Source organism: Ruegeria sp. ABM4_193 (assembly GCF_056158705.1).
Genome location: NZ_JBSWTT010000002.1, coordinates 56,282 through 107,401, shown reverse-complemented (window position 1 = coordinate 107,401; position 51,120 = coordinate 56,282). Strand labels below are relative to the sequence as shown.

The 51,120-nt window shown below is 56.4% G+C and carries 58 protein-coding genes and 1 riboswitch (1 of these 59 running past the window's edge); of the genes, 22 read left to right on the top strand and 36 right to left on the bottom strand.

Going from position 1 to position 51,120, the window contains the following annotated elements:
* Positions 1-131 precede the first annotated feature (131 nt).
* From ACXADZ_RS18405 to ACXADZ_RS18370, 8 genes are read right to left on the bottom strand one after another with little or no spacing between them, the layout of a single operon-like run.
* Positions 132-878, bottom strand: coding sequence for a type IV secretion system protein (locus ACXADZ_RS18405; RefSeq protein ID WP_475190774.1), 747 nt, complete (start codon positions 876-878; stop codon positions 132-134).
* Positions 878-1,015 carry a hypothetical protein gene (locus tag ACXADZ_RS18400; RefSeq protein WP_170417970.1) on the bottom strand — a complete coding sequence of 46 codons (138 nt, stop codon included), beginning with the start codon at positions 1,013-1,015 and terminating at the stop codon, positions 878-880. Before ACXADZ_RS18400 ends, ACXADZ_RS18405 begins: the two co-directional genes overlap by 1 nt.
* The gene (locus ACXADZ_RS18395; protein ID WP_475190770.1) at positions 1,012-3,378 is read right to left on the bottom strand and encodes a VirB4 family type IV secretion/conjugal transfer ATPase; all 2,367 of its coding nucleotides are present in this window, start codon (positions 3,376-3,378) and stop codon (positions 1,012-1,014) included. Before ACXADZ_RS18395 ends, ACXADZ_RS18400 begins: the two co-directional genes overlap by 4 nt.
* Positions 3,371-3,649 (bottom strand): VirB3 family type IV secretion system protein, encoded by a 279-nt coding sequence (locus tag ACXADZ_RS18390; protein WP_170624894.1) that lies wholly within the window; start codon positions 3,647-3,649, stop codon positions 3,371-3,373. Before ACXADZ_RS18390 ends, ACXADZ_RS18395 begins: the two co-directional genes overlap by 8 nt.
* A 3-nt stretch (positions 3,650-3,652) precedes the next feature.
* A complete protein-coding gene (locus ACXADZ_RS18385; protein WP_170574749.1) occupies positions 3,653-3,934 on the bottom strand; it encodes an HAD family hydrolase in 282 nt (93 codons plus the stop codon).
* Positions 3,931-4,575 carry a lytic transglycosylase domain-containing protein gene (locus tag ACXADZ_RS18380; RefSeq protein WP_247748075.1) on the bottom strand — a complete coding sequence of 215 codons (645 nt, stop codon included), beginning with the start codon at positions 4,573-4,575 and terminating at the stop codon, positions 3,931-3,933. Before ACXADZ_RS18380 ends, ACXADZ_RS18385 begins: the two co-directional genes overlap by 4 nt.
* Positions 4,572-4,997: a TSCPD domain-containing protein gene (locus tag ACXADZ_RS18375; protein WP_152460687.1), complete on the bottom strand. Its 426-nt coding sequence runs from the start codon at positions 4,995-4,997 to the stop codon at positions 4,572-4,574. Before ACXADZ_RS18375 ends, ACXADZ_RS18380 begins: the two co-directional genes overlap by 4 nt.
* Complete coding sequence (locus tag ACXADZ_RS18370) at positions 4,994-5,626, bottom strand: hypothetical protein (protein WP_475198690.1); 633 nt, start codon at positions 5,624-5,626, stop codon at positions 4,994-4,996. Before ACXADZ_RS18370 ends, ACXADZ_RS18375 begins: the two co-directional genes overlap by 4 nt.
* Positions 5,627-5,716: 90 nt before the next feature.
* Between ACXADZ_RS18370 and ACXADZ_RS18365 the strand changes: the two genes are divergently transcribed.
* Complete coding sequence (locus tag ACXADZ_RS18365) at positions 5,717-5,917, top strand: hypothetical protein (RefSeq protein WP_209251507.1); 201 nt, start codon at positions 5,717-5,719, stop codon at positions 5,915-5,917.
* Positions 5,918-6,094: 177 nt separating this feature from the next.
* On the opposite strand, the gene ACXADZ_RS18360 is transcribed toward ACXADZ_RS18365, so the two are convergent.
* Positions 6,095-6,508: a thermonuclease family protein gene (locus tag ACXADZ_RS18360; RefSeq protein ID WP_170634636.1), complete on the bottom strand. Its 414-nt coding sequence runs from the start codon at positions 6,506-6,508 to the stop codon at positions 6,095-6,097.
* 48 nt (positions 6,509-6,556) lie between these two features.
* Positions 6,557-6,913, bottom strand: coding sequence for a hypothetical protein (locus ACXADZ_RS18355; protein ID WP_142638830.1), 357 nt, complete (start codon positions 6,911-6,913; stop codon positions 6,557-6,559).
* Positions 6,914-7,296: 383 nt separating this feature from the next.
* On the opposite strand from ACXADZ_RS18355, the gene ACXADZ_RS18350 reads away from it, so the two are divergent.
* The 3 genes from ACXADZ_RS18350 (at position 7,297) to ACXADZ_RS18340 (ending at position 10,589) form a co-directional block, all read left to right on the top strand.
* A complete protein-coding gene (locus ACXADZ_RS18350) occupies positions 7,297-7,791 on the top strand; it encodes a hypothetical protein (protein WP_209251506.1) in 495 nt (164 codons plus the stop codon).
* Between the two features lie 368 nt (positions 7,792-8,159).
* Positions 8,160-9,437 carry a helix-turn-helix domain-containing protein gene (locus ACXADZ_RS18345; protein WP_170634640.1) on the top strand — a complete coding sequence of 426 codons (1,278 nt, stop codon included), beginning with the start codon at positions 8,160-8,162 and terminating at the stop codon, positions 9,435-9,437.
* Between the two features lie 198 nt (positions 9,438-9,635).
* Positions 9,636-10,589 carry a helix-turn-helix transcriptional regulator gene (locus ACXADZ_RS18340; protein ID WP_170634642.1) on the top strand — a complete coding sequence of 318 codons (954 nt, stop codon included), beginning with the start codon at positions 9,636-9,638 and terminating at the stop codon, positions 10,587-10,589.
* Positions 10,590-11,005: 416 nt separating this feature from the next.
* Here ACXADZ_RS18340 and ACXADZ_RS18335 read toward each other — a convergent pair whose 3' ends face one another.
* Complete coding sequence (locus ACXADZ_RS18335) at positions 11,006-11,503, bottom strand: L,D-transpeptidase family protein (protein ID WP_170634645.1); 498 nt, start codon at positions 11,501-11,503, stop codon at positions 11,006-11,008.
* Between the two features lie 470 nt (positions 11,504-11,973).
* On the bottom strand, positions 11,974-12,426 hold the full coding sequence (mntR, locus tag ACXADZ_RS18330; protein WP_170634647.1) for a manganese-binding transcriptional regulator MntR: 453 nt from the start codon (positions 12,424-12,426) through the stop codon (positions 11,974-11,976).
* A gap of 116 nt (positions 12,427-12,542) precedes the next feature.
* On the opposite strand from mntR, the gene ACXADZ_RS18325 reads away from it, so the two are divergent.
* Genes ACXADZ_RS18325 through phnE form a run of 4 tightly spaced genes read left to right on the top strand, consistent with a single transcriptional unit; the run spans position 12,543 to position 16,766 of the window.
* Entirely contained in the window at positions 12,543-14,396 is a 1,854-nt protein-coding gene (locus tag ACXADZ_RS18325) for a cytochrome c peroxidase (protein ID WP_170634649.1), read from the top strand.
* Positions 14,396-15,256, top strand: coding sequence for a phosphate/phosphite/phosphonate ABC transporter substrate-binding protein (locus ACXADZ_RS18320; protein ID WP_170634651.1), 861 nt, complete (start codon positions 14,396-14,398; stop codon positions 15,254-15,256). Before ACXADZ_RS18325 ends, ACXADZ_RS18320 begins: the two co-directional genes overlap by 1 nt.
* Positions 15,253-16,023: a phosphonate ABC transporter ATP-binding protein gene (locus ACXADZ_RS18315; protein ID WP_209251504.1), complete on the top strand. Its 771-nt coding sequence runs from the start codon at positions 15,253-15,255 to the stop codon at positions 16,021-16,023. The genes ACXADZ_RS18320 and ACXADZ_RS18315 overlap by 4 nt, the downstream gene beginning before the upstream one ends.
* Positions 16,023-16,766: a phosphonate ABC transporter, permease protein PhnE gene (gene phnE / locus ACXADZ_RS18310; RefSeq protein WP_209251502.1), complete on the top strand. Its 744-nt coding sequence runs from the start codon at positions 16,023-16,025 to the stop codon at positions 16,764-16,766. Before ACXADZ_RS18315 ends, phnE begins: the two co-directional genes overlap by 1 nt.
* Before the next feature lie 197 nt (positions 16,767-16,963).
* Here phnE and ACXADZ_RS18305 read toward each other — a convergent pair whose 3' ends face one another.
* Positions 16,964-17,725, bottom strand: coding sequence for a transglutaminase-like domain-containing protein (locus ACXADZ_RS18305; protein WP_170634657.1), 762 nt, complete (start codon positions 17,723-17,725; stop codon positions 16,964-16,966).
* 97 nt (positions 17,726-17,822) lie between these two features.
* Positions 17,823-18,251, bottom strand: a complete 429-nt coding sequence (locus tag ACXADZ_RS18300) for a MerR family transcriptional regulator (protein WP_170634659.1) — start codon at positions 18,249-18,251, stop codon at positions 17,823-17,825.
* A gap of 213 nt (positions 18,252-18,464) precedes the next feature.
* Between ACXADZ_RS18300 and ACXADZ_RS18295 the strand changes: the two genes are divergently transcribed.
* The 7 genes from ACXADZ_RS18295 to ACXADZ_RS18265 all read left to right on the top strand — a co-directional run bounded on the left by ACXADZ_RS18295 (position 18,465) and on the right by ACXADZ_RS18265 (position 22,864).
* Complete coding sequence (locus ACXADZ_RS18295) at positions 18,465-19,028, top strand: SCO family protein (protein WP_209251500.1); 564 nt, start codon at positions 18,465-18,467, stop codon at positions 19,026-19,028.
* 5 nt (positions 19,029-19,033) lie between these two features.
* Positions 19,034-19,456, top strand: a complete 423-nt coding sequence (locus ACXADZ_RS18290; protein ID WP_209251498.1) for a disulfide bond formation protein B — start codon at positions 19,034-19,036, stop codon at positions 19,454-19,456.
* Positions 19,453-20,112: a DsbA family protein gene (locus ACXADZ_RS18285; RefSeq protein ID WP_209251496.1), complete on the top strand. Its 660-nt coding sequence runs from the start codon at positions 19,453-19,455 to the stop codon at positions 20,110-20,112. Before ACXADZ_RS18290 ends, ACXADZ_RS18285 begins: the two co-directional genes overlap by 4 nt.
* 18 nt (positions 20,113-20,130) lie before the next feature.
* Positions 20,131-20,610, top strand: a complete 480-nt coding sequence (locus ACXADZ_RS18280; protein WP_209251495.1) for a copper chaperone PCu(A)C — start codon at positions 20,131-20,133, stop codon at positions 20,608-20,610.
* Positions 20,610-21,236, top strand: a complete 627-nt coding sequence (locus ACXADZ_RS18275) for an SCO family protein (protein WP_209251494.1) — start codon at positions 20,610-20,612, stop codon at positions 21,234-21,236. Before ACXADZ_RS18280 ends, ACXADZ_RS18275 begins: the two co-directional genes overlap by 1 nt.
* A complete protein-coding gene (locus ACXADZ_RS18270) occupies positions 21,233-22,600 on the top strand; it encodes a M23 family metallopeptidase (protein ID WP_209251493.1) in 1,368 nt (455 codons plus the stop codon). Before ACXADZ_RS18275 ends, ACXADZ_RS18270 begins: the two co-directional genes overlap by 4 nt.
* Before the next feature lie 99 nt (positions 22,601-22,699).
* Positions 22,700-22,864, top strand: a complete 165-nt coding sequence (locus ACXADZ_RS18265; RefSeq protein WP_170481525.1) for a hypothetical protein — start codon at positions 22,700-22,702, stop codon at positions 22,862-22,864.
* Positions 22,865-22,916: 52 nt separating this feature from the next.
* On the opposite strand, the gene ACXADZ_RS18260 is transcribed toward ACXADZ_RS18265, so the two are convergent.
* Positions 22,917-25,250 (bottom strand): heavy metal translocating P-type ATPase, encoded by a 2,334-nt coding sequence (locus ACXADZ_RS18260; RefSeq protein WP_475198686.1) that lies wholly within the window; start codon positions 25,248-25,250, stop codon positions 22,917-22,919.
* A 189-nt stretch (positions 25,251-25,439) separates the two neighbouring features.
* On the opposite strand from ACXADZ_RS18260, the gene ACXADZ_RS18255 reads away from it, so the two are divergent.
* The gene (locus ACXADZ_RS18255; RefSeq protein WP_209251491.1) at positions 25,440-25,712 is read left to right on the top strand and encodes a hypothetical protein; all 273 of its coding nucleotides are present in this window, start codon (positions 25,440-25,442) and stop codon (positions 25,710-25,712) included.
* A 41-nt stretch (positions 25,713-25,753) separates the two neighbouring features.
* On the opposite strand, the gene ACXADZ_RS18250 is transcribed toward ACXADZ_RS18255, so the two are convergent.
* The 7 genes from ACXADZ_RS18250 to ACXADZ_RS18220 all read right to left on the bottom strand — a co-directional run bounded on the left by ACXADZ_RS18250 (position 25,754) and on the right by ACXADZ_RS18220 (position 31,556).
* Positions 25,754-26,416, bottom strand: coding sequence for a L,D-transpeptidase (locus ACXADZ_RS18250; RefSeq protein WP_170634676.1), 663 nt, complete (start codon positions 26,414-26,416; stop codon positions 25,754-25,756).
* A gap of 397 nt (positions 26,417-26,813) precedes the next feature.
* Complete coding sequence (locus ACXADZ_RS18245; protein ID WP_170634678.1) at positions 26,814-27,317, bottom strand: hypothetical protein; 504 nt, start codon at positions 27,315-27,317, stop codon at positions 26,814-26,816.
* 64 nt (positions 27,318-27,381) lie between these two features.
* Positions 27,382-28,080: a CbtA family protein gene (locus ACXADZ_RS18240; protein ID WP_170634742.1), complete on the bottom strand. Its 699-nt coding sequence runs from the start codon at positions 28,078-28,080 to the stop codon at positions 27,382-27,384.
* Positions 28,081-28,084: 4 nt separating this feature from the next.
* Positions 28,085-28,255, bottom strand: coding sequence for a CbtB domain-containing protein (locus ACXADZ_RS18235; RefSeq protein WP_170481539.1), 171 nt, complete (start codon positions 28,253-28,255; stop codon positions 28,085-28,087).
* Positions 28,256-28,289: 34 nt separating this feature from the next.
* A riboswitch (cobalamin riboswitch) is annotated at positions 28,290-28,505 on the bottom strand.
* A gap of 181 nt (positions 28,506-28,686) precedes the next feature.
* A complete protein-coding gene (locus ACXADZ_RS18230; RefSeq protein ID WP_170634680.1) occupies positions 28,687-29,022 on the bottom strand; it encodes a DUF1636 family protein in 336 nt (111 codons plus the stop codon).
* Between the two features lie 1,145 nt (positions 29,023-30,167).
* Entirely contained in the window at positions 30,168-30,791 is a 624-nt protein-coding gene (locus tag ACXADZ_RS18225; protein WP_247748073.1) for a transglutaminase-like cysteine peptidase, read from the bottom strand.
* A 348-nt stretch (positions 30,792-31,139) separates the two neighbouring features.
* The gene (locus ACXADZ_RS18220; protein ID WP_170634682.1) at positions 31,140-31,556 is read right to left on the bottom strand and encodes a MerR family transcriptional regulator; all 417 of its coding nucleotides are present in this window, start codon (positions 31,554-31,556) and stop codon (positions 31,140-31,142) included.
* Between the two features lie 145 nt (positions 31,557-31,701).
* Between ACXADZ_RS18220 and ACXADZ_RS18215 the strand changes: the two genes are divergently transcribed.
* Both ACXADZ_RS18215 and ACXADZ_RS18210 read left to right on the top strand, forming a co-directional pair.
* The gene (locus ACXADZ_RS18215) at positions 31,702-32,025 is read left to right on the top strand and encodes a hypothetical protein (RefSeq protein WP_170634684.1); all 324 of its coding nucleotides are present in this window, start codon (positions 31,702-31,704) and stop codon (positions 32,023-32,025) included.
* A gap of 4 nt (positions 32,026-32,029) precedes the next feature.
* On the top strand, positions 32,030-32,248 hold the full coding sequence (locus tag ACXADZ_RS18210) for a GDCCVxC domain-containing (seleno)protein (protein WP_247748072.1): 219 nt from the start codon (positions 32,030-32,032) through the stop codon (positions 32,246-32,248).
* A gap of 211 nt (positions 32,249-32,459) precedes the next feature.
* Here ACXADZ_RS18210 and ACXADZ_RS18205 read toward each other — a convergent pair whose 3' ends face one another.
* Positions 32,460-32,936 carry a DUF411 domain-containing protein gene (locus tag ACXADZ_RS18205; protein ID WP_170634686.1) on the bottom strand — a complete coding sequence of 159 codons (477 nt, stop codon included), beginning with the start codon at positions 32,934-32,936 and terminating at the stop codon, positions 32,460-32,462.
* A gap of 284 nt (positions 32,937-33,220) precedes the next feature.
* Positions 33,221-33,634, bottom strand: a complete 414-nt coding sequence (locus ACXADZ_RS18200; protein WP_170634687.1) for a heavy metal-responsive transcriptional regulator — start codon at positions 33,632-33,634, stop codon at positions 33,221-33,223.
* Between the two features lie 89 nt (positions 33,635-33,723).
* On the opposite strand from ACXADZ_RS18200, the gene ACXADZ_RS18195 reads away from it, so the two are divergent.
* Positions 33,724-34,752, top strand: coding sequence for a lysylphosphatidylglycerol synthase domain-containing protein (locus tag ACXADZ_RS18195; RefSeq protein WP_170634689.1), 1,029 nt, complete (start codon positions 33,724-33,726; stop codon positions 34,750-34,752).
* A complete protein-coding gene (locus ACXADZ_RS18190) occupies positions 34,739-35,989 on the top strand; it encodes an MFS transporter (RefSeq protein WP_475198684.1) in 1,251 nt (416 codons plus the stop codon). Before ACXADZ_RS18195 ends, ACXADZ_RS18190 begins: the two co-directional genes overlap by 14 nt.
* A 291-nt stretch (positions 35,990-36,280) precedes the next feature.
* Here the strand turns inward: ACXADZ_RS18190 and petA are convergent, their stop codons facing one another.
* The 9 genes from petA to ACXADZ_RS18145 form a co-directional block, all read right to left on the bottom strand.
* A complete protein-coding gene (petA, locus tag ACXADZ_RS18185; protein ID WP_170634693.1) occupies positions 36,281-36,829 on the bottom strand; it encodes a ubiquinol-cytochrome c reductase iron-sulfur subunit in 549 nt (182 codons plus the stop codon).
* 325 nt (positions 36,830-37,154) lie between these two features.
* A complete protein-coding gene (locus tag ACXADZ_RS18180; protein ID WP_170634695.1) occupies positions 37,155-37,433 on the bottom strand; it encodes a DUF2933 domain-containing protein in 279 nt (92 codons plus the stop codon).
* Positions 37,430-38,764, bottom strand: coding sequence for an APC family permease (locus ACXADZ_RS18175; RefSeq protein WP_475198682.1), 1,335 nt, complete (start codon positions 38,762-38,764; stop codon positions 37,430-37,432). Before ACXADZ_RS18175 ends, ACXADZ_RS18180 begins: the two co-directional genes overlap by 4 nt.
* Positions 38,761-41,046, bottom strand: a complete 2,286-nt coding sequence (locus ACXADZ_RS18170) for a copper-transporting P-type ATPase (protein WP_170634748.1) — start codon at positions 41,044-41,046, stop codon at positions 38,761-38,763. The genes ACXADZ_RS18175 and ACXADZ_RS18170 overlap by 4 nt, the downstream gene beginning before the upstream one ends.
* A 132-nt stretch (positions 41,047-41,178) precedes the next feature.
* The gene (locus tag ACXADZ_RS18165) at positions 41,179-42,228 is read right to left on the bottom strand and encodes a YncE family protein (RefSeq protein WP_170634697.1); all 1,050 of its coding nucleotides are present in this window, start codon (positions 42,226-42,228) and stop codon (positions 41,179-41,181) included.
* A gap of 132 nt (positions 42,229-42,360) precedes the next feature.
* Complete coding sequence (locus ACXADZ_RS18160) at positions 42,361-42,720, bottom strand: hypothetical protein (protein ID WP_170634699.1); 360 nt, start codon at positions 42,718-42,720, stop codon at positions 42,361-42,363.
* 84 nt (positions 42,721-42,804) lie between these two features.
* On the bottom strand, positions 42,805-43,173 hold the full coding sequence (locus tag ACXADZ_RS18155; protein WP_267362940.1) for a hypothetical protein: 369 nt from the start codon (positions 43,171-43,173) through the stop codon (positions 42,805-42,807).
* A complete protein-coding gene (locus ACXADZ_RS18150; RefSeq protein WP_371811950.1) occupies positions 43,170-43,892 on the bottom strand; it encodes a TVP38/TMEM64 family protein in 723 nt (240 codons plus the stop codon). Before ACXADZ_RS18150 ends, ACXADZ_RS18155 begins: the two co-directional genes overlap by 4 nt.
* 252 nt (positions 43,893-44,144) lie before the next feature.
* Complete coding sequence (locus ACXADZ_RS18145; RefSeq protein ID WP_247748071.1) at positions 44,145-44,702, bottom strand: EF-hand domain-containing protein; 558 nt, start codon at positions 44,700-44,702, stop codon at positions 44,145-44,147.
* 172 nt (positions 44,703-44,874) lie between these two features.
* On the opposite strand from ACXADZ_RS18145, the gene ACXADZ_RS18140 reads away from it, so the two are divergent.
* Complete coding sequence (locus ACXADZ_RS18140) at positions 44,875-45,600, top strand: response regulator (protein WP_170634701.1); 726 nt, start codon at positions 44,875-44,877, stop codon at positions 45,598-45,600.
* Complete coding sequence (locus tag ACXADZ_RS18135; RefSeq protein ID WP_475198680.1) at positions 45,597-46,994, top strand: ATP-binding protein; 1,398 nt, start codon at positions 45,597-45,599, stop codon at positions 46,992-46,994. The genes ACXADZ_RS18140 and ACXADZ_RS18135 overlap by 4 nt, the downstream gene beginning before the upstream one ends.
* 73 nt (positions 46,995-47,067) lie before the next feature.
* On the opposite strand, the gene ACXADZ_RS18130 is transcribed toward ACXADZ_RS18135, so the two are convergent.
* From ACXADZ_RS18130 to ACXADZ_RS18120, 3 genes are all read right to left on the bottom strand, one after another.
* Positions 47,068-47,688: a class I SAM-dependent methyltransferase gene (locus ACXADZ_RS18130; RefSeq protein WP_170417923.1), complete on the bottom strand. Its 621-nt coding sequence runs from the start codon at positions 47,686-47,688 to the stop codon at positions 47,068-47,070.
* A 565-nt stretch (positions 47,689-48,253) separates the two neighbouring features.
* Positions 48,254-48,595 carry a copper-binding protein gene (locus ACXADZ_RS18125; protein ID WP_170417920.1) on the bottom strand — a complete coding sequence of 114 codons (342 nt, stop codon included), beginning with the start codon at positions 48,593-48,595 and terminating at the stop codon, positions 48,254-48,256.
* A 29-nt stretch (positions 48,596-48,624) separates the two neighbouring features.
* Positions 48,625-51,120: the 3' portion of an efflux RND transporter permease subunit gene (locus ACXADZ_RS18120; RefSeq protein ID WP_170602099.1), read on the bottom strand. It continues 684 nt past the right edge of the window; only the last 2,496 of its 3,180 coding nucleotides appear in the window; the start codon falls outside the window, past its right edge — the gene reads right to left on this strand; its stop codon occupies positions 48,625-48,627.

Sequence of the window (51,120 nt, the reverse complement as noted above, 5' to 3'; positions counted from 1 at the left end):
ACCAAGACAGGTCCGATATTCCCCAAATGTCCAATCAACATTGGGGGGAAACGGCAGTCGGGCCTCAGCACTGGCCGACGACGCTAAAAGCGTCGCCGTCAGTGTGATCAGGGCGAAAGTGGTGCGGCTTTTCATTGGGTTTCTCCTCTTGCGTAATTGCTAAGCGTCTTTAGGTCCGCTGCGTTTGCAGCCAGATCCGTGCCCGACGCCAGAGCATTAGCCGAGGTTGTGCGCAAGATTTCAATTTCAACTTGCAAGAGTTTCAGGAGAACCGCCGTATTGTAGTCGATTGCGTCCTTCAGATCATCTTGCTGGCCGATTTCACCGCGCAGCTTTTCAGCATCTTCGGCGAGCTGACCGGCCATGTCATAGCCATTCTCACCCAACGCCGATGCCATAAGGCCCGCGCCACCACGTTCAGACAGGATGCGACGAGCTGCTACTTCTGAGCCATTAAACTCTGACAAGATGCCACCGTTGAGGCCGAGGTTGATGGATCGACGTTCCATTGCCTGAGCAGCGACATCGGGCAGCCCGGAGATACCGCCCTCTGCCGCGTCCAGTGCGTAGCCGAGCGTGTCAGCAGCGGTCGCCAGCTTCAAAAAGCTACGGCTGTTGAACTCGTCCAGATCCGTCAGGCCAGTGATAGTCTTGAACGAGTTTTCGAGCAGTGCCCGTTGCTGTTCCAGTTTCTCGTACTGTTCCAGTAGTTGCTCGTACTGGCGGACCATTTCAGCGATTTCTTTGGCCGAATTGGCGGCGTCCTGTGTGATGGATGCAGAGTCCACCACCGGAACACCTTGGGCCGACACCACGACGGGCAGGGCGGCCAGAACCGAAAAAGCAATGGTTGTGCGGAATTTCTTTGAAATATTCATCAGACAAGCTCCAAGTTTTCAGGGGGGGTCATGCGCTCAAAGTCGCAGGCGCATTTGCTGCGATAGCCCGAATAGGTGCTGGTGCAGGCCGAGACAGCGGCCAGAACTACAAGGGCGATTACAAGGCGGGTTTTCATGTGATTTCCTTCCAGAAGTTGGGGTTTTTTCGCCAGTCAGGATCAGGGAACGATTTTCCGTCTGATCCGCTCAGAACACGAAGAAGCGGACCGAGCGCGCCGACATCGACATCGAGCCAAACACTCTCATCACCCTTTTTCATGAGCATTACGCGGTCGCCAAAATGCGCCCTCAGCGCGCCAACCTCTGAATCGTTCAATCCGATTGCCCGGTAATCCGCTTCATTGCCGGATCGAGAGGGGAACAAGAGCTGTGTGCTGGTGTTTTCCAGGATCGACTTGCTTGCCGCTGACGACAGGAGGTGATCGGGGATCTGCGTCATCATCATCATCATGACGTTCAGCTTCCGATACGTGGTGTAAGCGTTCTTGAGGATTTCCGCGCCGTAGGGGTTGCCTGCGATCACCCAGGCTTCATCAATCACAAAGACAGTGGGCACTTTCGCGGCACAACGGCGCTCGATCTGGCGCATGACGTAGCTGATCCATGCCAACCGGACCAACTCGTCATCCAGAACCTCAGAAATATCGAACACAAGATGCCGATCGTCAGAGGCAAAAGGATCTGTGCCACCCTCGCCAAACATCCACGACAAACGCCCGTCGCCCGCCCATTCACTCGCGCGCTTGAAGAGGTCTTTGCCATCATCAAAGGCTCTGAACCGCTCGACCAGTGAATCGAAGTTCTGCAGTTGTGGCGGCAACGTCGCGTTTGCCTGACACGCCTGTTTAATCTCGTCTTTCTGTTCGGCTGTCAGTTTATCGTCGTAACTCATCAGAGCTGTGGCCCAATTCGCCAACCAGCTTTGACCGGCCTCATCCGTTTCCGTTTGAAACGGGTTCATGCCAGTGGGTTCGCCCACCCGGACGCGGGTGTACTGTGCGCCGAGCGCCCGCATCGGAGCTTCCATTGCCCGATCTTTGTCAAAAGCGATGATCCGCGCGCCCTGTGCCACCGCCATTGTCGCCAGCAGCATCGCGATCACAGTTTTACCCGATCCGTTCGGCCCCAGAACGATTGTGTGGCCGGAGGGCAGGTTTTCAGCGTCTTTGCTGGTCTTGGGAAGGTGCAGCGAAACATCATAGCTGTCCCCGTGCGTTGTCGGGAAAGTCGCCAATGGCCCCGGCCAGGGCAGCTTTTCAGCGTCCAGCCCTTTGGGCCGCATGTGGAACGCAACCATGTCCGCAAAGTTCTGGTCCGTAATCAGTTCTTCACGGGGACGGAATGCGAAATTGCCGGGGTGCTGCGCGAAGTACACCGCACGGGCCGACATCGCTTCGCGCTTCACTGTGCCACCCGAAATCTGAATTTCACCGATGATGTGTTTTTCGGCGGTTTTCAGATCTTCTTCGTTCCCAAACACGCAGATCGACAGGTGGTGCTTGCCGAGTGACATGGTGCCGGAGGCAATACCGTCCGCCAGAATGGACAAATCCTCTTCAAGCGACTTCGCTTTGTCGCCCGCCGAGCGCATTTGTCCCGACTTGCGGCGTTCCATTTCCTGCGCCTGGGCGCGGCTGATCGGCAGGAAGGATTGCGAAATGACGACATCAACCGGCAGGTCCAGCCCGTCGAAAATGCCGGGGAACGACGCCATCGGGTAATTCTTCAGCGAATACACACGGATGGAGCGTTCCTGATCGTCGCCCGTGACCAGATTGCCGGTCTTGCCCTGAAACAGCACATCCTCTTGCGGCATGTTGAAGGCAATGGGTTCTGCAATGTTCGTGTGAATGATCGGCTGATACCGACCGTTCAACAGCATCCCATAATAGCCGAGCCAACGCCCCTCGCTGAGCTTCAGCCGACGCACACGGCTTTCGCCCAGCGTGCCCGCCAGTGTTGTGAAAACACCGTCGAGCTGTTCGATCATTTCGCGGCGTTCCTCGTCTATCGTTCCAGACGACATGCCGAACATCTGTTTTGCCCGCTCATCCTGCCGCTTTTGGAGAATGGCGCTGATGACGATCTTGCGTTCTTTCAGCTCTGCATCGACGGACGCTGAGCGCATGGCCTGCGCCACTGCACCGGCAAAGCCGGTTGGATCTGTGATGACATGACCAGTCTCAGCCGGGACGGTCAGTCGATGAACATAAAACGCCACCTCGTTGGGTGTTGTGCGCAACACACGCTCAAACCGTTCGGCCAGGAACTCGAACTCGTTTTCGTCCAGCGTGTTTGCGTTGATTCCGGTGATTTCTGCAGCGGCGATAAGGCCACCGTTGCGTGTGGAAATGACCTCATCGTCCACGACATAGCCATACGGTAACATCTGAAAAAGGCTCATTTCATCCTTGCGCCAGCTCGGCTCGATCAACGAGCGGGCAAGGGTCCACATGCCTCGGGCAGCAGGCTTAGGCATTATAGTAATCTCCCCCATGATGCTGGCGGTTTTTGGTGCGCGGAGTTTTGGAAAGGGTTACGGACAGGACGCGGAAGAAAGCCGGTTCCCATTCGTAAAAGAGGCGAAGCCCGGTGTAGAAAACAAAACCCGAAATGATTGCTGGCGCTATCCCGAACATGAAGAACGAAAGCATGGTCATCCCGAGGATCACCAGCAGATAGATCACGGGTAGGCCGCCCCATTCTGCGGGGCGGCTCAGGCCGCGAAAGACCGTATTGCGGCGCGGCATCAATCAGGCTCCGATGAATGTATCAGCGAGGCCGATAACAGCGCCGACGACGATAGCGATTACCGGGCCTTTCAACGAACCCCAGCCGAACACATAGGCGAGACAGCCCCAGATGAAGCCGACAGCGGCAAGGCTGACGCCAACGACCTTCGAGTCGGCCAGCGTTTCGTTGATGAAATCGCCAATGGCATCTTGCAGCCAGCCAGCGGAGGCGGGCGCTGCCGTGATGATGAACGCAGTGATCGCGAAAAACGCCATCTGCTGGTAGAAGTGGGTTCTTTTCATAGGTCTTTACTCACTTTGCTTAGGATGATCCGCACGTAGTTGCGGGTTTCGGTGAAGGGGGGGACGCCGCCATATTCGACGACGCGGTGAGGCCCGGCGTTGTAGGCGGCAAGCGCCAGCTTCCAGGTTCCGAACTCGCGGTACTGCGCCGCCAAATAGCGGGCACCACCGTCGAGGTTTTCGGCAGGGTTCTTTGGGTTCACGCCCAGGTCTTTCGCCGTTCCGGGCATGAGCTGTGCGAAGCCATAGGCACCCTTGGGCGACAGAGCATCAGCGCGATACCGGCTTTCCTGCCAGACCAGTGCCATGAACAACTCGGCCGGAATGTCGTGCCGTTTTGCCGCTGCATGGATTTCTTTGACGATCCGCTCTTGCGACCAGCCGCCCGAGGATCTGCGAGGCCGCGGTGCCTTGCCCGCAATCTCGATCTTTTCCTGTGGCTTGGCTTTCGGCGCTTCCGGTTTTTCGGCAAGCGTGTACTCACGCATCCGGATTGGCCGAACGACGCCATTGACGATTTCTGCCCGCGCACCGTTGAGAAACACGCTGCCATCCGGTTCATACTCGATGACCTGGGCGCTTGCGCCGGTCGCCACAAATGCCGTGGAGGCGAGCAGAAGGGGCCGCATTGCTGCGATCATTCGGATTTCTCCTTTGCTTGAGTTGGCGAGGAATTGGAGGGGTTCTGTTCGTCGCCGGTCGCGGCCACGTACTCGTCAGTCCAGGACGGCGGAATGCTGACAGCATCCACCAACCAGCCTGCGAGACTTGCGTATTCTTCACCACCAAGGGCCGAGGTCTTGCGAGCGATAGAGCGCGACAGAAACGAAGCCGCTACGCCGTGCTGCAGCAACAGCGAAATCAGAACGCACAGATCATGCAGATGGTATTCGAGGTCGCTGCCAGAGCGAAAACCACCGCTATAGAACACTTCACGGGGTTTGATTGGCGACGCTGGATCATAACCGATGGTGACAAAGGCAGTGTGCCCTTGCGGAGTTTCAACGCGGCGTGTTTCAGCCAGCCGACGATCAGGAAGAACTTTGCGCGCAGGCTTGTTCATGACAAAGCTCCCTGCGCATCAAGTTCCGCTTGTCGGATTTCCATTGCGAAATCGACGTCAAGGCGCAGCTCATCGACCACTTCAAGCGGCAAATCGATGTCCAGCCAGACACCTTCGCGGATCAGGTGAACGTGATAGGTGGCGTTTGGGTAAACGAACCAAAGGGCTTCATGCCGGTTCAGAACGTCGCGCGCGGTGTCGGCGTCGATTGTGCCTGACAGGTCGCAACCGAATTTCAGATTTGCGTAAGAGCTGGCATAGTCCGCTCGGCTGCTGCTTTGGATGAGCACAGCGGCCTTTTCCGGTGAAGCAAAGCGGAACAGCTCTTTCGGACCCAACGCCTTGTTAACGTCTGCGTGCAGCTTCAAGGCTTTGTAGAGCCGATTTGCACGGACATACCCAAGATCATTGAGGACATGGAACATTTCGAGCGCGACCCCGAAAGCCGTGGCGCGGGCATCGCTTTCCAGCCAGTATTCGCGCATTGCGCGCTTGATGGTTGGTCGTTCTCCGGCAAGATGGCGGATAACGGTGAGAATGTCCTTACAGGCTTGCTCGAAGCTCTGGGCGGCAGGCACCAAGCGCCGATCAATCTTGCTTTCGATGGTGTCGAAGGCCACTGTGATCACCTTTCCGCCTTTCAAAAAATAGGTCAGTAGTTTTTACATAATTACGATTATGAGGTTGAGGTTCCGATCATCTGAGCAGCAGGAAATTGGATGCCGGGACACAGCACTGAGCCCTTCGCGGGCTTCGTAGAAAGCCAGCATTCAGCTTGGATCAATCAGCCGGAAGGTCTGACCAAAGTGTCGGGGATGTCCTGTTCGGCGCTGTCGCTGGTCAGTGCTGCGCCGTCGCAAGCGCAGACACGTTGTTCAGGGTCGCACCCATTGACTCTGGCGCGGTGCTGTCCGATCTAAGATCGGCATCTAGGGTTACTGTTTTTACCATAGTACAGTTCTCTCTTGATGTTTGAGGAATGCCCGGATGGATTTGGGGCGTTTCTTGTCCTGTCGGTTGTTGGCGCAATCGACAGGACCGCTCACTGCTCGGTGGTTTTGTTCTGTTGTCACTAAATCGTTGTTTGATCCTTTCCTTCAGCCGCACCAGGACCGGCGTTTGCCGCCATAGTATGGGCGCGCGAGACCCTCGGAAATCAGAATGGCCCCGACCTCCTGCCCAGCGACACGCCCAACCGCTAGGAAGCGGTCATGCACGTCCAGATCTGGTTGGATGACCAGCTCTATCTGGTCCGCCGACTGGATGAGCTCTGTCAGCCTTGCTTTCGCTTTCAATCCCAGAGTTTTTTCCGCACGGCATTGCGGCCGATAGGTCTCCGGCGCATCAAACCCAACAAGCCGATATCGGTGTTCGCCATGATCGAGCGTATCGCCGTCAACGGCAGTCACTTCGGACGCGCTAAGGGTCTTTGTTTGTTTTGATGGTTCAATCCAGACCGCAACAAAGAACAAAGACGCGAGTGTAGCGCTGAGAAACAAGAGCCGTTTCATGTGCCCTGCCCCAGTAATTTGATGAGCCAGGTTCTCGAACGTGCCAGATCAGGTTTTGGATTTCGCGTCCAGAGCCTGCGCCGCTTCCAGACCCTCTGGAGTGATCGACTCGATTGTGTAGTCCGATTTGACGCAAAGAATGCGCCCGTCGCCAAATTCCTGGTGATGCTTAAAAAGCCCCGGCCAAAGATCGAACTCTCTGGGCTCAGCGCCCGCGCGAGAGATCTTCGACTTGCACAAGGCCCCGACATAGTTCGGAGAGCTATAAATGCAGTGGTACTTTGGTCGTCCAAGGGAAGCGAGTCCGATAAATTCGTAGCGGCATGTAAAGGGAACCTGATCTTCTTTCAGGCCCCGGACCATCTCGATGGTTACCACAGTGTATTGTCTCTTGTTGTCCGCCATGACGACCCCCTATGGGCCGTCTTCTACATCCAAAAGTTGTGGACTAAAACACAATCTACGTCAATATAAGAAAGTCAGCCGATTTACGATATTGGATTGTCAGAAATATATTGGCCGGATATTGCTTAAGCGATTCGCAAGCAGGAGAGACCATCTTGAAACACTCAAAATCCAGGAATAGAACTCGCGCGAAGGTCCTTGCAGTTGCACTCGCTGCACTGCCGGCCACGCAGGCCAGTGCCTATCCAATTGACTGTGCCATATTCCTTTGCCTCGCCGGAGGTTGGCCAAGTTCGGCTGATTGCGTCGCAGCCAAGGCGGAGTTCATTCGGCGCATCACGCCCTACCCGGTCGAACCTCCGCTTCAACTCTGGCGCTGTCCGATGAATACGTCACACAGCCCCTCGGACTTGGGTCCTATGGAACGGTTGGAAGCCATCAAGCGCACCAGTGCTAGCCCAGTTCCAGAACTTCCATCGGATGACACCGCTAAGCCATTACTGGTAGACGCATCGATCTCGATAGAAGAGATCCAGTCACATCACGGCCAATACGGTGACGGTTTCCAAGCCACCCCGATCAGCGTCGATCTTTCCTCTTCCGATTTCGACGTTGTGAGGTCCATCAGGGTTTGGGATGTGCGCCACTACAGCTATCGCCGTCGGTCGCGAGAGGACGACTGCGAGCGTTCGCTTGATCTGGTCGTTGGCAGCTATGACGACAACGTAAGCTTTCAATGGTCCGATCACGCCCCCGCGCCAATCCCAGCCTGGCTGCCCCTTGGCAATCGTTGTGAACCTCCCAGCTTCTTCCGCGGCGTTGGTGTTGAGTGGACCGACATTTTCGGGTTCAGCGATTACGAGCTCATCCGATACTGACATTGTTTGTCTAGTGGGTGAATGCGTTGCCCCTGCTGATGCCAATAAGCTTGCCAGCCGGATTGGCACCGAGGTCGTCTGGGCCAGAGGAACACCCTAGTCCCAAAAACAAAAAACCCCCGCAAGGCGGGGCCTCAGCGGGGATCTTCCTAAGTCACGTTTGATCACCTGATTTATAGGAAACTCCCAATTTACTGACAAGGATAAACGCATCTGTGCGAACGGTTTTTCTGTGTCTTTTCGCTGAGGTTCAACCCGCTTTGCTTCCCCGATGAGAAGTAGAACATGAGACCGTTGAACCATTCCGAATTCCATGCCCCGCAAAGACGCGATGCCAATACTGACCTTTTCCAAGGGAAGCCAAAACAATGAGCTTTCGGCAGATCGCATCCACACATCACCACGAAAACATACCTTTTCACAACGGCCTTCCCGAGGGTTGGAACCGAGACAGGTTTCGACAGCTCTGTGTGTGCTATGCGCAAATCAGGGGCGCTTCGGCCCAGTGTATTCGCACCTTTGAGATCATCATCGACATGATCTCGCCATGCGTGTTTCGAGACCCGTCTCAGGAACCCTTTTGCTACGCGCGCCAGGAAACACTGATTGCCGGGCGTGGCGTGACAGATCGGACAATCCACAATCACGAACGAGAACTGGAATTGATTGGCCTGCTCCAACGCAGGCTTGGTGCAAATGGGGCGCGCTGTAAGCGCAAGGGGCTCGGCCTCTTTCTGACCCCTGCTCTGAACCTCATTTCAGAGATGCGCGACGCAGACGAGCAAAGCAAAGCCGAGAAGAAAGAACATGACGAGCTGCGCGGGGATCGATCACGGCTGTATCGATATGTGAAACACAGCCTGGCCGTGCTTGCCTCACTCCCCTGCCCTCCTGAAGGTTTCGACGCGAAGATGGACGCGTTTCGGTCCTGGCCGCGCGCAGACAAGCTGAAATACATGTCGCTGGAGGCGCTCAAGCTACACGTTCAAGCGGCTCATGACCTTTGGAAATGGATCGAAGATCATGTCGCAAAACCCGGTGAAATTTCGGGTGAACCCGAAGCCCGTTTCGGGTCCCATATACAAGACCAAATTGAAGAAACAATTCTGTCCTGTAACGCCGATGGCGAGAGTTCAATGTCCTCGGCAAAAGCCTCGGAACCAGATTGTTCCGGCTTCGGGCCTGACGGCCCTCCGAATTGCTTAGAAAGCAATCATCCGACAGATACGGCATCACGCAAGGCCCAAAAACTACCGCGGGTGAACAATCGCATCCTTTATGAACTGGCCTCACCCGAGTTGCGCATGCATATCGATATCGCCGGTGGTGGAGATCAGAATTCCAAGCCAAGCCTCTTTGCGATTGAGACCGGTGTTTGGTCCCGACTTTCGGAGATTGGCACCAATGTCTCCGCCTGGCACGCGGCGATTGATCGGTTGACCATCATGGGAGCGATCCTGGCTGGAGTAATCACGGATGCGAGGCTGAGTGATCCGCGGTTGCCGCCCGTGGTTAATTCGGGTGGATACCTTCGCGGCATGGTGCAAGCTGAAGAACGGGGTAAATTGAACCTGATTTCCAGTTTCATGGGGCTTTTGGCGCGTAGAGCCCGAGAGGAGGAAGACGGGCTTCCGCAAGACCACTAGAGCGGGTTTTAGCTGTGTCGGATTATGCCCGCCAGCTGCTCAAATTGACGTGTCTCATCGGCAGGATATCGCTCTGTTTCCGCCTCCAGAACAGAACCGTATTCAAATCTGTGATTGGCTACGGGAATTCCCGAGTAGTTTGTTCAGCTTTAGGTTGCTAATCGGCCCCAACGGCAACGCGGAACAGAAAGACAGCTTATGAAAATCGCGGATATTGGCAATTCTGAACTGGATTTCAGGCAAACAGGCGAAGCGCGCCTCCAGGAGATTTGCTCCAGGTTTGGACTGGAAAATGCGTCCTACGCCCATATCGACAAGTATCACAACGTTGTCCACGGCTGCACCACGTTCCCGGCCGAATGGGTCAGGCATTACGTCGACAACGATCTGGTTCTGGCCGATCCCCTCATTCGCTTTGGCGCTGCAATGATTGCACCAATTGATTGGGCTGTGTTTGATGACCAGCGTGAACATGCACCGCTATTCGAGGCTGCAAGGGAATTTGGTGTGGGTCAGAACGGCCTTTCCATTCCGGCTATCAATCCGTTTGGTGAGCGTGGTGTTTTTACGGTTACGTCCAATCTGCCGCGGTCTGAGTGGGACGCCTTGGTCGCTACAATGCTCCCTGCCCTTCGCCATGAGGCACAGGTCCTGCATCTGCTTGCGCTAGATGTCATTGAAACCGTATTCAACTTTCCCTCGGATTCCCTGTCTGGCGATGAACTGGATGTGTTGAAGATGCTCGCGTCGGGTTTGATACCGTCTGTCATTGCCAGGCAGACGGGGCATTCTTCGCGAATGGTAGAGGCACTGACTGCTTCGATCACCACCAAGCTCAAAAGCCGGACGATTGAACAGGCAGTGGCGCGGGCAGTCAGTACTGGATTTCTTAAGTGGAGCGATTTCTTTGCCGACCCTGTGGCCGAACTGGTCAATATGGAAAGTCAGCGACTATGCGGTGGGATCGTCCGTTGGGGTGGCAGGTCTCACGAGTTTATCGCTTTTGAAGACGGCAGACTGGTTCGGAACGCTGATAGCTTTCAGCCGGTCCAGATCACGGATCTCGTGAGAGAGTTTAACTTGAGTGCAAACGAGGTGGTCGAGGAACTTGCGCGTAACATTGATCAAAGATTGCGGATTAGGTATCTCTGAATTCGGCTAAAACGCACTGCTTTGTCTTTGAAAAGACCGCAGGCGCAAGTTTCACGTAATTTCGCTTACGCCGCTGTGCCACCGTAGTAGAGCCCACTCTAACTCTGGTTTCTAAATCTCCTATTCTGCTGAAAACGCGTCACGTTCAAAGCTTGGCTACAGAGCCCTTAGACGCGAGGGCAGCAGATGCTGTCACCTTCGTTCGAACAGCCAAAAATTGGAGATTGAGGCCTTATCTCTGCAATGCCCTGGTATACTGGAGGATCTTGCCCAGCGTGGTTTCACAGGAGGTGCTGACCCGTTCGCCGAAACAGCGAGTCTGGCGTTGGCCGTGAAAGCTCCAGTAATAGCTTCTGACGCCGTCAACGTAGCGCTAAGGCAAATCCGCAATCGTTGTCTATTTGGAACCTGTCCCTCTATGAATAGATTTCAATTGGCGTTCCGTCTTTGACCATAGCGTAGATCTCTTCAATCTCCTGATCTGTGACAGCGACGCACCCTGCGGTCCAGTCACGCTTGTTCGTGGGATCAATTCCAGGGCGAGGGCCGCCATGGATAAAAATATCACCGCCCGGAGAACGACCCCGAGCTCGGGCAAACGCAGAATCCGCCTCGTTCGGATAAGAGATTCCGATTGAAAGATGGAAAAGGCTTTCGGGATTGCGACGGTCAATTACATAGGAGCCTTCAGGTGTTCGCCCGTCTCCTTCGAATTGCTTGTGACCTTCGGGGGCAAATCCGAGTCCAATCGGAAAAGTCCGCAAGACACGCTCACTACCATCGAGGATAAGTAGGCGCTGCCCTTTGTATAGCCGAAGCCGAGTCACAACCGGCCCATTGTAAGTACGGAACTTGTTTGCACAGCCAGACAAAAAGGCGGCTATGAAGCCAGAGAGAAACAAACGTCTTTTCATAGGAACTGCCCGGCTCATTTTGATTTTTTCAAAAGAATATCACTAAAGGCCAGTTGAACAAAGGTGTATTGGATCTCACTAGGACAGGAACCGAAAACCAAGTGATCAGTTGTGGCCACCTCGTCAGCAGTGCAATGAGTGACACTTTGATTTCGACATTTGTTATTCTTACGCAACCTTTCAGTTTTCGCCTATTCAGTATCGAGATCGCTGCTGTAGTCAGGTTTTTTGCCGCTGGAAATCTTGACGCCGATTATTAAGCGAGCCAGATCGTCTACCGAATTGGATTCTTGTTCTAAGGGTTCGTTCACTACGCTGCACCTGTATCGATTTTCAGGTACCACGTAGTTTCGCGCCGGGCCACCCACCCTCAGATAGCGTCACTGTCTAGCTGCAACTTAGGACAATCTCTGTCTATCTGAAATTAGATCTACCAAATTTCGCAAACATATTTGAGGCTCTATTTGTTTCTACTTTGCTTCATCGGCCCGCCCAACGAACCGTTCAAACACTGCAAGAGTTTCGTCACTTACATGATGCTCAATACCTTCAGCGTCATGCTCTGCCACTTCCGGTGAAACGCCCAAGGCGATCAGGAACTCCACGACAATCCGGTGACGCCTTCTACAAGCTTCCGCCAATTGACGCCCGGCATCGGTCAACTGAAGTGAGCGGTAAGGTATTTGCTCAATGAAACCCTCTCGTTTCAAACGAGTCAAATTTTTGGAAACCGTAGGTTGGGTCACGCCCAATCGCTCGGCTATTTCGACCGGGCGCGCTGCACCATTCTGATGGATCAGCTCCGCGATAAGTTCAACGTAGTCTTCAACCATTTCGCTTTGGTGAGCCTGTCGCACAGCCTCAAACCCGCTCGCCTGGGTATCAATACTACGATCTGAATTTACCGGTTTTGTTTCGGTCATCGGCTCATGATTACGTCGCTGGTCTAGTCTCCAGTGTATGCACCTGAAAGCCGAGCTTGACAATGAGCATGCCTTCATCCTTAAATTAGACAAGGCTAACTTAAATAGACAGTGCTATGAAACATCTGATAGCGTCCACACTTCTTTGCGCACTGCCAGTGATCGCGGATGCCACGGCGATTGAAGAATCTCCTTGGGCCCCGCGCGCTGCCGCGTATCGACTGACCTTGTTCATGGGAAATCTAACCCCGGTTCCCTGGGATGAAATTGAGAGGAGTTGGACTTCGCCCGCACCTGGCAGTGACATTCAGGTCGCTCCCCTATCACGCGTCTCCGACAACGAAGCGCTTGCGATCAACCAAGCTATGCAAGCCGAAGATCGGCAGGCGCTGTTCGAAGCAAGCACAACTGCCATTGCGGAGGGAATCCTGCGCCATCTGGATGTCGCAAAGACCGCGCTGGGTCAGCCTGAGGCGGCCCGCGAGGTCGCGCAAGCGGCTGCTCTGTTCCGCGCATTCGAAGATGGTATCAAGGCTGCGGACACGTCGGCGGCTCGCGACCTGGGCCGGGCATGGCTGGTTCTGAACTCCACCCTTGGCAGCGCAGGAGTACTGGGCAACGGCGCCCAAACGGTGGATGCCGACCAATTTGCAGAAGCTCAGGCCATTGTCGCTGCCTATATTCGTGCCAACTATCTGCCATCCGAGTATGCCCAACGCGACAAGTTAACACCGCTGCCTGAAACAGTTGTGCTTTCCGGCGAACAAATCACAATGCCCGCCACGCTGCCGCCAGGGTCAAACATCGGAGATCAGGCGCAGCTGCCGCGGCTGGTTCTTCAGTTTGAGGAGGCGGGTGAGGATGAAGCTAATCTACCGCTGGTGGCCTACGGTGACATGCTGTTCGACAGCCCCGAAATCTTCGGCGGCCCGGCGCGTGAGTTGGGCATCGCCTGCTCGACCTGCCACAACCGCTCCGACGTGAACCGGGATTTCTTCATTCCGGGCCTTTCATCCCATCCGGGTGGGATGGATGTGGACGGATCGTTTTTCAATCCAATGTTCAATGACCGGACCGATGATCACTTGGACACGCCTTCTATGCGTGGCATCCGCTTTACCGCACCTTATGGCCGCGACGGGCGCGAACCCAGCCTGCGCCGGTTCATCCGAAATGTGATTGTGACCGAATTCGCGGGAAAGGAACCAACGCCGTTCCAACTGGACGCGCTGGAAGCCTATGTCAAACAGTTCGACTTTCTTCCCAACCCAAAGATCGACCGGTCCGGCAAGCTGACCGATCTGGCGTCAGATGCCGCCAAGCGCGGGGAGTTGCTGTTCAACACCAAATTTGCCGGACTTGGTGACAAATCCTGCGCTTCGTGTCACACGCCTGACCGTCAGTTCCGCGATGGTCTGACCTACGACATCGGCAGCGCTGAACCACCATTCCCCGGCGGCACGGCTTCTGCGTTCGAAACCCCGACGCTGCGCAACGTCAATTTCACTGCACCTTACATGCATGACGGATCGCTGCCGACGCTGGCCAGCGTTGTTGACTGGTTCAATGATACCAAAAATTTGGGTTTGGACGAAGCACAGCGCGCAGATCTGACGGCCTACGTCGAAGCTGTTGGAGACGGTGAAGACCCCTATCAAGTATTCGAAGGTCGCAACAGCGTATTCCGCTTGTCCTGGGAAGAGCTGACGACATTCGCCAGTACGCTCGATACCCTGCTGCCGATGCAGGATGCCGAAAACATAGCGGTTCTGATCGACACGGTAGCTCCTGATCTGGCCGCGGATGCCAGTGTCATGGTCAATCAGAACGCCAAGCCCGAAATCTACGAATTCGCCGCGATCCTGCGAGCGGTTGGCGATGCCAGCGCCGAAGGAAACTGGACCGAAGCCATCCGCCAGTGGGAACTGTTCAAGTCCATGCAGGCCGAAATTGACGAGAGGATGTTCTGATGTTGTCGCGCCGCAATTTTCTGGTCGCTGCAGCCGCATCTGCAGCCATGCCCGTAATGGCTGCAACTGACCAGGGGCTGAAGCTGGCCTTCATCCCGCAGGAGAACCCCGAAAAGCTGTTGGGTGACATCAACGTCATCACCGGCTGGCTTTCAGAGCAGATGGGCGTCCCGGTCACGGGGTTTGTCACGTTCGACCACGCTGCTGCCGTTGAGGCGCTGCGCAACGGTGATGCCGATATCTCGTTCATGGGAGCGTTGCCCTTTGTGTTGGCCGAAGACCAGATCGGCGCCGTACCGCTATTGTCCGAGGTTTATCGCGGGCAACCCAGCTATTCGGGCCGGGTCTTCGTGCGGCGTGACAGCGGAATCGAAGCGCTGGCCGATCTCCGGGGACGTGACATCGCCTTTTCCGATCCGGTCTCGGAATCCGGTTACATCTATCCGCTTGATCTGTTTGTGCGCGCCGGGCTGTTCGCGGGCACGGGCGATGCCGACAGCTTTTTCGGGCAGAAATTCTTTGCTGGCGGATATCAGCAAGCGATGCAGGCCATGGCCAACGGACTGGTCGATGCGGCAGGCGCAAGCCAGTATGCCGATCTCTATCTGACCCCGGATCAGCAGGCCGAGGTCAAGGTGCTGGCGGAATCAGAACAAATTCCCAGCCACGCAATCATTGCCCGCCCTGATCTGGACGCCGGGCTGCAGGCAAAGTTCATTGAAACCATGCTGCGCCTCAACGAGAGTGAGAACCGTCATCTGTTGGCCTACCTCTATGGCCCGGATGGCTATCTTCCTGCTGATCCATCGGTTTACGAGGGCGTGCGCGAGACTGCGCGGCGGTATGGGTTTCTGAAATGAATCCTGTAGTTTCACTCAACGCGATATCGCAACACTTTGCCAGTGCAGCGGCGCTTACAGAAGTTTCACTATCAGTGCAGCCCGGTGAAAGCGTCGCGCTACTCGGTCCTTCGGGTGCGGGCAAATCAACGATGCTGGCTTTGTTGGACGGTCGTTTGCGTGGTTGGCACGGCGAAGCCCAGGTGCTTGGCAAGCCACTTTTGGCAACTGGGGTTCCATCCCGCGAGGACCGTGCCAATACCGGCTTTATCTTTCAGGAATTCGCACTGGTTGATCGGCAGAGTGTTTATCAGAATGTAATGAACGGTCGGATGGGCCGGATGAATATCTGGTCTTCGCTTTGGGGGCGGTTCCGGGAAGAGGACCACATGTGCGTGACACGGGCGCTTCAGGATACGGGGCTGTCAGACCTGGCAAGCCGCCGTGCCGATCAGTTGTCGGGTGGGCAACGGCAGCGCGTTGCGATTGCCAGATGTCTGGCACAAGAACCCGAGTTGATCCTTGCGGATGAGCCCGTCAGCAATTTGGACCCTGCTCACGCCGAACGAATTCTGAGCCTGATCACAAGCTCTGCACGTAGCCGTGGTATCGGCGTCATTTTCAGCTCGCATCAGCCGGATCTGTCGCGCCGCTTTGCCGAGCGCATCATAGGCCTGCGAGATGGCGTGGTATTGTTCGACAAACCGTCGGCTCAATTTACCAGCGGGGACATCGACGAGCTGTATCACGGCGCCAGTGTCACATCGGGGCTGCGTGTAGTCAGTTGATGGGCCGATCTGTCATTTGGGTCATGCTGGCTCTGGCGATCCTGTGGTCGCTGACCAGCGGGGATATGGGATTGGGCAAGCTGCCAGGCGCAGGGCCCCGTCTGGCAGAGTTTATGGGGCGCATGATCCCACCTGACCTGTCCGTTTGGCGCGAGGTTCTGACAGGGCTGGCGGAGACACTGAGGATCGCCATTCTGGGAACATTGTTCGCTGTAATCCTGTCCTCGGGACTGGCCCTTCTGGCCTCTGAAACTATGGTGTCACCAACAATTTGGCGCCCCGTCCGCGCCTTGCTGGCGGTTATCCGGTCGATCCCGCTGATCCTGGTCGCCATGCTAATGGTGGGCGCTGTTGGGTTGGGACCACTTCCCGGTATTCTGGCAATCACATTTCACGCGACTGGCATGTTGGCAAAGTTCTATGCGGAAGCCATCGACAACGTTGCTACCGCTCCTGTGGCGGCGCTTGAAAGCGCGGGAGCCAACAGAATTCAACAGTTGCGTTGGGCGATCTGGCCGCAGATGGCGCCTGTGATCATGCGCGATACCGTATTTCGGTTTGAACTAAATCTGCGCGAAAGCCTGATACTGGGCATTGTCGGTGCCGGTGGCATCGGGCTGTATGTGCAAACCTATGTACGGTCGTTTCAGTATGAAAAGGCTGCGACCGTGACGTTGGCAATCATTGTTCTGGTTTTATTGTCAGAGGCGCTGAATACGGCCTTGCAAAAACGGTTCAACTAAGCCGGAATCTCCCAATTCTCCAAGGAAAAGGCTCGTGTCTTTCCTTTCTTCCATCGCGGTTGAAGGTTGGATGCTTCGCTTGAAACCGGGCCGGTGTAGTCTGCTACACACCCCCTCACGCTGGTTTGTTAAGGCCTCAAGCTTGCTAGATTGAAAGTCGCCTGCGTTGAGGAAAATTCTTGGTGCCAATCTAGCGTTCAAACGGATTCACCGCTGTTTCCATGGGAATGTGTTGCCGAAACATTTGCTACCAGCCTGCCAGTGCGTAGTGCTCTGACACGTGCGTTCATCCAATGCCTCACGACGACTCGGTACATCAGTTCACGGAAAAAGCCAAAGTTCTGCCTGTGACGGACATAGAAGGAGTCAGGGGAGTCAAAGACCCCAAAATCCTGCACGATGCCGTTTCTTTGAATGTATGTGTCACGGCCTTCCCATTCGACCTGGGGATCGCTCAGGCAATCCGTCCCCACACCATACCCACACAGGCTTTCTGTTTTGGGAAATGTCTGCTGCAACACGCGTAAGAAAAGCTCATCCAGAATAAAGCCTTCCAGCTTTAGCCACGTACCCTCTGCTTCGACTTCGACCCATGAATGCACAATCTCCATCGGCGCCATCGGATAGAAAAGCTCGGGAACCACACCCCTCTGCAATTCTTTGTGGATCGTAAAGCCATGCAAACGGCATCGGATACCGCTGCCGCGAAACAGTGCCATCAGAAGAGTGCCCTTGGTATTGCATTGCCCATAGCCATTGGCGAGTACCTCTGACGCCGGGATATCGTCTGCACGGTTGTAACCAAAGGCAATCTCGTTACGCACGAAATCATAAATAGCGCCAATTCGATCCAATACAGGCAGATCGGGCCAGCTCCGTTCCGTTATGAGCCCCAAAATTGCGGGTGTTTCAAAATCAAGCAGAGGTGTGGCGGTTAGCAACGGGTCTCGGTTCAGCATTTGGTCTCTCGTCGAATCAACTCAGAAAGACTTTTAACTGCTATAGTGACTATAGCTTCAAGAGGCTAATTCCAGTTCGCAATAACGCTGCCCGGGGTTACGCGCCGATTTCTTCGTGATCAGTAAGACATTCGGAATGATCGCGCAGAACTTCGAGAACACGACAGTCCGAGGTGTTGCCGCCACTGCATTCATGCACCATGCGCTCCAGCTCGGTCCGCAACGCTTCCAGCCGCGCCATTCTTTGCTCAATCTGTTTGAGTTGCCGGCGCGCGATACTGTCGGCTTCATGACATGGGCGATCCGGATCGTCGGACAAATCAAGCAGTTCGCGTATCGCCTCAAGCGAAAACCCCAATTGGCGGGAATGACGGATGAATGCAAGGCGATCCAGTTCGGCATGGCCGTAACGCCTCTGGCCACCTTCGGTGCGCCCCGGTTCCGGCATAAGTCCGATCTGCTCGTAGTAGCGGATCGTCTGAACCTTGGTTCCGGTCTTTTTTCCGAGCGTTCCGATCGTCAGCATCTGGGTCTCCTTGCAAAGTTACAGCTTATGTAGGTTCGCGTCGACACCGCACAATAGTACCTTCCAGCCGGTGGACCTGTGACACCCAGCCGCAGGCTCAAAAACCCCTTTGAACCTCTAGCAGGTAGAGGGTGTACATGCCGTTCTGAACCAAGAATCACAGGCGGACGGCTAACTTTGAAACTGACCGTGTTTCAGAAAATCTTATGGGTAATGGCTGGTGTCGCAACGGCGGCATTTGCCTATCTGATGCTGTGGTCAGAATATAGACCTGCGCGGATTGAGGAGGGGTCTGTCCCGTTCGAAGCCAGGTTCGAACTGACAGATCACTCTGGTGTTGTCCGTACTCAGAACGACTTTGCGGGCAAATGGATGTTGGTGTTTTTTGGGTTCACCAACTGCCCGGACGTATGCCCTACAACACTGTCTGAGGTAGCAGCAGTGCAGGAAGGGCTGGGCGACCAATCAAACCAAGTGCAACCTATCTTCATTTCAATTGACCCCGAACGCGACACTCCGGCCGTCCTGGCCGAGTATGTGCCACTTTTCGATGCGGGGATCATTGGGCTTACAGGCACGCCAGAACAGATTGCGCAAACGTCCAAGACCTTTCCGATATTCTACGAACGGATCGAACAAACCCCTGCGCCGGATGGATATACGATGGGGCATACCTCTCATCTGTTTCTGTTCAACAAGGACGCTGGATTCGTCCAGTCCTGGTCCTATGGCACGCCTGCCGAAGAAATTCTTGCGGATCTGAAACAGAGACTCTGAGCACCATGTCCCGGTTTTCTAAAGATACACTTCTCGGCCTGGCCTGGGCGATTGCCTTGGTTGCTTCTCTTTCTGTTCTGTTCATTGGAGAGATCCTGGGGCAGACGCCCTGTGTGCTGTGCTGGTTCCAGCGCGCGTTCATGTTCCCATTGGCGATCGTACTGGGGCTTGGCCTGTGGTGGCAGGACCAGAACGTGGGCCGATACGGGATAGCACTGGCATTGGGGGGCGCCGTTGTCGCCTTGTGGCACATGGGCCTGTATGCTGGTCTGATCCCGGAAAAAATCCAACCATGCTCGGCAAGTGGTCCGTCCTGCACCGACGCAAATCAATCTGTTTTGGGCATCCCGATTCCGCTGATGGCGCTCGTTTCATTCGCGCTGATCGGCGTTCTGTGCGCCCTTTCACTCAAGGAGAAACAAGTATGAACAGACGTGGCATGATCTTGTCCGTTCTCGCGCTCGGTGGGGCCGGATTCGGGGCCGCCGCCTGGTACGTGAACCGAACGACTGCTTCAGGCAACACCGAGCCTGTCGCACCCGAAATCGCCGAAACACTTATCCGTTCCTACTCGCCTGTTCTCGGCCCTAAAGACGCACCGGTTACAATTGTCGAATTTTTCGATCCGGCTTGTGAAGCCTGCCGTGCCTTTCATCCGGTCGTGAAGGACATAATGGCTCAGCATGGAGACGCCGTGCGTGTTGTGATCCGGTACACCCCTTTCCATGGCGAAGGCTCAGAGGAGGCGATCCGCGTGCTTGAAGCGGCACGCATGCAGGGGGTCTTTGAACCGGTCCTGGAAGCCGTGCTGCGAGAGCAGCCCAAATGGGCCGCGCATGGTGCGCCTGAGCCTGGTCTTATTATTCGAATTGCAGCAGCGGCGGGACTGGATGCCGAGGCAGCGCAGGCACAAATGCTTGCGCCCCAGACAGTTGGTGTTCTCAATCAGGATCGCGCTGATGTCGAAGCGGCCGGTATAAGGCAAACTCCGACATTCTTCGTCAATGGCAAATCTCTGGATCCGTTTGGTGAGGCTGAATTGAGGCGCCTGGTCGCTGCAGAAGTTGCAGCACTGCAAAGCTGAGCAGTAGCGAGAGGTACTATGAGACTCACTGCAAAAAATACTCTTCTGGCAGGTGTACTGAGTGCATTCGGTCTGACGGCCATTCTCTCGGCACCGGTTCTGGCAGGGGGCAACGATGTTGTCGTTGAAGATGCCTGGTCGCGCGCTTCTATTGGCTCCAACCGACCTGGGGTCGCTTACATGACGATCCGCAACACCGGCAATGAGGCCGTCACGCTGACGTCTATCCGCACCGATCTTGCGAGGATGCCCGAGATCCATCAGACATCGACCAATGCAGAGGGCGTCAGTTCCATGGCACCCGCTGGCGAGCTGGAAATTGCGCCGGGTGGTTTCGTAGCGCTTGAGCCGGGCGGGCTCCACGCAATGCTCATGCGGCTGCAACGCCCTATGATCGAAGGCGAGCGCTTTACGCTGACTCTTATCTTTGCTGATGGCGCAGAAAAGACCGTCAACGTGCCGATATTTGGCATCGCGGCGCGAGGCCCCGAGAGCTGATGCAGCGGCGACGCGTTCTCACATTCGGGTCTGCTGGACTTGGAGCAATCGGCCTGACGCTCTTTGCCGGATGGTGGCAAGTGGATGGGCCGGGAGCGGCTCAATCCGATCGCCTTCGCCCCCTTGCGTTGTCGGACATGAACTTTCGCATGGTTGATCACGAAGGGATCACCGTCACCCCGCAATCGCTGGTCGGACGTGCAACAATGGTGTTCTTCGGCTTTACCTACTGCCCGGATGTTTGCCCGACGACTCTTTCGGATATTTCCCTCTGGCTGGATGATCTGGGCAATGACGCGGACGAGTTGAACGTCGTGTTTATAACCGTAGACTCTGAAAGGGACACGGTCGATGCCATGGCCGATTATGTCAGCTACTTTCATCCGGCTATTCGCGGTTGGGTCGGCGTTTCGGACCAAATCGCGCAAGCCGCAGACGACTTTCGCGCCAATTATGAAAAAGTTCCACTGGAAGATGGCGACTACACAATGAACCACACCGCAAGTGTTTTTCTGTTTAACCCCACAGGCGAATTTGTCAGCACCATCGACTATCATGAGCAGAGAGAGTTCGCTGTACCCAAGATCCGCCGCGCTTTGAAAAGTGGAGCGGATACAACATCATGAACGCACGGTTTCTAGCAACCTCGGCGATCGCGATCAGCAGCGTCTCGATTGCTTCGATCATGTTCATTGCCTCGAACAGGTCTGAAATGACGGCGCCTGCGCCCACGGTCTTTCAGCTGCCCAAACTTCCTGCGGAACCGCAGATCACATCGGCTCCGTTGCTGAATGTACCATCGGCAGAACTCGCTCCAAGCCCCGTTTCGTTTCGACCTGCTCAGCCGGAACCCATTCAGGCAGAGGAACCTTTGCCACCTGTTGAACCACCTTCACGAACATGGACGCGCGAGCTTGCAGTGGGTGACACACTCGACAGTATGCTGTCTGACGCGGGGATCGACGCAACCGATCGCGCCGAAATCGCACTTGCACTTGGCGCTGAATACGACTTGCGGCGCTTGCGGCCGGGTCACTCGATAACAGTCGTTGCAACGGCAGCGGATCAACTGTGGAGTGTGGAGCTCGCCGTGGAAGATGGCGTGAGAATTGAAGTGACACTTAGCGAGACGTTGTCCACGCGCGTGGTCTCACCGGAACCCGACACTGTCATTCTGGCCCGCAAAACAGAGATCGAAACTTCGATTTCAAATGCGCTGAGTAGCGCAAAGATCCCGGTTCGTTTTGCGGTGGATCTCGCTCAGATGCTGAGCGGGACAGTGGATTTTCGGAGGGACCTGACAGGTGGTGAAGCTCTCCGTCTTCTCTGGCGCGAAAAGAGCATCGATGGCGAGAGGGTGGGCCAGTCCGAGCTCATTTTTGCGGCGCTGGAAGTTGATGATCGGCTTTACGAAATAGCATGGCCAGACGACGACAACGGTCGCGCCACGATCTATGTTGATGGTGAACTTCTTCGTGTCTTTGCCCAACCCGTCGAAGGCGCGCGCCTGAGTTCAGTCTTTGGTCGGCGAAAACACCCGGTCTACGGCAATGTGCGGATGCATACAGGTGTCGATTTTGCTGCTGCACGCGGCACGCCGGTACATGCGACAGCTCCGGGCCGGGTATCCTATGTTGGTTGGCGCGGGGGGTATGGGCGTGTGGTGGAAATCGCTCATGGATCGGATACGGTCACGCGATATACGCATCTTAGCGCAACCGCCGATGGTCTGGCCAAAGGTCAGCGCGTGGAGGCTGGCGAGATGGTTGGCCGTGTCGGGTCGAGCGGCACCGCGACCGGCCCCAATCTTCATTATGAAGTATTGGTTGACGGGCGCCCAACGGACCCGCTTTCTGACGACCGACTTGCTGCCGCTGCGAACAACGAGGTTGAAAGCGAAGCAGCGCGAAAACGCTTAAGAAATGCTCGGGCACAGCTTGAGGAACAGCTGGGCAATACCGTCGCCAAAAAAAGCGAATCTAGTTCGTGAGAGTTTCTTAAAACGGCTTCAGGTGCGCGGCTATCAGTTAGCGGGTATGCGCACCTGAAGCGAACTGCACTGCAGAAGAACCAAATCAGAGGATGTAAGATGATGGCAATCGCGGGGGCCTTGGTTGGCGCCGTTTGGGGTGGGGTCCTGGCAAAGCGCCGGAATGGCAACAGCCTTGATATTCTTCAATACGCTACAGGATATGCCATCGCTTTTGGCCTGGTGGCGTTCTTTCTTTCGATCGCAGTTGTGCGCCTGATGTAACGCGCCAGTAAGCGAGGCGAAAGCCGGACACCTTGAAGTCCGGCTTCCACTCTTATGTGGTCGCAGCGCCTGTTCCGTGCGAGCCAAGGGTATTTGCCGCAGTCTGGGCGGTGTGATCTTCCGGAGCTTTCAGAAGCCGTAAGGCATTGGCCACGACCAGCAAGGACACTCCGACATCCGCGGCGATTGCACCCCACATGGATGCCAGCCCAAAACCCGTCAGAGTCACAAACAATGCTTTGGTCGCAAGTGAGAAGCCGATGTTCTGACGGATGATCGACATGGTTCGACGTGAATGGTCGATCAGCCAGGGTACTTTACCGATGTCGTCGGTCATTAGAGCAATATCTGCGGTCTCAATAGCAGCGTCGGACCCAACTGCACCCATCGCGACCGCATAATGTGCCCGAGCCATCGCAGGTGCATCGTTGACGCCATCGCCGATCATCGCAACCATCTCGTGTTGCTCTGCCAGTTCTTCGATCGCAGCGACCTTGTCTTCCGGCAGAAGCTGGGCCCGGACTTCGTCGATGCCGACTTCGGCTGCTACCGCTCTCGCGGTTTGTTCGTTGTCACCTGTCAGCATGATGATTGACTTCACGCCCTGCGCGTGAAGCCGGGCAACGATGTTCTTGGCTTCGGGGCGAATGCGGTCCCGCAGCTCAAGCAAACCGGTGACTCCGTTCTCATCCCCGACAACCACAAGTGTGCTTCCCGCGCTCTCGATCTGGTTGCTCAATTCGGCAGGAATGGACGCGCCAAAGCCCTTCTCTACAGCGAAGCGGTCAGAGCCAAGCCAGATATTTCCGCGCTCGGTGCGGCCCTCAAGACCCCGACCGGGAACGGTTCGGATATCTTCAGCCGCAGATATCGAAATGTCGGTCTGTTCTGCCCTGGTGAGAATGGCGCGGGCCAACGGGTGTGAAGATCGAACCTCAAGGCTGGCAGCGCTTGCCAACAGTTCCCGCTCGGATGCGCCGCCCAGCGGATAGACATTGGCCACTTCAGGCTCGCCCATGGTGATCGTGCCGGTCTTGTCCATGGCCAGTGCGGTAGTGCGCCCGGGGGCTTCGATATATGCACCGCCCTTAATCAGAACCCCGGCCCGGGCCGAAGCGGTCAAAGCCGCAACGATTGAAACCGGCGTGGAAATGACGAGTGCACAGGGGCAGGCGATAACCAGAAGAACAAGTGCATTGTAAAACCAAAAGCCCCACGATGCGCCAAATGCAAGCGGTGGGATCAGGGCGATGGCCACTGCAACGACCATAACGATGGGCGTATAGATCCGCGCAAATTTTGTTACCCACTGCTCAACCGGCGCACGGCGCGCATGAGCATCACCGACCATCCGGATGATCTTGGCAAGCACGGTATCGGACGCTGTTTTCGTCGCACGTATTTTGAGGGTGCCTTCACCATTGATTGTGCCGGCGTAGACCTCATCACCCAGCTCTTTGGGGATCAGTGCGCTTTCACCTGTGATTGGAGCCTGGTCAACGGCACCGGCCCCTTCGATGACTTCCCCGTCAAGTGGAATGCGATCCCCACCCCGAACGATGAAGCTGTCGCCGACAAAGACATCCGCCGCCGGGACCGTTGCCTCTGAGCCGTCAGCACGAACCAGCCGAACCGCCGGGGGGGCCAGATCAAGCAGCGCGGATACTGCGTTGCGAGCCCGTCCGACACTCCAGCTTTCCAGATAAAGAGAGAGCGAAAAGAAAAATGCTACAGTTGCCGCTTCAAAAAACTCACCCAGACCGATGGCACCAGCGACGGCAACAACCATCAAAAGGTTCATATCCGGCGAAAGGCGCTGCGCCGAAGACCAGGCCTTGGGGGCCACCAGCCAGACGCCAAACAAGATCGCGACCGCGAACAAAGTGGCCTCGGGCAAAGGCATCGGAACCTCACCATGTCCCGAAAACAGTCCAAGCGCTCCGCCCATGCCTGTTTCGAAGATGTGCCAGCCAAAGCCTGCCGCCCAAAAACCTCCGCTGAGTGTGGTGAACCGTCGCTGACGCGCAATATGCGCCGCCTGATCCAGGGCGGCATTTCCGTCATCCCAAGGTTTGGCGTTCATACCGGTGCAGGCAACCAGCAGCATGACGTCTTCGTCAGAAAGCTTGGCAGCACTTTCAAGAAGCGTCATTCGACTGTTGATGACATCAAAAGCGAGATGCTCTTCACCACCAACTTTCGGGCCGATAACCCGGTTCAGGATCACAACCTCTTCGGCGCAATCGAGGCCAGAGACCTGAAAGCTTCTACCGCCGTCAGGAATTGGACCGGCGGGGGCGATGGCGCCACACCCGCCACTACTGCATGCGTGGTGACCATGTTTGTTTTCGTGGCCATGGTCGTGGCTATGGGTATCGGATGACATGATCGGACCTCAAGAATCTCTATGGTCCTTTGTAAGTAGTTCCTACAGTAACTAGAGCTTCAATACCTTTCTGAATTTTTTAGCATCCGGGTTCCTTGCGCGTGATACCGACACTCCATTCCTTCTTGCGGGCTGGTCGCGTGGATGCAATCTAGTCGCAGAGGACGCAAAAAATTCTGGAACAGGTCAATGCAGAAACGGATCGCAATTACCATCACGTTAGTCTCGATTACTGCCGGTTGCTCAGCCCAGTTCACTGGGGCCAAAAGCAAAGCACTTGAACCAGGCAACGTGCCAGATTCAGTCGTTGCGCTGGCAGGGCCGGGGCAGGATCTGGCCACGGCACGCCTTTTGCCAGAAGACAATTGCTTCTGGTATGAGCACAGCGGACCTGTCGAGACGACATTGGTACCATTGCGCGCGACGAATGGCGCTCCGATCTGCGCCGCGCGAGACGCCTGATAAAAAAGAGGGCGACGACGTCCACCTACGCTGCCCAAAATTTATGAGCGGGCTGTGACGCTATCTTCGGCCGAGTATAAATATGCGGTCGAGCCGATTCTTACATGTGGGTAGAGATCATTGATATGGGCCATGATCATTCTAACACATCCAGAACTTGCGCGACCACCGATGCTTCTAGGCTGAGGCGTGCCGTGAATTCTGAGATATGTATCTCGATTTCCAACGTATAGATAAAGGGCTCGAGAGCCGAGAGCATTACTTGGCCCGGGTTCCATACCATCCCGAAATTCCGCGTATTCGGGGTTGCGCTCGATCATTGAAGCCGTTGGCGTCCAATGTGGCCACTCGACCTTGCGCCGGATAGCATAGGTTCCGGGCTCGTAAAGGTTCCCTCGCGCGATCGCAACGCCATAGCGCATTGCGGTCCCGCCTTCCTCGATATGGTAAAGATAGCGCGCGACCGCATCGACATGGATGTCACCAGGAACCAAACCATCATTTGCTACGACACGTCGTGGTAAAAAACGGTCATGAACGCCCCATGGATTTGAGGTCGCTGGATCGTAATCAAATGGCGTGACCTGGCTGTCCCAATAGGTCTTTTGCGACGAGGTTGGCCATGTTTTGGCGATCAATGGACTGGCCGCAGACGCGGAAAACAGCGCAGTGGTTGATTGAATGAAATAGCGCCTTGTCAGCATAGATCTCAGCCTGGTTCACAAGTTCAATGTATTTGCATCGCATTTTCACGATCAAATTCGAGTCTTAAAGCCTCTAGCAGCTAGAGCTTCAAGAGGTTTCAGGTAACGCTTAGTTTATCCAGTCGATCAGGTGCGCGGTGGCGTGAACTCTGATTTGATCGAGTTTGCTTTGGACTGGGTCAAAAAAGCAATGGAAAGAACCGAAATGCCCATTGTAGTTGCTTCATGTTTTCGGTTTCCGACGATGCAAGCCAAAGGAACAAGACGGGAATTCGGCGCGGCTTTGCAACAGCTTATCTGTCCTTGGATACAGAGCGGCAAAAACCCGCGCGCACGCTGTACTTGCCGCTTAGACCCGCTGAATCCGCGTAGTTGTCTTCTCAGCCAGGAATGTCAATCAGGAGTCATCGCCGTCAGGCTGCACGGTCACTTTGGCCTCCACGGGCACACCCTCAACCATCAGAGGGCTGTGGCTGTTGCCATTGAGAGAAACTTTTACTTCAACATCGCCATCGGGGAGCGACGGAAGGTGTAACCAATTGGCATAAAGGCGGCCCAGCTTTTCGCCGTTGATATAAACATGCGCGTGACCTTCGCCTGGAACGTCAGCCGTGGAGGCATTTTCCGGAGCAAAGCGAAAGTTCTGCGGTGTCACACGCAGATTCCAGCCCGCCATAGGATCCTTAATCATCTGGATCGCCACACTGGGGGCGTCGCTGTCGGCAGGCAGATTAGTGGCAGCGGAGTGGTCGTGCGCTGCCATCTCCATGTTGCCGCCGTGTTGGGCCGGGTCAGTATGGTCATGGCTCTCAAAGGTGCTACCGCTGCTGGCGGCAATCACAAAGCCAGCACCGCCGCCAAAGACAAGTCCGATGGCAAAGAGAGCAAGAGAACGGGACATCTTGTCATCCTCAATAAAAAAAACCCGCCGGTGTAACCAGCGGGGTAGCAATGGAGGAGCGCGATCAGACTGCAGCGCCTGCGCGCTTGCCTTCTGTCTGCCAGAAGTGGCCGGTGAAACTGCCTAAGAGTGCCCAGGCGGCCATGCCGATGCCGAAGGCCCGGGCAGCAAAAAGCGCCCCGATCTCGGTCGGAACCGGCCCAGAGAAACTCTCAGGCTCAGGGGCCCCGATAATATGCGGTACCATTAGCAGCACGGCCGCAATCAGGTAGCTTACCAGGTTACCTCCAAAGGCAATCAGCCACATGGCTACGCCGGCTGCGGCAACGGTGACCGTCCACCAGATCTGACGCACTCCCACATCTGCTGCCGCTACGCCGGGAACTTCTGGAGCCAGTGACAAGCCAGGAGCAAAGTGGAAGGCGACAAAGCCCGCAAGACCCCAAAGCAGGCCGGTGCGGCCGTTGATCTCATGCCCCTGACGTTCGGCTACTGACATCAGCGCCGCCAGGACTAGCGCATAGCCGGTGTAGGTAAGCATGGTGAAGATAATGCTGAGACCATCGCGCATCGGCTCGGCGAACATGCCGGGCAGGTCGGGATGCGCAGTTACGGGATCAGCGCCAAAATGCACCAGGTCGCCGCCCTCATAGAGCTCGGCGTGAAGTAGCACTGGCTGCACGAAATACAACTGCAGAAGGGCGGCAATCAGCCCCGCTGCTGCACCAGCGAACAAGCCGCTGGTCAGAATACGACTGAACATTGTTTTAGTGGCAGGGGAAGCCAGTTGCGTGGCGCACATCATGAGCCGCGTCATGCAGGCCAGAAGCCTGAACATGGCCAGTCACGGTAATGATCCCTAGACCCAGAACCACGGCGAATACTGCAGGCAGAAAGGATGCGCCAGCGGCGGATGCCTTGATCGTTTTTGTCGTCATTTTAATCCTCCTCGCCGTCACACCCGACGGCATATGTTGTGTCCATCCTACGGCCGGTCTCCTGACTCGCAGGTCACAGCAGACTTCCCCCTTCCCAGCGCCATTACGCCAGTGGTATTGGAAGGCCGCTCGCCGCTCACAGTCGCGGGGGCGGTCAAGGCTTCAGTGCGGTAGTTTGGTGCACCGTCCTCATTCCCGTTTCAGTCCCAGTGCGTAGGCACCTTTGGACACCGTAGAAGCCTTTATTGTTCCATAGTGCTTTGTTCCGTCAAGTACGAAAGCGACATCATAGTATTCTGCAGCGGTCAATCTTAGGTAATGGCAGGCTTGGTTTAGATTTTAGCCGTTCAGTGCAGAAGGCTAAGTCGAAAAACACAAACTGTAAGCTGAAAACTCGACACCGGAGCTTTGGTCGGCAAGTTGCATGTTGGCTATCTTTTTTGTGCCGGTATACGTGCAATCGCCTTGAAACGTAGCTTACCTAGCTTCCTGGCGTCAGCGAAGTCGCCGTCAGTACTGTCCTCATACATCCGCATGAAGATCATTATGTCCGGAAGATCGACAACCGTAACCTCACCGAAAAGATAGGCGGTCTTGCCGCTTTGTCGCACCGCCAACGTCTGTGGTCGGTGACAACCGGACATGCAATCCACTTGCTGCAACTCGGCTTGCACCCCCGATGCCTCCAGCGTTGCGGCTAATTGATCATAAAGGGTGGAATCCGCGTCGCGGCAGGTTCTGCAAAGCGTGAGGTTAGGTAGGCACATGCGTCAGGCTGATCCTTGATCGAGAACTTCCATCTGAGATTTCATATTTGCTGGTCGGTTGTTAGCTCAGTTTCAATACGTGTTTTGACTCTAAGTCTGGAAAAGAGTCCATACTCAGGCAGGAAGGACACATGAGCCCTAGCCCTCGAAAACTTTGCAAATACACCGAGTGCGAGACGGGGATTTGGCAGGGCGAAGAAGCAACCATCAGACGAAAAAATTTTTAAGTTTCTACGTGAGACTGAGCTGAAGCAGGTGGTAGGCGATGAAGTGGAAACAGCTCACGCGAAACATCTTTGTTCTTCAATAATCTGAAACAGCATTGCCTCCGGGATCGGCTCGCCATGACACGCCTATTTTCAGGTCCGCGCGCACCGCGCCTCCCAAGGCGAATTCCGAGACGCGACAGGTTCTTGTTGCGCGTAACTAGGTTCGTTCTATCGTCAATTACAGTCTAGATCCGGGACATATAGCGGGGTTCGTGCTTGATGGTTACCTTTCGGTTACCACGACCGATCATGGGACTGAATGCGTAGCGACAACCGACGACATTCAAAAGGAAGTACGCTGATGCGAAACGCCTCGGCATTAACAACTTTTCTGTCTGCGTCACTACAACCGAGGATCGCCCATGCCGCCATCGGTTCTCGCCGCAACCCGGTGTGATGGGTGTTGTGATAACGGCATATCTCCGGGTGCAGCCAGTCTTCGAACTCCTCCAATGTCATCGACGCAGTGCCGGAGCCGTCGCATTTCCCCTTATCCTTGGGGGATAATTGCGTTCTTCCCTAAAGTAGATGAACGGCCTCCATGGTCGTCCTAATCAGGCGTTCGATATCTTCGCCGTAACGCGCTCGACCCGGTGGCCTTTACTTGACGGAGATACTCCAATCTGAGCGGGTCAAATGGAAGGTTTCGCTGCGGAAACGCGCCCATTGTCTACGTGTATGGCTTGCGGAATCCCAACAGTAGGCCAATACGACACCTCCGAGATATCTGGCGCGCGGATCGAATTCGTTCACACGCAATGGTGCAAACACAAGCAGATGGACGAGTCGGACTGAGCATCGAAACTCAACTATGCGCCCAGAACAATGCAGGTCGTGACATCAATTGCGAGAGGCAACCAATGTCTACCCAATGGTTTAGCCGCTAGAAACCTGTACCCAACGATCAGGGTGAATCGGGTCCTGTATTCGTAGGAAAAGATACCTTGTTTCCTTCCACGTTTTGATCCTGTTGGTAACATTGTCCAGAACCAAATCGCCTTCACTCGAGCGATAGACTAGAACAGCATGGCCATTGCGATTGGTGTCCAAGACGGTCGCGATTAGTAGCTTCGTAGGATCCACACCGTTCTGCACAAGTTCAAACTTCTTTTGCAAAGCGAAGTCTTCGCAATCTCCTGACCCTTGCGTCGGCAGTGTCCAGTATTCCTTTGTCCCGTATTGGCTTTGATCCGAAACGGCACGGATTCTCCGATTGACGCGCGTGTTGATCGTTTTAACGATCTGATTTTCTTGTGCCACGGACAGACCAGAACTACGAGCGCTCGCGCACGCCCAAGAGTAATCTTTGCATAGTGTTTTGGCACCGGATGGCGCTTCAATCTTTCTGTCAAGACCGATCGAGGGAAGCTCAGAGGCTTGTAATGTAGCGGCAGACACAAAAAAGCTGCATATAAAACAGATCATTGGGAGATAACCCAGCAGGTTTTTCGATAACATTCTCTGAACTAACGTGGGATTTGTCATATCTGCCTTCTCCATGCTCGTTCCTCGAAGGTATCCAAACTTCCGGGGCCAATGTATTTTATTCCAAGCCTTCATGTGCCTTGAGGCATTGCAACTGCTTCTTAGCCTCTAGGGGTAAAGCGGCAAAAATTTGCAGATTCTTTGGTATTTCTTCCTTAGTTGACAGCATCAGAGCATCCACGCCATCACCAGTCCGGCATAGCTAACAGCGCGAACTAGAGGGTAAGCTGATCGCAATTCTCTCATTCAACAAAAATACAACACAGATCGGCCGTCATCGCTTAAGGTTACGAAATACTGGGACAATGAAGCCGCTCCTCCCCAAACTGAGACAGGCAGTTTCGGTTTTTCCGGGCGCTGCAATTAGTGACCGCTAATGACATCTTTGACGACAGGCTCGTTGAGCAACGCCGTTAGCAGGGGGCATGCTGCTCCTTCAGTACAGGTCTGCACAAGTTCTACCAATGCTTGCTCCAGCCGTTGGAGAGCGGCGATCTTTGACCTGACCTTGTCGAGATGTTTTGTTGCGACGTCTTCGGCGTCACGACAGGCTTGCTCCGGCGCTTTGGACAATTCGCGAAGTGCGCATGCATCCTGAATAGTGAAGCCAAGATCGCGGCAGCGTTTGATGAATCTGAGCTCGGATATTTCCCGTTCCGTGTAAGCGCGGCGCCCCGAGGCGGTTCGACCGGTTTTCTCGACTATGCCTTCCCGTTCGTAGTAGCGGATCGTCTCGACCGACAGGCCGGTCAATCTCGCCACTTCGCCAATCGCAATCATGTGATGACCTTTCCCTTGAACCTGTAGCCACTACAGGATGCATATTGTCGGTCATGATGTCGAATTTCGCAAACCGCACGAAGCAAAAATCGAGGAAGCCGAACCGGCTTCCGCTCAAGATCGTCAAAGTCGGAGAAAGCAGACTATGAGCAAGTTTGTAGGGGCGAGTTTTCTTGGATCGTTTACCGCATTTGGCGTTGCGACCTGCTGCATCTTGCCGATGGCCTTGATTTTACTTGGCTTGGGAGGGGGCTGGCTGGCCGTATTTGGCAAGATTGCCGCCGCGAGTTATTACGTGCTCGGCGGTTCGACGGCCCTGCTGTTTCTCTCTGGCATCGTCGCGTACCGCCATGGTTCACTCGACCGCCTCAAATGGTGGCTGACAGGCAGTTTTGCGTTAACGACCATCGCTTGGGTTATCGTACTCAACGAAATCCGAATAAATGATTTCCTGATAACCTTAATGTGACGCCATGAGTGAAGAACGCCCGAACCTTGTCAGCACGATCATCTGCCCGGAATGTGGACATTCAAGACCTGAAACGATGCCAACAGATGCGTGCCAGTGGTTCTACGAATGCACATCTTGCGGAAAAGTCCTGAAGCCACTTCCCGGCGATTGCTGCGTCTACTGTTCCTACGGATCGGCCCCATGCCCGCCAATTCAGGCGGGCGACAAATGCTGCGGTTGATACGGCGACCGGGATGTCGGTTTTGTCCGCAAAGCCGGTCATCAGGCTTGGCGGACGCAGGTATTTTTTCACCGTAGGCTGGAACTTGCCCGGTAGGACAAGGCAGGCGTGAAGTCACGGATCAACTGGTTTGCCGTGAAGAATGTCACGTAAACCGGGCAGAACAAGCGAGCGCCGTGTTTTTCAGGATCTTGCCAGCGCCGTCGGGACTTCATACGGCCGGGTAGCTGGCAAACACCTCTGTGGTTCCATCCTTGCGGATCAGGAAGACGTCAAAGGCTTCGCGTTCGCTTTCCGGCCCCATGCCTGGCGAGCCGAACGGCATTCCGGGAACCGACAGTCCGACAGCATCCGGGTGTTCGCCCAGCAGGCGCCGGATGTCAGCGGGCGGGACGTGTCCTTCGATCATGTAGCCCTCCGCGCGGCCCGTGTGGCATGACATCATGCCCTCTGGAATACCGTTGGCGGTTTTGTAAGCGTTCAAGGCCTCCCAGGCACTGTTTTCCACGCTTAATTCAAAGCCTTCCGCCCGCATGATTTTGATCCACGAGCCGCAGCATCCGCAATTCGGATCCTTCAGGACATGGATGAAACGGTCGGTTTTCGCGAAGGCGGGAAGCGCCGCGCTTCCCGCAAGGGCCGCGGCTCCTTGCATCACGCGGCGGCGGCTCAGGTTATTCGTCGTCATGTTCCCTCCGGGGAAAACTTGTCTTGAACCGATGTGAAAGCGCACCGGCAGGGTTGAATGCGGATCGCAGATACGAGACTGCCATATTCGTTACCCTCGGATACTCATCAGATATGGCTTTCTGGGCGACGGAGGGATTTCTCACAATGATCTGGCGCAAACTCTGCTCGGAGACGGAACCCTCGCTCTCCTTTTTTCGCTGCACCAGCCACTCTGGGTCTTGCTTGGCAATAACCCGGTTCGCAAGCAACTCCGCTACCCTCCGATCAAGGCCGGAATTGCGCCTATTTCTCACTGCTGCGTTCTATGGCACCCACGATCGAACAGTTCTGAATTCCACCACGCCCCGGACACGCCGCTATCAGCTCGTCCAGATTGTTCCTCAACCGTACAAGCCCGTCGATCCGTTCCTGAATTTCGTCCCGCTTTTTGCGCGCTCTGGCCTGCATCGCGACGCACTCGGTATTTGGTACCGTGCGCAACTCCAGAATTTCCGCGATTTCTGCCAGCGAAAATCCGAGCTTCTTAGCGCCGGATATGAATTTCAGCCGCCAAAGCGTGTCACCACCATAGTCCCGCGCGCCGCCGTCAATTGGGCGCGGCGGCTGAGTGACAAGGCCCTTCCTTTCATAAAATCGGATCGTCTCGACGCCTATCCCGGTCTCGCGCGCGGCCTGGCCGATCTTAAGTGGTTGCATCGCGGTCTCCCTCCTTCACCGGCATCTTGACACCGTATCATGATACGGAGGTTAAAACATTGGGGTCTTGGTGCTTGCGAGGATGTCATATGCGGATCTTCCTGAAACGGTGGCTGCTGCCGATATTCGGCTCCGCCCTGGCGCTCTATCTGGTGTTTGCGCTCTACGGCAGCCTCGATTTTGCGCTGTTTCTGCAGGGCCTGCGCGGAGCCAACATGTTCTGGATCGCGATTCTTGCCGCCACCATCCTGCTGGAGCAGCTGATGAGCGGCTGGAAGTGGCGGCAGATCCTGTTCGACGTGAAACCGGTCGGCACCCTGCGGCTGACGGGGGCGCTACTGGCAGGTTATGGCGCAAATGTCCTTGTCCCGCTCGGCATCAGCCCGCTGGTCCGGGCCTGGCTGGTTGCTCGGCTCGACCGCTTGAAGATGGCGACCGTGCTTGCAACCGCGATCATCGCCCGGTTCCTCGACGGCGTCGTTTTCGCCCTTTTTGCCGGAGCGGTGGCCGCCGCCGGCCAGATTCCACAGATCGAGGGTGACCTGCGGCTGGGATTGAGCGTTGCGGGCCTGTTGAACCTGATGCTTTTCGGCAGCCTGCTTTGGGTTCTGTTCCGGTTCCGCGCGTCACTTCTGAGCGAAGACCCTCTGGTCTGCCGACTCTTCGACTGGGCTGCCGCCCGCATCGGGGCCGATGGCGCGTATCTGCGCACCGCGCTCGGTGAAGGGATTGTCTGGCCACAGGCACGGGCCCGCCGCATCGCCGCCATTGCCGCAGCCATTGCGGGTAAGCTGGTGGCGACAACCCATTTCCTGTGGGCCGGGCTGGCGGTTGGCGTGGTGCTGAGCGCGTGGGATTACCTGTTCCTGATGGTGTTTGCCGGGTTCGCCATGGTTCTGGGTCGTTTCGTGCGCATCCCGGCGAGCTTTGTCTTTGGGGCGGGGTTCGCGCTCAAGGTGCTTGGCGTTCCGGACGAAACCGCCCTTCTGATGATCCTGTTCAACTATGTGCTGACGATCCTTCTGGTGGTCGGGATCGGCCTGACGGTGTTGTGGCAGAGCGGCATCGACATCCGCCGCGCCCGGGCGGAGGCAGAGGCGGCGAATGGCAAGGCGTAATCCCGAAGACACGAGATTTTGGCGGATCGCCGGTGCTGGTGCGGTGTTTCAGGGCGGGTCGGCGGCGGTGGACAGCGCGACGGTAGTGGCCAGTCTGGTGCATATGCTGACCGGTAGCGCGCTGGCCGTGGGCTATGCCAGCACGGTCCTGCGTCTTGGCTGGCTGCTGCCCCAGTTCGCGGTGGGCTACCTCGCCGAGCGCACCGATCGGCGGATGCCGTTCTACGCCCTTGGTGCCTATGGGCGGGCGATCACGGTCGCGATGATTGGTATTCTTCTGTGGTGGGGGGCCGACTGGCCTCAGGTCGATTGGCCTCCGGTTCCGCTGGCGCTCGGGATGCTGGGATTGTGGACGGTCTATGCCTTTGCCAGCGGCGTGGTCGCGGTGCCCTACAACGACATCGTCGGCCGGGCGATCCCGTCCGAGCGCCGCAGCCGGATGTTGGCCTGGCGCTTTTTCGGCGGCGGTGTTCTGGCGGTTCTGGTGGCGGGCGTTCTGCAACTCGCGCTCGACGTGATGCCGCCGCTCAGGGCCTATGCGCTGATATTCTGGCTCGGCGCGGTGCTGATGATCGTCTCTGCGACGCTTTTTGTCTCCGCGGGTGAGGCCGCTACCGCTGCAAGGGCGCCACGGGACCGTCCTGCCAATCTGCCTGGATTTCTGCGCGAAGGTTTCTCGACGCTGCGGCAGGACCGCCGGTTCCGGCTGTTCCTGATCTTCCAATGGCTTGGTGCAGCGACGCTGATGGCGTTGCCGTTCTATGTCGTTGCCGCCAGCCGCAGCGGCCTCGGGGCGGCGGATGTCGGAACGCTGTTGGCGGCGCAGACTGTCGGCGCGCTGGCCTCGAATCCGCTCTGGGGCCACATCGGAGACCAGGCGGGCAAATTGCGCCTGCTGGGGATAGTGGCACTGGTGCGTCTCGGACCTCCGGTGCTGGTTTTGCTGCTTGTGGTCACGGGTTCGGGGCTGACCAGTTTCGCGGTGCTGTTCTTCCTGATCGGCGCGATGATGAACGGCGTGACCATCGGCTATCTCGGCTACTTGCTGGAGATCTCGCCCGACGACCGCCGCCCGGCCTATTCCGCGTGGTTCAACAGCTTTGCGGCCCCGGCGGCGCTGGCGCCGCTTGTGGGCGGTGTGGTGGTCAGCATGATCGCCATCGAAGCCGTGTTCATCGCTGCGATCCTGGCCGCGCTGGGACAGGTCGCGATCGCCGCGCGGCTTACACGGGGTTGAAATAGCACCTTGTTCAGGACCAAAGCGTTTCCTCTCAACCCGCAATTCAGATGCGATCCTGTCAAAAGGCAAGATGGCATGTCTAAACATGGGCGAAGCAGAAACCTTGAGCGCAGCGATTAGAATTGTTCCGTTCAGAACATGACGGCGAGGTCTCTTCTCGAAAACTCCAGAAAGCGGGGTACATGTCGAATTCCGCCACATAGCATCGCGGCGCTGATCGAGGGATATTCGAGGACTGACAAACGAACCTGGTGAGGCACGCGCCTCTGAACAAAGTTCACCGCGCCGTCACCCAATTTTGACCCGTGTGTCGGTGACGAACTCGTAAGGGGGCAGATCGAGGTTGCGGGGCGCGGGGCCTTTCCGAATTCTACCAGACGTGTCGTAATGTGAACCGTGACACGGACAGAACCAACCGTCCCAGTCTCCGGTGGGTTCGCTGCCGCCCTGCCCGAGTGGTATGCATCCCAGATGGGTGCAAACGCCAATAACTACCAGCCATTCCGGTCGCTGTACGCGCTCGGCGTCAGGTTGCGGGTCGATCATTGGTGCATCGTCTTCTGCTATCGCCAGCGCGATCCGCTCTTTAGTCCGGTGGTCTATAAAGATCGGCTTGCCTTTCCATTTAACAGTGATCCTCGTTCCTGGTCCGACACCTTCAAGATCTATGTCGACAACGGCTTGGGCGGAGATGTCTGCACTGGGGTTCATGCTGTTAACAAGTGGCCAGACCGCCGTGCCCGTGGCCACGATGGCGGCACCGCCGGTGACGAAGTATAAGAAATCGCGCCGAGTTTCAGGCTCTGAAGGTGCCTGTCTTTCAGAAAATTCAGACATATTGTTCCTCCTGTGCGTCAGGACGGGTTCATCGAATGATAGGACTCGGACGAGGTGGATCAGTCGCCTTGGTCCTCTTCTTCACCGCGATGCCCCATTCCCTATTCATCAGAGTGATCTTCGTCGGTGTCACCGTGCAATGCCTTTACAGGCAGTGCACCGGCCGTCAGGTGCAGTTCAATTGCTGCTCTCCGAATTGGATTTGCTAACATGGCAATTTCCCTTCCTTATTGGGTTACAAATTTGTTCTGATCAGTTGGCCGTTGCTGCTCCTTGTTGCGCAGTGTTCTTGCCGCAAAGCCTCCAGCCATACAGGGCGCCGTTCTCAGTGTTTGCCGTGGCCGCGATGCATTAAGAAATGCATGCCCACGCAGACCAGCAAGAACAGCAACGGAGAACTGAGCAAAGGATAGAGTGTCTCGCGGTATTCCCAGCCCAGAACAGCGGCGCCCAACGCGATCGCAATGACAACCGGGAGCCAATTACGCTTGGCACCGTTGGCCGTCTGATCTTCGGTTTTGGGCGCTTCGGCCGTTACGTCATAGCTGACCCTTTCGGTCGTCTCCTGTGTGGCGCGGGTTTCGTCGAAATTTGATTGGGTCATAGCTGATTTGCCTCCTTTTCGATGATCCATTGTTTGAGAAAGATGCGCTCATAGACGAAGACCAAGCCGATGCCAGCAACGGCATATACTACGATCATCGGGTCGGAGCGCAGCTTGAGTATTGTGAACGCGGTCAGGACTACGCAGTCCAGCGCCAGGGCGGTTAACAAGACCCATCCACGGGCTTTGATCTGACCGCGCAAGCGTCGCCAGACACCCCAATGCACCGCCATGTCCATCACCAGGTAAAAGAACGCCCCCAACGAGGCGATGCGAGACAGGTCGAACAACACCGCAAGCAGGCCCGCAATCACGACCGTGTAGATCAGCGTGTGAGACTGGATGCTGCCCGTCATGCCGAAATGGCTGTGCGGGATCATTTTCATGTCGGTCAGCATCGCCAGCATCCGGGACACAGCAAAAACGCTGGCGATCAGCCCCGAGGCCGTCGCCACCATCGCCAGCGCCACGGTCAGGTAGAACCCGCCCTGCCCCAGCACCGGCCTGGCAGCCTCGGCCAGGGCATAGTCCTGCGCCGCGCGGATTTGCTCGGGCGGCAGGCTGACACCGACGGCAAGGGCGACCAGCAGGTAGACCACCGCGCAGATCGCGATCGAGATCATGATGGTGCGCCCGACATTGCGGTGCGGGTCGAGGATCTCGGCCCCGCTGTTGGTGATGGTGGTAAAGCCCTTGAAGGCGAGGATCGACAGGGCTACCGAGGCGACGAACCCCAGCGGCGCGGCCGGTTCCGAGCCCTGAACCTGCCAGGTTCCGCCCGCAGCCCAAAGTGCGGCGATGCCGAATATTGCGATCCCGCCGATCTTGAGCGCCGACATGATGATCGACCACAACCCCACGGACCGGTTGCCCGACCGGTTCACCGCATAGGCAAAGACGATCAGCGCAACCGCGACCAAAGGCACCAGCGGTCCGCTCTCGATGTTGAACGGGCGGAGCGCATAGCTCGCGAATGTACGCGCGACGAGGCTTTCGTTGATCACCATCGACAGCGCCATCAGCAGCGAGGCCGCCGCCGCAACCGCCCCGGGCCCGTAGGCCTTGGTCAGGATCATGGCGATGCCGCCCGATGAGGGCCAGGCGTTGGACATGGCGATATAGGTATAAGCGCTGAAACCCGTCACCACGGCCCCGACCACGAAGGACAGCGGAAACCACGGCCCCGCCAGCCCGGCGATCTGTCCGGTCAGTGCAAATATCCCCGCGCCGATCATAACGCCGGTACCCATGGCGACGGCCCCGGTCAGCGAGATTGATCCGGGCTTCAGCGCGCCACTGGCGCCGTGCGTACTATGCTCGTGCGTGCTCAAATCTTCGCCCCCCGCAATCGCAGCGCATTTAACACCACTGAAATCGACGAAGCGCTCATGGCGAAGGCGGCGAACATCGGGCTGATCAGGATGCCGAAAAGCGGGAACAGAAGACCCGCCGCCACCGGAACGCCCGAGGCGTTGTAGATCAGGGCAAAGAATAGATTCTGCCGGATATTGCGCATGGTAGCGCGGGCCAGCCTTCGGGCGCGCACGATGCCATCGAGGCTACCGTTGACCAGCGTGAAGCCTGCACTTTCGATCGCCACGTCGGCGCCGGTGCCCATGGCGATGCCCACATCGGACTGCGCTAACGCGGGTGCGTCGTTCACTCCGTCACCCGCCATGGCGACCTTTGCGCCTTTCTCCTGCAGTTCGCGAATTATGCGGGCCTTGTCCTCAGGTAGAACGTCGGCTCGAATCTCATCGATACCCAGACGTTCGGCCACCGCCTTTGCAGTGCGTTCGTTGTCGCCAGTCGCCATGATAATTCGGAAACCCAACTCGTGCAGTGCTTTCAGTGCTGCAGGCGTGGTTTCCTTGACCGGGTCTGCGACGCTGACCAACCCTGCCACTGAACCATCAAGCATCACGAACATTACCGTTTCGCCGTCATCCCGGCGCGCATCGGCCTTGGCCGTCAGATCGGTCGCCTCGAGTCCGAGATCGGTGACCAGTTTCAGGTTGCCGAGCGCGACGGGGCGGCCATCCACCGTGCCTTTCACGCCTTTACCAGTCACCGCCTCGAAGTCACTGGCGTCGGACAGGGCCACGCCACGTTCCTCGGCACCTGTGACGATTGCCTCAGCTAACGGGTGCTCCGAGCCCTTCTCCAGCGTCGCAGCCAGCCGCAGCACCTCGGCCTCGTCATGGCCGGGTTCAGGTAACACAGCCACCAGCTGCGGCTTGCCCATGGTCAGAGTGCCAGTTTTGTCGACGATCAAGGTATCGACCTTCTCGAACCGTTCCAGAGCTTCGGCGTTTTTGATCAAAACTCCGGCTTGTGCACCTCTCCCCGTGGCCGTCATGATCGACATCGGAGTGGCCAAGCCAAGCGCGCACGGGCAAGCTATGATCAGTACCGACACCGCTGCGATCAAGGCGTAGGAGAGTGCCGGAGCCGGTCCCCAAACCGCCCATGCAATGAAGGCCAATACAGCGATGCCAATGACCGCTGGCACGAACCATCCGGCAACTTTGTCGGCGTATTTCTGGATCGGTGCGCGCGAGCGTTGCGCGTTGGCCACCATTTCGACAATCTGGGACAGCATTGTGTCAGAGCCCACTCGGGTTGCTTCGATTACAAGACTACCGGTGCCGTTGATTGTGGCCCCTGTGACCGGCTCGCCTTGTACCTTTTCGACCGGAACCGGTTCGCCAGAGATCATGCTTTCGTCAACAGATGAGCGCCCTTCGAGTACAATGCCGTCTACTGGCACCTTGTCGCCGGGGCGTACGCGAAGGCGGTCACCTACCTGTACTTCTTCAAGCGGAATTTCCTCTTCACTGCTGTCAGGGCGGATAATGCGGGCGGTCTTTGCGGCCATGTCCAGCAAAGCGCGGATTGCCTTTCCTGTGCCTTCGCGTGCCCGCAGTTCCATCACCTGCCCGAGCAGAACAAGTGTAACGATAACTGCGGCAGCCTCGAAATAGACCCCAACATGGCCTTCTGAATCTCGAAAACCGTCCGGAAATATGTGGGGCATCAATACGGCGACAACGCTGAACAGCCACGCGGCCGAAACCCCCATGGCAATCAACGAGAACATGTTCAGGTTCATGGTGCGAAACGAATTCCACCCTCGTTCCAGAAATGGCCAACCGCACCAAAGAACGACCGGAGTGCCAAGTATCAGTTCAATCCATAGGGTTGTTCGCTCACCAAAAATCTCTCGCACACCAGACAGCCCAACGTAGGGGCCCATCGTGAAAACCAAAAGCGGCAGCGTCAGAACCGCACCTACCCACAGGCGCCGGGTGAAATCCACCAGTTCCGGGTTCGGCCCCTCGTCCACCATCGCCGCGCTTTCCAGCTCCAACCCCATGCCGCAGAGTGGGCAGGACCCAGGATGGGTTTGCCGCACCTGCGGATGCATCGGGCAGGTATATACGGGTCCGTCATAGCCTGTCGGAACGATGTCATATTCACCGTTGTCGTCCGTCGCGCCATGATGCGCGGAATGATGGTGATGCGCATGCGCATCCACCTCGCCCTCGGGCACAAGGTGCATCCCGCATTTGGGACAGTCGCCGGGCCCAGATTGACGCACGTCAGAATGCATGGGGCAGACGTAAGCGATCTCGGTCGGACCGTTCGCGTGGATTCTGATGTCGTGGTCTTCTGTCATGTTCTGCTCCCTGGTTTAAGCTTTGGTCGTAGAGCCGTTTAATTACACAATGCCGGGCACAGTCCTTCAGGGCAGAACAACCATCTGGTGGCCCTCACCCAGTATCGGCACTTCGGTAATAGCCGTCAGGCTGACTTGATCGACGATCCAGACCTTCGGTTCGGTTCGGCTTGATACCATCACTTTGCCTGAGTTCGGTATGGTCGTCAGGTGATAGGGTGCCGGTGACAGGTTGGTCGAGCGCTGTTTGCCCGTAGCAAGATCAATCGACAACAACCGGTCGGTGCCTTTGGCGGCCACGAACAGTACGGCCTCGCGGTCGGACAGGCCGATCCCGTGCAACTCGCCTCCTATGTCATAGGTTTCGGTGACAGAACCGCTGGCAAGATCTACGCGGAAGGCCTTGCCACCATCACTGTCGGCTACGAAGGCGGCGCTGCCGGTGGCGTTAAGTACAAGATGCTCAGGGCCTTCGCCGACGGGGATGTTGCGTACGACGAAGCCTTTGACGACATCCACTTCGCTAAGTGTACCGTTGCTGGTATTGGTGACATAGACCCTGTCGCCGTCAGGCGCGAATACCGCATAGTTGGGCATTGGCCCGGTTGCTACGAAACCAAGGAAGCTGAGCTTATCGAGATCGACGATCGAAATACCGTCACCGCCCGGATGGGTCGCCACCGCGAACTGCCCATCGGGCGAGACCGCAGTGTGATGCACCGCACCTGGAACCTCGATCTGGCGGACGACCTCGCGTGTTTCCGCATTAAGGATCGTCAGCAGGCTCCGCCCCTTGTCTTTGGGCAACACGGTGACATCGCGCTTGGCGTGGTGCGCGGCGTGTTCGTCCTGGGACATACCTTCGGGTTTTGGTGGCGTTGTGGCCTCGGTTTCTGCGTAGCTGCCCGCGACCAAGTACTTAACGCCGGGCGCGCCGGCCAGCCCATGGACCGCCACGAGCCTCGGCAGCCGCTCGACGGTCTTGCCGGTTTCGGAGTCGATCACCAGAACCGAGTCCGCGCTGCCTTCGGGAATGAACACGGTTGCCGCAAGCGTGAGTGAAGGCGCGGTCAAAGCTACTACAGACAGGCCAGCGGCCAGATTGAACAGGGTCATTTAGGTTTCCTTTCGTCAACTGAAACGCGCACCTTGGCGGGCACGTGCAGAAAAATCCGGTAGATGACGGCCATCAGGAAGGGCGTCAAAAGCAGGGTCAGAGCGATGGCCTTCATGGCTTTGTCCATTCAATCAGTTGAGTTTTGTGCGAGCCGCAAAGACATTGAACAGTCCGCCGAACAGCAACGCGGCGTACCAGCCGTAGAGAAACGCCCATAACAGTCCCAACAGGAATGAGGGCAGGCTGAGCCAAGTCATTCCGGGCATCAGGCCGATCCAAGCCCGGTACATGGCAAAACTTGGAAAGATCAGGTCAAAGGCCACGCACAGCAGGTAGGTTGCGGCCAGAAACAGGCTGAGCGCCCAGCCAAGGGTTGTCACCGGAACAACGGGATGATGTTCTTGTGTCCCCATCACACAGGGACCACAGGTCAGGCGCAACAGTGCGAATAGCACCACGCCCGTGACGAAAAAGTACAGAATGGTAAGCATGGTAAGTGTCCTGAACTGAGTTGGGCCGCAATCAACGGCTTGGGCAAGACCCCGGAGCGATTCCGGGGCCATTGCCGGTCACGTTCAGGACAGGTTTGGCGGATGTGGTAGTGGTGCGACCGGCAGGCTTGCGCGTGGCCGGAACCGTTCTGGCGCTACGAGCGTAGCAATACGCATCGAGAGCAATTCAGGTGCCGCCATAACTGCCATCGCATAACAGCCCGGGTGCACTGAGCAGTCTAATTCTTCTGATGGATGAGACGCGGGATACCCACCGCTGTCATCGATAACGAGCTCGGCCTGGGTGGCGGCCTTCGCGATGTCATGCCCGGCATGGGACGGCACAACAGAAATCAGCATCGAAACCACCAACGCACAGATCAACAGGACCTGCAGCCGGCCCATGGCTCGACCCGTCCGTGTCGCAGTTGATATCCATTGTGCGCGGATCACTTAGGGTTTCCTCCATTCTCCAACAGTTTAGGACCGCTTGGATCGGTCGCATTGATCTGGCTCAATTCGTGGTCTGAAGAGCCAACGGGCATCTTGCGTTTCCAAGCCAACCAAATAAGTGGCGCCCCCGTCAACAGCCCAAGCCCGATAACCGCAAGGCTGGTGCCGCCCGTCGCGGTTTCGGTAATCTGGCTGCCCAGATGGGCCAAAACGAAACTGGCCGGCAAGATTCCAGCCAAGGTGGCCAGTGCGAACCGCCAAAATTGAAGTCGGGTCAGACCAGCGGCATAGCTGACCATGTCGAAAGAAACGAAAGGCATCAGGCGGCTGGTGAACACGGTCAACATCAGGGCATTCTGCGATCCAAGCAACCCCATGTCCAGCTTGTCGCCGAACCACCGGCGCAGCGCGTCGCGCCCCAACCAACGGGCTATCAGGAACGCCAGCAGCGCCCCCAACTCCGCCCCGATAGCAACCAATGCGGTTCCCGGCCCATGCCCATATGCCACCCCGGCGGCGACAGCGATCGGAGCGCTGGGGATTGGGCTGGCAACCACTGCGGCTGTCATGAAGCCGATGATGACAATGGGTCCGAACGGGCCGGCCCAATCCACCCACGCAGTAATGACTTCGCGCGATAGTCCTGCGTCCAACGCGCCAGACAGCCACAACCAGATGGTGGCGATCAGCAACGCGATCAAAACCGCGATGAAAACCAAACGGCTATTGCTGTGCAGGCCTTCCAGCTTTCGTTCCTCCTATGACATAGCCCTCCACCCCTATACGGGAGTGACGGATTCCGAGGTCACTTAGCGATGTATTTGACCAGTGCCACGATCGCCAGAACGATCAACACTGCAATCAGCAACATCCAAATCATGCCAAACCCCATTCCAGCGCCATACCCCATCATCGCTTTGTTCCTCAGTGGTTTGTGGCCGAGTGCGATGACCCGGCTACACGGTTGCGTTTCAGTTGTTGGTTTCAGAAGACTTTGTCACAGGTTTCGAGGACTTCATGCCGTGTTTCGGCGACATCGTCTTCGCGCCTTTCTCGATTTCCCCTGTGGTCACCGCGCCATCGCCATTGGCATCCAGATGCTGAAATCGGTCCACCATAGTTTCGCGGATCATTCCGGAATGCAGCGCTTCGAACTCATCAATCGACAGGTTGCCATCTCCATTAACGTCATGCGCCTGCATCCGGGCCTTCAGACCTTCGGCGATCTCAGATTCGCTCGGGCGACCGTCCTCGTCCATGTCCAGAACCTCCATGTCCAGAACCGCCAGCCAGTTGCCGCCCATCATACCCTTACCATGCATACCACCCATCATCTGACCATGCATTTTCATCATCACTTGCATCATGCCTGCGTGATCGCCCATCATACCGCCGGGCGCACCCTGCATCATGCCGCCCTGATGGCCCTGCATCTGCGCGCTGCTGCCATGCTGACCGGCGGCAAGCGCGGGCAGCGCCATCAAAGTCGCGGCAATGGCTCCGGCGGCCAGCGTGAAGGTAACTTTCATGACTTTCACCTCTCGGGTTTTTGTTTCTACACAAAGCATATGGCCGCCCTCGGCCGCGCCACCACCCTCCTACTCAACCCGGTTTGTATCGTTGTGTCGCAGCCGGCCCAACTGATACAAAGGGTTACAAAAAAGCCGGGATTTGTACCGCGCCGAGGCCTATGATCGCGCCATGACCGAAGCACCACATATCTTGATTGTCGACGACCACCGCGAAATCCGTGATGCTGTCAGCCGTTATCTGGAAAAGAATGGGTTGCGCGCCAGTACCGCGCGCGACGCAACCGAGATGGACGCGCGACTGGCGGCCGGTCGGATTGACCTTATCGTACTCGATATCATGATGCCGGGCGAAAACGGATTGTCGGTCTGCCGCCGCCTGTCCGCGGCCGGTGGCCCGCCGATCCTGATGCTGACAGCCCTCAGCGATGACACCGACCGTATCGTGGGTTTAGAGATCGGCGCCGATGACTACCTGCCCAAACCATTTAACCCACGTGAATTGCTGGCCCGGATCAAGGCGATCCTGCGGCGTTCCGAAACCACCGCCCCTCCGGCTGGCGATCTGAGCGGCAAACGGATCGCCTTTGGGAGCTGGGTTCTGGATGCCGACAGTCGCACCTTGATATCCGCCGAAGGGGCCGAAGAAAGTCTGACCACCGCCGATGTCCGGCTGCTGGCCGTATTCCTGCAGCGGCCCCGCAAACTCCTGTCGCGAGACGAACTGCTGGACTTGACCGCCGGCCGCAGCCCGCACTTGTTCGACCGTACGATCGACAACCAGGTCAGCCGCTTGCGTCGCAAGATCGAAGCTGACCCAACGCGCCCGAAGCTCATCACCACGGTAAGGGGCGGCGGTTATTGCCTGTCGACCGACGTGCGCGAGCTTACGGAATGAAAGGCTTTGCCCAAAGTCTGCGCGGTCAGCTTATCCTTTTGATCATCGCCGCGCTGACTGCCGCGCAACTGGTCAGCCTGTGGCTGTTCGTCGACGAACGCTCAATGGCAGTTCATATGGCCCTTGGCCTGGAAACCGCCGGACGCGCCGCAAACATCGCGCGGCTGATTGAAGAAGCTCCACCCGAGATGCACGACGCGATCCTGCGGGCAGCAAGCTCTCCACTGGTGCGTTTCAGCCTTACAGATACGCCCGCGGTCGATCACACAGGACATAGCGCTGGTGGGACGGTCGAAAACACAATCCGCAGAATTCTGCCAGGCTATGAAAACCGTCCCATCCGGGTAGAGTTGCATGAGTTCTCTCCCGATATGCTGCCGGTTGAAGGTGTTCCGTCTACAATGGCTGAAATGCACATGGCAATGATGCGTGATCACGTTTCCGCAATTGAAATGCAGCTGTCGATCGCTCTGACGACCGATCAATGGCTCAACGTGGATACCCGGTTCCATAACCCTCCTCTGCAATGGCCTTTGCAGTCCTTCGTCAGCTTCGGTTTCACTGCAACTTTAATTCTTGGAGCAGCCATTTGGTTTCTACTGACACGGCTGACCGGCCCGTTGCGCCGCCTGTCACTGGCTGCAGACCAGTTTGGTCGCGGTGAAGACGTCCAGGAACTGACGGTTTCTGGTCCGACCGAGGTGCGAGATTTGACGCAGGCGTTCAACCATATGCGTGATAGGCTGACTCGCTATGTTGCCGATCGGACCAGACTATTGGGGGCGCTGGGTCACGATTTGCGGTCGCCACTGACGGGATTGCGGGTTCGCGCCGAACTGGTGGAGGAAGAGGAGACCCGTGACCATCTGATCGAGACCATCGAGGAAATGCAGGAGATGGTGGACTCCACCCTGTCATTTGCCAAGGGCGTGGCCACGCGCGAACCTTCCAGTACCGTCCCAATTGGTGAATTCGTAACCAAAACGACCGAAGACATTGTGCAAGCCGGTGACACGGTTGAAGTATCGGTCGCAGACAATCCGGCCGTCACGCTTCGGCCGATGCTGATGAAGCGAGCTCTGCGCAATATCATTGAAAACGCCTGCCGGTATGGTGCCCGGGCCAACGTCTCAGTCATGCAAGAGGGGAATGAGGCAAAAATATTGATCCAGGATCAGGGGCCCGGCATCCCCGAGCATATGCTCGATGCGGTATTCGACCCATTCGTGCGGCTTGAAACATCCCGCTCGCGAGAGACTGGCGGAACCGGCTTGGGGCTGTCGATCGCACGTACGATCATCCAGTCGCACGGTGGCACGATAGAATTGCTAAACGGGGAAACTGGCGGCTTGTGCGCTAAGGTGGTTCTGCCAGTTTTTGAGGGCCAAACGTAACTTGTGAACACAATCGGCATGCCCCGAAAGCTTATTGGAAGCGTACCGCTTTGGGCCAGTTTCAGGTGTGGGCTCAAACGCAGCGGCGGAGAACACTGAACTGGAAAGACTGACTTTCCCCCCAAGAGGTTTGGTGCAGGTGATGGCGATGCGCGACGAGTTCAAAGTGTTCCTCAAAAAGCACGGCGATATCGCTCGGACTATAGCGGGCGACAGGGAGACCACTGCAAGTCTCCGGCCCATCAAGTGCAAACGTAGCAATGATCACATGGCCGCCAATTTTTACCCCTTTCTTCACGCTTTCCAGATAGGCCGCGCGTTGCGATGTATCCACGAGAAAGTGAAAAACCGCCCTATCATGCCAGACGTCATATCTGCGATCGGGGACCCAAGAAGTTATATCTGCAGAAATCCAAGTGACTGTTTCAGCGGCGCGCCCCAACCTTTCCCGGGCCGTGTCCAACGCGACCTGCGATAGATCGAGAACTGTCACGTCATGGAGCCCCTTCGCAAGCAACGCTCCAGCAAGACGAGATGTACCTCCACCAATGTCGATGACGGATGAAGGCTTAGACACTCTGATCAACTCGATGAGTTCAAGCGATATCTCTGGATCATCCTCGTGCCAACTCAATTGGGTGTCAAACTTCTCGCCATAGACATCGTCCCAGTGCTCTCTTGTGTTAGCTGTCATGTCGTATCGTTTTCCCAAGTCGTCGCCCTGGAGATATCCTCATTTTGACCGCTCCGCGCTGCGTTTTCGACTGAAGCAAAAACCAACAAGGCAACGCCCCAGACAATTCGACGCTGGTCCGTTGAATGGCCGCGTGAAGTCATCTCGGCGACAATGTAGTACACACATTCCAATTGTGAAATGTTTTAGGTGGGATTTGCTTGTCGGTCAGATTTCCACTGGGCTGCGCAAGTAGCTCCAGAATTTTGCGCAGTTTAACTGCAGTGGCGCGGGCCGGAGATACCGAAGCGTTGGCAGTTTGTGTACTGCTTGCCTGGATTGCTCTGTTCAATCAGTATAGCCGGAAGATTTTCTGAGCTTTGGAGCTTCAATCAGTCAACGAATTGCTTAAAGCGCCTTTAACCGACAATGGACTGATAACTTATGAGCAGAGCCACAGATCGTTGAAATACGATTTGGTTCTTGAGTGGCTCCTACTCCATTTCTCTTAGTTCATAGAATTTCCTACAGTCGTTGAAACGGCGAACAATCACATCATTGGTGAATAGCTGCCGCATCAACAGACTCAGTTTTTCATGATCGCGCCGATCGCATACATACCATCATCGCTTTTGACCAACATCAGTGTGACTTCGTCACCTGCGCTGATCTCACCCATCATCTGGGCATTCTCAAGAAGCTGCAAATCCATCGTCATCGCGGGCCACCCGATCTCGGGGATCGGATCATGGCTGACGTTAGCGGTTTCGTCGCCAATTGAGTTCACCAAAGCCTTTGCGTGGACCGCACCTTCCATCTGTTCGGAAGACATGGGCATGTTGGAATGGTCCATGCCGTGGTTCGTTTGCGCGATGCCGGATGTTGTAGACACGGCCAATAGGGCCAAAATTGCAGTCAAAGTTTTCATCAGATGCTCCTGTTTCAAGGTTGTGGGTATTATTCTGCCGGAAGCGCAGGGGGCACTTCCTGGATCGTGTGGGAGATCTCTCGGTTCACGCGATTGAGCGCGAGCCGTTTCCAAATCACGAATATTGCGGGAATGACAAAAAGCGTAAGAAGGGTCGCTGTCACCATGCCCCCAATCATCGGCGCAGCGATCCGCTGCATGATTTCAGAGCCTGTACCGGTGCCGTACATGATGGGTATCAGTGCTGCAAAGATCGTGGCTACAGTCATTACCTTCGGCCGAACCCGAAGAACGGCTCCTTCGAACACCGCGTCTTCGATATCGTCACGTGTCAGCTTTCGCTGTTCCGATTGCGCCAGCCCTCGACGTTTCTCCCAAGCAAGATTGAGGTACAACAACATGACAATCGCTGTTTCCACGGCAACTCCCGCCAGCGCGATGAAGCCCACGAGCACAGCAATTGAGATATCGAAGTTAAGATACCATAAGAACCAAACCCCACCTGCCAATGCGACCGGGAGCGCCGCAAGAATTATCCCGACCTCAATCACCCGATTGAACGCCAAGAAAAGCATGAGCGTGATAATTAGCAGGGTTGCAGGAGCAACGATCGTCAACCTGTCCTGCATTCTCTCTATGTACTCATACTGCCCTGACCAAGTCAGCGAGTAACCTGGAGGCAGGTCGACCTTTTCTGTAACCACCTCTTGTGCTTCGGCCACATAGCCGCCCAGGTCGCGCCCCGCGATGTCGATGAACACGAACCCAGTTCGTCGAGCGTTCTCTGATCGTATCATTCCCGGCCCGTCAACTATTCGAATATCGGCGAGAGCGGACAGTGGCACATGAGCACCCGACGGCGTGACGACAGGAAGATTTTCGAGCCGTTCCGGGCTGTCTCGCCATGCCTGAGGGTACCGAAGGTTTATAGGAAACCTCTCCAGCCCCTCCACAGATTCCGACACTTGCATACCGCCAATTGCGGTCTGCACTACGTCCTGAACTTCTCGAACACTCATCATGTATCGGGAGGCGGCATCTCGTTTGACGTCGATTTCGATGAAACGCCCGCCAACAGGTCGCTCTGCGTAGGCGGAAGCCGTTCCATCAATATCAGCGACCGCACGCTCTACTTCGATCCCTATATCTGTAATGACCTCCAAGTCGGTGCCGGATATTTTGACACCGACAGGAGTACGGATACCTGTCGCAAGCATATCGATGCGGTTCTTGATAGGTTGGATCCAAACATTTGTAACGCCCGGAACCTGAACGATACGATCGAGCTCATTCCGGATTTTCTCCATTGTCATGCCGGGGCGCCATTCTTCTTCCGGCTTGAGTTGGATTGTGGTCTCCACCATCGTTAGAGGTGCTGGATCGGTTGCAGTCTCCGCACGCCCAACTTTACCGTGAACAGTTTCGACTTCAGGCACGGTCGCGATCAGGCGGTTGGTCTGCTGCAGTACCTCACGGGCTTTTCCCGTCGAGATCCCGGGGTAGAAGCTCGGCATGTAGAGAAAATCACCTTCGTTCAACTCGGGCATGAATTCAGAGCCAATTCTCTGGTACGGGTACCACATGGACGTCACCAGAACGCCGGCCAACAGTGTTGTTGCCCATGGCCAGGCAATTGCCGCGTCCAGAAATGGGCGGTACACGAACACGACCAAGCGATTTAGCGGATTTTTTCGCTCCGGTAGAATACGCCCCCTTACAAAGTAACCCATCAAGACCGGAACCAGCGTTATCGAAAGGATGGCGGCTGCAGCCATGGCGTAGGTTTTGGTATAAGCGAGTGGCGAGAAGAGCCTACCTTCCTGATTTTCCAGAACGAAGACAGGCAGAAAACTAACCGTGATGATCGCCAGAGAATAAAAAAGTGCTGGTCCCACCTCAGACGCGCACTCTTGCACAATCCGCCATCTGTTCTCTGCTGTGAGCTTTTCTTTTTCCAACCGCCTGTGCATCGCCTCGATCATCACAATCGATGCGTCGACCATCGCACCAATAGCGATGGCTATGCCGCCGAGCGACATGATGTTTGCGTTTACTCCTTGCGCCTTCATCAGAATAAATGCGGCAAAGATTCCCAGAGGGAGCGACAGAAGAATTACGAGGGATGACCGCAGATGAAGTAGAAAAGCCGCGCACACAAGAACAACGACGATGAATTCCTGCGTCAATTTCTTCTGGAGGTTATCGATAGCGCGCTCAATCACACCAGATCGGTCGTAGGTCGTTATGATTTCGACCCCTTCCGGCAGGTTTGAACGCAACTCTTCTATGCGCGCTTCCACCGCTTTGATCGTCGCTAATGCGTTCCCACCCCATCGCAGGATGACCACTCCGCCAACCGCGTCTCCTTGCCCGTCGAGCTCCCCGACACCACGGCGCATTTCAGGCCCCAGGCGGATTTCAGCGACGTCTCCAAGCGTCAGAGCGGCGCCGCGCTCGTTGACCATCAATGGCGCGCTTGCAAGGTCTGACAATTCATCGATGTAGCCCGATGACCTGACCATGAA

Coding starts and splice junctions, on each gene's coding strand:
- ACXADZ_RS18340 (WP_170634642.1), top strand. CDS start 9,636: ATGAAAATCGCGGATATTGGCAATTCTGAACTGGATTTCAGGCAAACA.
- ACXADZ_RS18255 (WP_209251491.1), top strand. CDS start 25,440: ATGCAGAAACGGATCGCAATTACCATCACGTTAGTCTCGATTACTGCC.
- ACXADZ_RS18270 (WP_209251493.1), top strand. CDS start 21,233: ATGAACGCACGGTTTCTAGCAACCTCGGCGATCGCGATCAGCAGCGTC.
- phnE (WP_209251502.1), top strand. CDS start 16,023: ATGGGCCGATCTGTCATTTGGGTCATGCTGGCTCTGGCGATCCTGTGG.
- ACXADZ_RS18290 (WP_209251498.1), top strand. CDS start 19,034: ATGTCCCGGTTTTCTAAAGATACACTTCTCGGCCTGGCCTGGGCGATT.
- ACXADZ_RS18135 (WP_475198680.1), top strand. CDS start 45,597: ATGAAAGGCTTTGCCCAAAGTCTGCGCGGTCAGCTTATCCTTTTGATC.
- ACXADZ_RS18400 (WP_170417970.1), bottom strand. CDS start 1,015: ATGAAAACCCGCCTTGTAATCGCCCTTGTAGTTCTGGCCGCTGTCTCG.
- ACXADZ_RS18125 (WP_170417920.1), bottom strand. CDS start 48,595: ATGAAAACTTTGACTGCAATTTTGGCCCTATTGGCCGTGTCTACAACA.
- ACXADZ_RS18275 (WP_209251494.1), top strand. CDS start 20,610: ATGCAGCGGCGACGCGTTCTCACATTCGGGTCTGCTGGACTTGGAGCA.
- ACXADZ_RS18345 (WP_170634640.1), top strand. CDS start 8,160: ATGAGCTTTCGGCAGATCGCATCCACACATCACCACGAAAACATACCT.
- ACXADZ_RS18365 (WP_209251507.1), top strand. CDS start 5,717: ATGCCGGGACACAGCACTGAGCCCTTCGCGGGCTTCGTAGAAAGCCAG.
- ACXADZ_RS18170 (WP_170634748.1), bottom strand. CDS start 41,046: ATGCATTCTGACGTGCGTCAATCTGGGCCCGGCGACTGTCCCAAATGC.
- ACXADZ_RS18230 (WP_170634680.1), bottom strand. CDS start 29,022: ATGTGCCTACCTAACCTCACGCTTTGCAGAACCTGCCGCGACGCGGAT.
- ACXADZ_RS18205 (WP_170634686.1), bottom strand. CDS start 32,936: ATGACGACGAATAACCTGAGCCGCCGCCGCGTGATGCAAGGAGCCGCG.
- ACXADZ_RS18305 (WP_170634657.1), bottom strand. CDS start 17,725: ATGCTGAACCGAGACCCGTTGCTAACCGCCACACCTCTGCTTGATTTT.
- ACXADZ_RS18325 (WP_170634649.1), top strand. CDS start 12,543: ATGAAACATCTGATAGCGTCCACACTTCTTTGCGCACTGCCAGTGATC.
- ACXADZ_RS18295 (WP_209251500.1), top strand. CDS start 18,465: ATGGCTGGTGTCGCAACGGCGGCATTTGCCTATCTGATGCTGTGGTCA.
- ACXADZ_RS18350 (WP_209251506.1), top strand. CDS start 7,297: ATGAATACGTCACACAGCCCCTCGGACTTGGGTCCTATGGAACGGTTG.
- ACXADZ_RS18335 (WP_170634645.1), bottom strand. CDS start 11,503: ATGAAAAGACGTTTGTTTCTCTCTGGCTTCATAGCCGCCTTTTTGTCT.
- ACXADZ_RS18315 (WP_209251504.1), top strand. CDS start 15,253: ATGAATCCTGTAGTTTCACTCAACGCGATATCGCAACACTTTGCCAGT.
- ACXADZ_RS18375 (WP_152460687.1), bottom strand. CDS start 4,997: ATGAACAAGCCTGCGCGCAAAGTTCTTCCTGATCGTCGGCTGGCTGAA.
- petA (WP_170634693.1), bottom strand. CDS start 36,829: ATGTCTGAATTTTCTGAAAGACAGGCACCTTCAGAGCCTGAAACTCGG.
- ACXADZ_RS18130 (WP_170417923.1), bottom strand. CDS start 47,688: ATGACAGCTAACACAAGAGAGCACTGGGACGATGTCTATGGCGAGAAG.
- ACXADZ_RS18280 (WP_209251495.1), top strand. CDS start 20,131: ATGAGACTCACTGCAAAAAATACTCTTCTGGCAGGTGTACTGAGTGCA.
- ACXADZ_RS18260 (WP_475198686.1), bottom strand. CDS start 25,250: ATGTCATCCGATACCCATAGCCACGACCATGGCCACGAAAACAAACAT.
- ACXADZ_RS18140 (WP_170634701.1), top strand. CDS start 44,875: ATGACCGAAGCACCACATATCTTGATTGTCGACGACCACCGCGAAATC.
- ACXADZ_RS18240 (WP_170634742.1), bottom strand. CDS start 28,080: ATGTTCAGTCGTATTCTGACCAGCGGCTTGTTCGCTGGTGCAGCAGCG.
- ACXADZ_RS18145 (WP_247748071.1), bottom strand. CDS start 44,702: ATGAAAGTTACCTTCACGCTGGCCGCCGGAGCCATTGCCGCGACTTTG.
- ACXADZ_RS18385 (WP_170574749.1), bottom strand. CDS start 3,934: ATGAAAAGAACCCACTTCTACCAGCAGATGGCGTTTTTCGCGATCACT.
- ACXADZ_RS18195 (WP_170634689.1), top strand. CDS start 33,724: ATGCGGATCTTCCTGAAACGGTGGCTGCTGCCGATATTCGGCTCCGCC.
- mntR (WP_170634647.1), bottom strand. CDS start 12,426: ATGACCGAAACAAAACCGGTAAATTCAGATCGTAGTATTGATACCCAG.
- ACXADZ_RS18210 (WP_247748072.1), top strand. CDS start 32,030: ATGAGTGAAGAACGCCCGAACCTTGTCAGCACGATCATCTGCCCGGAA.
- ACXADZ_RS18380 (WP_247748075.1), bottom strand. CDS start 4,575: ATGATCGCAGCAATGCGGCCCCTTCTGCTCGCCTCCACGGCATTTGTG.
- ACXADZ_RS18225 (WP_247748073.1), bottom strand. CDS start 30,791: ATGGAGAAGGCAGATATGACAAATCCCACGTTAGTTCAGAGAATGTTA.
- ACXADZ_RS18215 (WP_170634684.1), top strand. CDS start 31,702: ATGAGCAAGTTTGTAGGGGCGAGTTTTCTTGGATCGTTTACCGCATTT.
- ACXADZ_RS18405 (WP_475190774.1), bottom strand. CDS start 878: ATGAATATTTCAAAGAAATTCCGCACAACCATTGCTTTTTCGGTTCTG.
- ACXADZ_RS18360 (WP_170634636.1), bottom strand. CDS start 6,508: ATGAAACGGCTCTTGTTTCTCAGCGCTACACTCGCGTCTTTGTTCTTT.
- ACXADZ_RS18355 (WP_142638830.1), bottom strand. CDS start 6,913: ATGGCGGACAACAAGAGACAATACACTGTGGTAACCATCGAGATGGTC.
- ACXADZ_RS18200 (WP_170634687.1), bottom strand. CDS start 33,634: ATGCAACCACTTAAGATCGGCCAGGCCGCGCGCGAGACCGGGATAGGC.
- ACXADZ_RS18165 (WP_170634697.1), bottom strand. CDS start 42,228: ATGACCCTGTTCAATCTGGCCGCTGGCCTGTCTGTAGTAGCTTTGACC.
- ACXADZ_RS18235 (WP_170481539.1), bottom strand. CDS start 28,255: ATGACGACAAAAACGATCAAGGCATCCGCCGCTGGCGCATCCTTTCTG.
- ACXADZ_RS18180 (WP_170634695.1), bottom strand. CDS start 37,433: ATGACCCAATCAAATTTCGACGAAACCCGCGCCACACAGGAGACGACC.
- ACXADZ_RS18190 (WP_475198684.1), top strand. CDS start 34,739: ATGGCAAGGCGTAATCCCGAAGACACGAGATTTTGGCGGATCGCCGGT.
- ACXADZ_RS18320 (WP_170634651.1), top strand. CDS start 14,396: ATGTTGTCGCGCCGCAATTTTCTGGTCGCTGCAGCCGCATCTGCAGCC.
- ACXADZ_RS18395 (WP_475190770.1), bottom strand. CDS start 3,378: ATGCCTAAGCCTGCTGCCCGAGGCATGTGGACCCTTGCCCGCTCGTTG.
- ACXADZ_RS18285 (WP_209251496.1), top strand. CDS start 19,453: ATGAACAGACGTGGCATGATCTTGTCCGTTCTCGCGCTCGGTGGGGCC.
- ACXADZ_RS18245 (WP_170634678.1), bottom strand. CDS start 27,317: ATGTCCCGTTCTCTTGCTCTCTTTGCCATCGGACTTGTCTTTGGCGGC.
- ACXADZ_RS18300 (WP_170634659.1), bottom strand. CDS start 18,251: ATGCTGACGATCGGAACGCTCGGAAAAAAGACCGGAACCAAGGTTCAG.
- ACXADZ_RS18220 (WP_170634682.1), bottom strand. CDS start 31,556: ATGATTGCGATTGGCGAAGTGGCGAGATTGACCGGCCTGTCGGTCGAG.
- ACXADZ_RS18160 (WP_170634699.1), bottom strand. CDS start 42,720: ATGCTTACCATTCTGTACTTTTTCGTCACGGGCGTGGTGCTATTCGCA.
- ACXADZ_RS18390 (WP_170624894.1), bottom strand. CDS start 3,649: ATGCCGCGCCGCAATACGGTCTTTCGCGGCCTGAGCCGCCCCGCAGAA.
- ACXADZ_RS18250 (WP_170634676.1), bottom strand. CDS start 26,416: ATGCTGACAAGGCGCTATTTCATTCAATCAACCACTGCGCTGTTTTCC.
- ACXADZ_RS18265 (WP_170481525.1), top strand. CDS start 22,700: ATGATGGCAATCGCGGGGGCCTTGGTTGGCGCCGTTTGGGGTGGGGTC.